The organism is Brevibacterium picturae, assembly GCF_900105045.1.
Taxonomy (GTDB): domain Bacteria; phylum Actinomycetota; class Actinomycetes; order Actinomycetales; family Brevibacteriaceae; genus Brevibacterium; species Brevibacterium picturae.
Window position 1 is genome coordinate 1029120 of the sequence record NZ_LT629739.1, and the last position, 55279, is coordinate 1084398.

Annotated in this window: 58 protein-coding genes, 3 tRNA genes and 2 pseudogenes (1 of these 63 running past the window's edge); 32 read left to right on the forward strand and 31 right to left on the reverse strand. The window is 62.7% G+C overall.

Annotation, left to right across the window (positions count from 1 at the left end; genetic code table 11):
* A protein-coding gene (locus BLT92_RS04855) for an IS3 family transposase (RefSeq protein WP_231939028.1) crosses the window boundary here: on the reverse strand, positions 1-177 show its 5' portion. 888 nt of this gene lie to the left of the window's left edge; only the first 177 of its 1065 coding nucleotides appear in the window; it begins with the start codon at positions 175-177; its stop codon lies off the left edge, out of view.
* Positions 126-302, reverse strand: a pseudogene (locus BLT92_RS20760) (transposase); the annotation flags it as partial. The gene BLT92_RS04855 and the pseudogene BLT92_RS20760, both read right to left, overlap by 52 nt.
* A 69-nt stretch (positions 303-371) precedes the next feature.
* Here BLT92_RS20760 and BLT92_RS20765 point away from each other — a divergent pair.
* Both BLT92_RS20765 and BLT92_RS04865 read left to right on the forward strand, forming a co-directional pair.
* Positions 372-524: pseudogene (locus tag BLT92_RS20765) on the forward strand (AAA family ATPase); the annotation flags it as partial.
* Between the two features lie 131 nt (positions 525-655).
* Entirely contained in the window at positions 656-1276 is a 621-nt protein-coding gene (locus tag BLT92_RS04865) for a recombinase family protein (RefSeq protein WP_092103668.1), read from the forward strand.
* A 10-nt stretch (positions 1277-1286) separates the two neighbouring features.
* Here the strand turns inward: BLT92_RS04865 and BLT92_RS04870 are convergent, their stop codons facing one another.
* Genes BLT92_RS04870 through BLT92_RS04880 form a run of 3 tightly spaced genes read right to left on the reverse strand, consistent with a single transcriptional unit; the run spans position 1287 to position 3600 of the window.
* The gene (locus BLT92_RS04870; protein ID WP_092103670.1) at positions 1287-1793 is read right to left on the reverse strand and encodes a GNAT family N-acetyltransferase; all 507 of its coding nucleotides are present in this window, start codon (positions 1791-1793) and stop codon (positions 1287-1289) included.
* Entirely contained in the window at positions 1790-2200 is a 411-nt protein-coding gene (locus BLT92_RS04875; RefSeq protein WP_092103672.1) for an arsenate-mycothiol transferase ArsC, read from the reverse strand. Before BLT92_RS04875 ends, BLT92_RS04870 begins: the two co-directional genes overlap by 4 nt.
* Complete coding sequence (locus BLT92_RS04880; protein ID WP_092103674.1) at positions 2197-3600, reverse strand: FAD-dependent oxidoreductase; 1404 nt, start codon at positions 3598-3600, stop codon at positions 2197-2199. The genes BLT92_RS04875 and BLT92_RS04880 overlap by 4 nt, the downstream gene beginning before the upstream one ends.
* A 207-nt stretch (positions 3601-3807) precedes the next feature.
* Here BLT92_RS04880 and BLT92_RS04885 point away from each other — a divergent pair, with 207 nt between their 5' ends.
* Together BLT92_RS04885 and BLT92_RS04890 are read left to right on the forward strand one after the other, a co-directional pair.
* Positions 3808-4155 carry an ArsR/SmtB family transcription factor gene (locus tag BLT92_RS04885; RefSeq protein ID WP_407922875.1) on the forward strand — a complete coding sequence of 116 codons (348 nt, stop codon included), beginning with the start codon at positions 3808-3810 and terminating at the stop codon, positions 4153-4155.
* The gene (locus BLT92_RS04890) at positions 4152-5327 is read left to right on the forward strand and encodes an MFS transporter (protein ID WP_231939029.1); all 1176 of its coding nucleotides are present in this window, start codon (positions 4152-4154) and stop codon (positions 5325-5327) included. The genes BLT92_RS04885 and BLT92_RS04890 overlap by 4 nt, the downstream gene beginning before the upstream one ends.
* Before the next feature lie 76 nt (positions 5328-5403).
* Here BLT92_RS04890 and BLT92_RS04895 read toward each other — a convergent pair whose 3' ends face one another.
* From BLT92_RS04895 to BLT92_RS21205, 7 genes are all read right to left on the reverse strand, one after another.
* Complete coding sequence (locus BLT92_RS04895; protein ID WP_092103677.1) at positions 5404-6462, reverse strand: ArsO family NAD(P)H-dependent flavin-containing monooxygenase; 1059 nt, start codon at positions 6460-6462, stop codon at positions 5404-5406.
* Entirely contained in the window at positions 6462-6872 is a 411-nt protein-coding gene (locus BLT92_RS04900; protein ID WP_092103679.1) for an arsenate reductase ArsC, read from the reverse strand. Before BLT92_RS04900 ends, BLT92_RS04895 begins: the two co-directional genes overlap by 1 nt.
* A 20-nt stretch (positions 6873-6892) precedes the next feature.
* Positions 6893-7894, reverse strand: a complete 1002-nt coding sequence (locus BLT92_RS04905; RefSeq protein ID WP_092103681.1) for a metalloregulator ArsR/SmtB family transcription factor — start codon at positions 7892-7894, stop codon at positions 6893-6895.
* On the reverse strand, positions 7891-8985 hold the full coding sequence (gene arsB, locus BLT92_RS04910) for an ACR3 family arsenite efflux transporter (RefSeq protein WP_092103683.1): 1095 nt from the start codon (positions 8983-8985) through the stop codon (positions 7891-7893). Before arsB ends, BLT92_RS04905 begins: the two co-directional genes overlap by 4 nt.
* A complete protein-coding gene (trxA, locus tag BLT92_RS04915; protein WP_092103685.1) occupies positions 8982-9305 on the reverse strand; it encodes a thioredoxin in 324 nt (107 codons plus the stop codon). The genes arsB and trxA overlap by 4 nt, the downstream gene beginning before the upstream one ends.
* Positions 9302-10270 carry a thioredoxin-disulfide reductase gene (gene trxB / locus BLT92_RS04920; RefSeq protein ID WP_092103687.1) on the reverse strand — a complete coding sequence of 323 codons (969 nt, stop codon included), beginning with the start codon at positions 10268-10270 and terminating at the stop codon, positions 9302-9304. The genes trxA and trxB overlap by 4 nt, the downstream gene beginning before the upstream one ends.
* Before the next feature lie 128 nt (positions 10271-10398).
* Complete coding sequence (locus BLT92_RS21205) at positions 10399-10692, reverse strand: DUF2180 family protein (RefSeq protein ID WP_092103689.1); 294 nt, start codon at positions 10690-10692, stop codon at positions 10399-10401.
* A 469-nt stretch (positions 10693-11161) separates the two neighbouring features.
* Between BLT92_RS21205 and BLT92_RS04930 the strand changes: the two genes are divergently transcribed.
* Complete coding sequence (locus BLT92_RS04930; RefSeq protein WP_092103691.1) at positions 11162-11797, forward strand: GTP pyrophosphokinase; 636 nt, start codon at positions 11162-11164, stop codon at positions 11795-11797.
* 25 nt (positions 11798-11822) lie between these two features.
* On the opposite strand, the gene BLT92_RS04935 is transcribed toward BLT92_RS04930, so the two are convergent.
* Entirely contained in the window at positions 11823-12386 is a 564-nt protein-coding gene (locus BLT92_RS04935) for a dihydrofolate reductase family protein (protein WP_092103693.1), read from the reverse strand.
* A gap of 194 nt (positions 12387-12580) precedes the next feature.
* Between BLT92_RS04935 and BLT92_RS04940 the strand changes: the two genes are divergently transcribed.
* The 3 genes from BLT92_RS04940 to BLT92_RS04950 all read left to right on the forward strand — a co-directional run bounded on the left by BLT92_RS04940 (position 12581) and on the right by BLT92_RS04950 (position 15243).
* A complete protein-coding gene (locus tag BLT92_RS04940; protein ID WP_092108801.1) occupies positions 12581-13339 on the forward strand; it encodes an SDR family NAD(P)-dependent oxidoreductase in 759 nt (252 codons plus the stop codon).
* 96 nt (positions 13340-13435) lie between these two features.
* Positions 13436-14455 carry a type IV toxin-antitoxin system AbiEi family antitoxin gene (locus BLT92_RS04945; RefSeq protein ID WP_157691327.1) on the forward strand — a complete coding sequence of 340 codons (1020 nt, stop codon included), beginning with the start codon at positions 13436-13438 and terminating at the stop codon, positions 14453-14455.
* A complete protein-coding gene (locus BLT92_RS04950; RefSeq protein ID WP_092103697.1) occupies positions 14455-15243 on the forward strand; it encodes a nucleotidyl transferase AbiEii/AbiGii toxin family protein in 789 nt (262 codons plus the stop codon). Before BLT92_RS04945 ends, BLT92_RS04950 begins: the two co-directional genes overlap by 1 nt.
* 30 nt (positions 15244-15273) lie before the next feature.
* Here the strand turns inward: BLT92_RS04950 and BLT92_RS04955 are convergent, their stop codons facing one another.
* The 3 genes from BLT92_RS04955 to BLT92_RS04965 are packed head-to-tail and all read right to left on the reverse strand — an operon-like array spanning position 15274 to position 16518.
* A complete protein-coding gene (locus BLT92_RS04955; protein WP_092103699.1) occupies positions 15274-15630 on the reverse strand; it encodes a VOC family protein in 357 nt (118 codons plus the stop codon).
* Positions 15630-15962 carry a DUF1499 domain-containing protein gene (locus BLT92_RS04960; protein WP_092103701.1) on the reverse strand — a complete coding sequence of 111 codons (333 nt, stop codon included), beginning with the start codon at positions 15960-15962 and terminating at the stop codon, positions 15630-15632. Before BLT92_RS04960 ends, BLT92_RS04955 begins: the two co-directional genes overlap by 1 nt.
* A 22-nt stretch (positions 15963-15984) precedes the next feature.
* Positions 15985-16518, reverse strand: coding sequence for an O-acetyl-ADP-ribose deacetylase (locus BLT92_RS04965; RefSeq protein ID WP_092103703.1), 534 nt, complete (start codon positions 16516-16518; stop codon positions 15985-15987).
* A 190-nt stretch (positions 16519-16708) separates the two neighbouring features.
* Between BLT92_RS04965 and BLT92_RS04970 the strand changes: the two genes are divergently transcribed.
* Complete coding sequence (locus tag BLT92_RS04970) at positions 16709-17587, forward strand: class II glutamine amidotransferase (protein WP_092103707.1); 879 nt, start codon at positions 16709-16711, stop codon at positions 17585-17587.
* Here the strand turns inward: BLT92_RS04970 and BLT92_RS04975 are convergent.
* The 6 genes from BLT92_RS04975 to BLT92_RS05000 all read right to left on the reverse strand — a co-directional run bounded on the left by BLT92_RS04975 (position 17584) and on the right by BLT92_RS05000 (position 22376).
* Positions 17584-18057, reverse strand: a complete 474-nt coding sequence (locus BLT92_RS04975) for a hypothetical protein (RefSeq protein ID WP_157691328.1) — start codon at positions 18055-18057, stop codon at positions 17584-17586. The two genes, BLT92_RS04970 and BLT92_RS04975, sit on opposite strands and share 4 nt — an antisense overlap.
* Positions 18058-18128: 71 nt before the next feature.
* Positions 18129-19484 (reverse strand): signal peptidase I, encoded by a 1356-nt coding sequence (locus BLT92_RS04980; protein WP_231939030.1) that lies wholly within the window; start codon positions 19482-19484, stop codon positions 18129-18131.
* The gene (locus BLT92_RS04985) at positions 19481-20206 is read right to left on the reverse strand and encodes a SipW-dependent-type signal peptide-containing protein (protein ID WP_157691329.1); all 726 of its coding nucleotides are present in this window, start codon (positions 20204-20206) and stop codon (positions 19481-19483) included. The genes BLT92_RS04980 and BLT92_RS04985 overlap by 4 nt, the downstream gene beginning before the upstream one ends.
* A 35-nt stretch (positions 20207-20241) precedes the next feature.
* Positions 20242-20847 carry a SipW-dependent-type signal peptide-containing protein gene (locus tag BLT92_RS04990; protein ID WP_092103715.1) on the reverse strand — a complete coding sequence of 202 codons (606 nt, stop codon included), beginning with the start codon at positions 20845-20847 and terminating at the stop codon, positions 20242-20244.
* 252 nt (positions 20848-21099) lie between these two features.
* On the reverse strand, positions 21100-21324 hold the full coding sequence (locus tag BLT92_RS04995; protein WP_092103717.1) for a sulfurtransferase TusA family protein: 225 nt from the start codon (positions 21322-21324) through the stop codon (positions 21100-21102).
* On the reverse strand, positions 21321-22376 hold the full coding sequence (locus BLT92_RS05000; protein ID WP_157691330.1) for a YeeE/YedE family protein: 1056 nt from the start codon (positions 22374-22376) through the stop codon (positions 21321-21323). The genes BLT92_RS04995 and BLT92_RS05000 overlap by 4 nt, the downstream gene beginning before the upstream one ends.
* A 281-nt stretch (positions 22377-22657) precedes the next feature.
* On the opposite strand from BLT92_RS05000, the gene BLT92_RS05005 reads away from it, so the two are divergent.
* The 11 genes from BLT92_RS05005 to BLT92_RS05055 all read left to right on the forward strand — a co-directional run bounded on the left by BLT92_RS05005 (position 22658) and on the right by BLT92_RS05055 (position 34486).
* Positions 22658-23842, forward strand: coding sequence for a 4-hydroxybenzoate 3-monooxygenase (locus tag BLT92_RS05005; RefSeq protein WP_092103719.1), 1185 nt, complete (start codon positions 22658-22660; stop codon positions 23840-23842).
* A 75-nt stretch (positions 23843-23917) separates the two neighbouring features.
* The gene (gene pcaH, locus BLT92_RS05010; protein ID WP_092103721.1) at positions 23918-24718 is read left to right on the forward strand and encodes a protocatechuate 3,4-dioxygenase subunit beta; all 801 of its coding nucleotides are present in this window, start codon (positions 23918-23920) and stop codon (positions 24716-24718) included.
* Positions 24711-25283, forward strand: a complete 573-nt coding sequence (gene pcaG / locus BLT92_RS05015; protein ID WP_092103724.1) for a protocatechuate 3,4-dioxygenase subunit alpha — start codon at positions 24711-24713, stop codon at positions 25281-25283. The genes pcaH and pcaG overlap by 8 nt, the downstream gene beginning before the upstream one ends.
* A gap of 80 nt (positions 25284-25363) precedes the next feature.
* Complete coding sequence (locus BLT92_RS05020) at positions 25364-26791, forward strand: lyase family protein (protein WP_092103726.1); 1428 nt, start codon at positions 25364-25366, stop codon at positions 26789-26791.
* A 6-nt stretch (positions 26792-26797) separates the two neighbouring features.
* Positions 26798-28108, forward strand: coding sequence for a bifunctional 3-oxoadipate enol-lactonase/4-carboxymuconolactone decarboxylase PcaDC (gene pcaDC / locus BLT92_RS21310; RefSeq protein ID WP_092103728.1), 1311 nt, complete (start codon positions 26798-26800; stop codon positions 28106-28108).
* Positions 28109-28266: 158 nt separating this feature from the next.
* Positions 28267-29469 carry an MFS transporter gene (locus BLT92_RS05030; protein ID WP_092103730.1) on the forward strand — a complete coding sequence of 401 codons (1203 nt, stop codon included), beginning with the start codon at positions 28267-28269 and terminating at the stop codon, positions 29467-29469.
* Between the two features lie 226 nt (positions 29470-29695).
* Complete coding sequence (locus tag BLT92_RS05035) at positions 29696-31138, forward strand: MFS transporter (RefSeq protein WP_092103732.1); 1443 nt, start codon at positions 29696-29698, stop codon at positions 31136-31138.
* Between the two features lie 106 nt (positions 31139-31244).
* On the forward strand, positions 31245-31715 hold the full coding sequence (locus tag BLT92_RS05040) for a heme-binding beta-barrel domain-containing protein (protein ID WP_092103734.1): 471 nt from the start codon (positions 31245-31247) through the stop codon (positions 31713-31715).
* 192 nt (positions 31716-31907) lie between these two features.
* A complete protein-coding gene (locus tag BLT92_RS05045; RefSeq protein ID WP_231939031.1) occupies positions 31908-32705 on the forward strand; it encodes a transporter substrate-binding domain-containing protein in 798 nt (265 codons plus the stop codon).
* 231 nt (positions 32706-32936) lie between these two features.
* Positions 32937-33731: an amino acid ABC transporter permease gene (locus BLT92_RS05050; RefSeq protein WP_092108804.1), complete on the forward strand. Its 795-nt coding sequence runs from the start codon at positions 32937-32939 to the stop codon at positions 33729-33731.
* Positions 33731-34486, forward strand: coding sequence for an amino acid ABC transporter ATP-binding protein (locus tag BLT92_RS05055; protein WP_092103739.1), 756 nt, complete (start codon positions 33731-33733; stop codon positions 34484-34486). Before BLT92_RS05050 ends, BLT92_RS05055 begins: the two co-directional genes overlap by 1 nt.
* Positions 34487-34637: 151 nt before the next feature.
* Here the strand turns inward: BLT92_RS05055 and BLT92_RS05060 are convergent, their stop codons facing one another.
* Entirely contained in the window at positions 34638-35624 is a 987-nt protein-coding gene (locus BLT92_RS05060) for a proline racemase family protein (protein WP_331712232.1), read from the reverse strand.
* A 104-nt stretch (positions 35625-35728) separates the two neighbouring features.
* On the reverse strand, positions 35729-38605 hold the full coding sequence (locus BLT92_RS05065) for an aminotransferase class I/II-fold pyridoxal phosphate-dependent enzyme (protein ID WP_092103741.1): 2877 nt from the start codon (positions 38603-38605) through the stop codon (positions 35729-35731).
* Between the two features lie 139 nt (positions 38606-38744).
* Here BLT92_RS05065 and BLT92_RS05070 point away from each other — a divergent pair, with 139 nt between their 5' ends.
* A complete protein-coding gene (locus BLT92_RS05070; protein WP_092103743.1) occupies positions 38745-40463 on the forward strand; it encodes a thiamine pyrophosphate-dependent enzyme in 1719 nt (572 codons plus the stop codon).
* A 60-nt stretch (positions 40464-40523) separates the two neighbouring features.
* Positions 40524-42155, forward strand: a complete 1632-nt coding sequence (locus BLT92_RS05075) for an amidohydrolase (protein WP_092103744.1) — start codon at positions 40524-40526, stop codon at positions 42153-42155.
* Between the two features lie 60 nt (positions 42156-42215).
* Here BLT92_RS05075 and BLT92_RS05080 read toward each other — a convergent pair whose 3' ends face one another.
* Positions 42216-43577 (reverse strand): aspartate aminotransferase family protein, encoded by a 1362-nt coding sequence (locus BLT92_RS05080; protein WP_092103746.1) that lies wholly within the window; start codon positions 43575-43577, stop codon positions 42216-42218.
* Between the two features lie 153 nt (positions 43578-43730).
* Here BLT92_RS05080 and BLT92_RS05085 point away from each other — a divergent pair, with 153 nt between their 5' ends.
* Positions 43731-44342: a YigZ family protein gene (locus tag BLT92_RS05085; protein WP_092103747.1), complete on the forward strand. Its 612-nt coding sequence runs from the start codon at positions 43731-43733 to the stop codon at positions 44340-44342.
* 15 nt (positions 44343-44357) lie between these two features.
* On the opposite strand, the gene ybaK is transcribed toward BLT92_RS05085, so the two are convergent.
* Both ybaK and BLT92_RS05095 read right to left on the reverse strand, forming a co-directional pair.
* Positions 44358-44858, reverse strand: a complete 501-nt coding sequence (gene ybaK / locus BLT92_RS05090; RefSeq protein ID WP_092103749.1) for a Cys-tRNA(Pro) deacylase — start codon at positions 44856-44858, stop codon at positions 44358-44360.
* A 247-nt stretch (positions 44859-45105) separates the two neighbouring features.
* Positions 45106-45453 (reverse strand): metallopeptidase family protein, encoded by a 348-nt coding sequence (locus BLT92_RS05095; protein ID WP_092103751.1) that lies wholly within the window; start codon positions 45451-45453, stop codon positions 45106-45108.
* Between the two features lie 203 nt (positions 45454-45656).
* Here BLT92_RS05095 and BLT92_RS05100 point away from each other — a divergent pair.
* The 3 genes from BLT92_RS05100 (at position 45657) to BLT92_RS05110 (ending at position 46000) form a co-directional block, all read left to right on the forward strand.
* Positions 45657-45729 (forward strand) — tRNA-Glu (locus tag BLT92_RS05100).
* A 55-nt stretch (positions 45730-45784) separates the two neighbouring features.
* Positions 45785-45858 (forward strand) — tRNA-Asp (locus BLT92_RS05105).
* Positions 45859-45927: 69 nt separating this feature from the next.
* A tRNA-Phe gene (locus tag BLT92_RS05110) sits at positions 45928-46000 on the forward strand.
* Positions 46001-46068: 68 nt separating this feature from the next.
* Here BLT92_RS05110 and BLT92_RS05115 read toward each other — a convergent pair.
* On the reverse strand, positions 46069-47217 hold the full coding sequence (locus BLT92_RS05115; protein WP_092103753.1) for a tyrosine-type recombinase/integrase: 1149 nt from the start codon (positions 47215-47217) through the stop codon (positions 46069-46071).
* Positions 47217-47591: a hypothetical protein gene (locus tag BLT92_RS20780; protein ID WP_231939032.1), complete on the reverse strand. Its 375-nt coding sequence runs from the start codon at positions 47589-47591 to the stop codon at positions 47217-47219. Before BLT92_RS20780 ends, BLT92_RS05115 begins: the two co-directional genes overlap by 1 nt.
* 502 nt (positions 47592-48093) lie before the next feature.
* Here BLT92_RS20780 and BLT92_RS05125 point away from each other — a divergent pair.
* From BLT92_RS05125 to BLT92_RS05150, 6 genes are all read left to right on the forward strand, one after another.
* Positions 48094-48306, forward strand: coding sequence for a helix-turn-helix transcriptional regulator (locus tag BLT92_RS05125; protein ID WP_092103757.1), 213 nt, complete (start codon positions 48094-48096; stop codon positions 48304-48306).
* Between the two features lie 433 nt (positions 48307-48739).
* A complete protein-coding gene (locus BLT92_RS05130; protein ID WP_092103759.1) occupies positions 48740-50104 on the forward strand; it encodes a hypothetical protein in 1365 nt (454 codons plus the stop codon).
* A complete protein-coding gene (locus BLT92_RS05135; protein ID WP_092103761.1) occupies positions 50101-50688 on the forward strand; it encodes a hypothetical protein in 588 nt (195 codons plus the stop codon). The genes BLT92_RS05130 and BLT92_RS05135 overlap by 4 nt, the downstream gene beginning before the upstream one ends.
* A gap of 717 nt (positions 50689-51405) precedes the next feature.
* Positions 51406-52800, forward strand: coding sequence for a hypothetical protein (locus BLT92_RS05140; protein ID WP_092103763.1), 1395 nt, complete (start codon positions 51406-51408; stop codon positions 52798-52800).
* Positions 52801-52834: 34 nt separating this feature from the next.
* Positions 52835-53416, forward strand: a complete 582-nt coding sequence (locus tag BLT92_RS05145; protein ID WP_092103765.1) for a recombinase family protein — start codon at positions 52835-52837, stop codon at positions 53414-53416.
* Positions 53413-53745 (forward strand): hypothetical protein, encoded by a 333-nt coding sequence (locus BLT92_RS05150; protein ID WP_092103767.1) that lies wholly within the window; start codon positions 53413-53415, stop codon positions 53743-53745. The genes BLT92_RS05145 and BLT92_RS05150 overlap by 4 nt, the downstream gene beginning before the upstream one ends.
* A gap of 277 nt (positions 53746-54022) precedes the next feature.
* Here BLT92_RS05150 and BLT92_RS05155 read toward each other — a convergent pair whose 3' ends face one another.
* Both BLT92_RS05155 and BLT92_RS05160 read right to left on the reverse strand, forming a co-directional pair.
* Entirely contained in the window at positions 54023-54316 is a 294-nt protein-coding gene (locus tag BLT92_RS05155) for a hypothetical protein (protein ID WP_197679663.1), read from the reverse strand.
* 108 nt (positions 54317-54424) lie between these two features.
* Positions 54425-54838 carry a hypothetical protein gene (locus BLT92_RS05160; protein WP_092103768.1) on the reverse strand — a complete coding sequence of 138 codons (414 nt, stop codon included), beginning with the start codon at positions 54836-54838 and terminating at the stop codon, positions 54425-54427.
* Positions 54839-55279 lie beyond the last annotated feature (441 nt).

A 55279-nucleotide genomic window follows, 5' to 3' on the forward strand; every position in this document is an offset into this window, starting at 1 on the left:
CGGGTAGAGCCTTTTGACGGCAGGTTCGCCTGTGACAGATAGGCGGCCGCGCGGCGTAGGACCTCGTTCTCCTGCTCCAGCAGACGATTGCGCCGACGCATCTCTCGTAGTTCGGCGGACTCGTCGCTGGTGTTGCCGGGTTTGTTGCCGGCATCGATTTCTGCTTGGCGGATCCATTTGTTGATGGTGCCTTCGTGGATCCCGAAGTCCTGGGCGATCTGTCCGATCGTCGTCTTGGAATCCCTGGTCTGGACGACGCGGATGACGTCGTCGCGGAATTCTTTCGGGTAGGGCTGTGGCATGGTGTCTATCCTTCCAGGCTTGCCTATGAACAAGCCAGATTAGATGTCACCTAACCCTGCATCAGTCCCGTCGCAGCTATCGAGCGCATCACTCGCGGCAACTTCCGCTTGCTCGAGCGACTGTTTCCACAGATCAAGCGAGTCATGAAAATCAACCAGCTCGAGACAATCACTGACGATGTCGTCGAAGCCGCTGCGAGCATCCTTGTCATCGGCAGCTAACGCCAATATGCGATGAACAATCACCGCCATTTACCGCTGAAGCTCACAGGGTTGAGTGACAATTTGTGATGAGCGGTGAAAGGTCCACCGACTTGTCACGTAAATGAACGTTTAAGTGATGGAGTGTGTAGATGCTGGTCGGGTACGTTCGAGTCTCGAAGGCTGACGGTTCACAGACAACCGATCTCCAGCGGGACGCGTTGTCTGCTGCTGGCATCGATGATGCGCAGTTATATGAGGACAGAGCTTCGGGCAAGAAGGACGACCGACCACAGCTGATCGCATGTCTCAAGGCTCTACGTTCAGGAGACACCCTGGTTGTGTGGAAGCTCGATCGGCTCGGCCGTGACCTCCGACATCTAGTCAACATCGTTCACGACCTCACTGACCGCGGCGTCGGGTTGAAAGTCCTCACCGGCCAAGGCGCGGCCATCGATACAACGACTGCATCAGGGAAGCTGGTGTTCGGGATCTTTGCTGCACTGGCTGAGTTTGAGCGCGAACTCATCTCCGAACGTACGAAAGCCGGTCTGGAATCTGCCAGAGCGCGGGGACGCAACGGTGGTCGTCCCTACAAAATGACTCCGGCTAAGGTGCGCCTGGCGATGGCTTCTATGGGGCAGCCAGGAACAAATGTGGGTGCCCTGTGTCAGGAGCTCGACATTAGTCGCCAAACCTTATATCGGCATGTCTCACCGACAGGCGAGCTGCGAGACGCTGGCCGTGACGTCATGTCGGCTATCAAACGATAGTCAATTGAGGTCAGGGCCGGCGTCTCTCGACGACAATGGTGTCACGCCAACGCCCGGCAAGTGGCCCGTAGGTCATCTGAGCAATACGTTCTCGCCGCCCGACAATTCGGAAGCCAGCACGCTCGTGGAGCCGAAGGCTGACAGCGTTCTCGGGAAAGATGGCGGACTGTATCGTCCAGATATCGAGGCGGTCAGCGACACTGATGAACTCAGACAGCAGTCGGCTGCCTACACCCTTGCCGGAAGCATCGGGGTCCACGTAGATCGAGTGTTCGACGACGCCTTTGTAGACGTTGCGAGACGATACCGGTCCAGCGCCAACCCACCCCAGGATCTGGCTATCAGCATCCACGGCGACCAGACACAGGTCCAGCCGCCTGGAGGCACAAAAGTCGTCCCAGGCGGCTGGCGGCGCTGATTCGAAGGTGGCATGCCCGGTCTCGATGCCGGTTACGTACACATCCTTAACCCCAGACCAATCGGGGCCGACCATCCTTCGAATGTGGATGTCACTCATGACACGAGGCGCGAATGAAGCTTCTCGACACGTCTCCTAATGTCGTCGCGGACGAGGCGCATGCGTTCGATGCCCTCGATTCCTCGCTCAGATGGTTCGTTGGTATCCCAGTTCTCCAACTCTGTACCCGAAGGCACTTCCACGGTTGCTTCACGTCCCAAGGTGATGACGATATCGGCCGCTTCGAGATCAGCCTCGTTGACAGGCTTTGGACTGCCGTGACTGATATCGATGCCCAGCTCGTCCAACGACTGCACCGAGAGTTGGTTGAGTGATATGCCGGGCTTCGTTCCGGCAGAGACCGCATCGATCGAGTCGCCGGCGAGGTCGCTCATGAGCCCCGCGGCCATTTGGGACTTTCCGCCGTTTTTCACACAGACGAAGAGAACACGTGGTGGAGTTGTCATCGTGTCTCCTGGTATGCGCTGCGTCCGTGTTCCAGTCCGGTGGGGATACCAATCGAGACCGGTTCTGCGGGCGCGCCGCAGCACGATTCTGCCTCGGCAGTATCGGCAACAGGTGCGTCACAGGAGGACCCGATGTCGGCTGAACATACGCCGGTTTCGGGCAGAACCAGTTCGACTCTGTCTGCGGCAGCCTGGTCGCCTGCCAGGGCTGCGACGATGGAGCGGATCTGCTCGTATCCGGTGAACATGAGGAATGTGGGCGCGCGACCGTATGACTTCATGCCCGCGATATAGAAGTCCTTTTCTGGATGTGCCAGGAGATTGGCACCGTGAGGTGGGACGGTTCCGCAGCTGTGATACTCGGGATCAATGAGTGGTCCCAGCTTCGTCGGTGCTTCAACAACCGGATCGAGTTCGAGGCGGATCTCGCGCAAGAAGTCGAGGTTCGGCCGGAATCCGGTGGTCGGGACGACTCGGTCGACGTCGAGGGAGACCGGCCCGTCGGGTGTGGTCCCTGAGACGGTGAGTCCGTCCGTGGTGTCGAGGTCGGTGATGGTCACTGACGTGTGGACGTCAATGCGTCCGGTTTCGACGAGGTGGCGCAGGCGGGTGCCCAGTGCCCCACGAGCCGGGAGCCCATCCTGGTCGCCGCCCCCATAGACGCTAGCGGGGTCGGCTCCGCGAATTGCCCAGCTGATGCGTGTGGTCGGTTCTGCTTCGTTGAGTTCCCCCAGAGCCAGCAGCGTATTTGCGGCCGAGTGCCCGGCACCGACGACGAGGACGTGGCGGCAGGCGAACTCGTCCCGGTCTCGCCCAAGGACATCGGGCAGTGGCGAGGTGACCAGCCCTGCTTCCCTTGCTGCGGTCTCACCGATGGCAGGAAGGCCCGCTTGGCCGAGCGGGTTCGGGGTTGACCAGGTGCCGGAAGCATCGATGACGGCACGTGCGTGATGATCTTCGATCACTCCGTCGGCGCTCTGGGTGCGGACGAGGAAGGCTGTGCCATCGCGGTCTGGAGTGCGTGTTCGGTCCATACCAACTCGGCTCACAGCGATGACGCGGGTCTGTGTGTGGATTGCATCGCGCAGCTGTGGAGTCGCGGCCAAAGGGGCCAGGTATTCGTTGACGAGTTCAGTTCCTGTCGGCAGATAGTCGCTGTCGGGTTCTTGCCAGTCAGTGGCTTCAAGGAGAGCACGAGCGGCGTAATCGATGTTGTACTTCCATGGGGAGAACAGACCGATATGGCCCCACTCGCTGACTGCTGCTGCCGGTGTAGCACCGGCTTCGAAGACCAGTGGTTTCATCCCCCGAGTGGACAAGTGTGCAGCAGCGGCCAAGCCTACTGGGCCAGCTCCGATGATGACGACCGGGAGCTCTGTGGCGGTTGAGTTCTCAGGCATGATGATTCTCCTTCTCGACAGTGGCAAGTTGATCGGTGAAAATCGGGCGAGTGACTACTTGTCCGTAGTGGCGATGCCCACGAAGAATCTTCGTGGACAACTGCCGGCGCGGCTTCAAGCTCTCACCCACAAACATCGATGTGTGTCGATATGTATTCAAGCACCACGTATCGACAAATGTCAATGTCTTGGCATAATGGAGACGTGATGATTGAACAGACCCTCCCGGCCGCAGAGCCGCTCTCGTGCTGCCCGTCGTTGACGATGAAACCTTTGGGCCAGGATGATGCGGTGGAATTTGCTCGGCTCCTCAAGGCTGTGGCGGATCCGACCCGATTGCGACTGGTGTCGCTGGTGGCGGCGAATGTGAGTAATGAGGCGTGCGTATGTGACCTCACCGAACCTGTCGGGTTGGGCCAGCCAACCGTGTCCCATCACTTGAAGATCCTTGTCGATGCCGGGGTACTCGACCGCGAGAAGCGCGGCGTTTGGTCGTACTATTCGATCAAGGCGAGTACTTTGGAAAAGCTGGCTGCTTTCCTCTCTCCCGCGTGACGAATCCGGTGACTGGGCGACCGCGAGGTGGTCTTGCCGCGCTGTCTGCCGCGCAGATCACCAGCTGGGGGTTACTGTACTATTCGCTTCCAGTCGCGGTAACGCCGATCTCCCAGGACACAGGGTGGAGCCCCACAGCGATCACTGCTGCTCTCTCTGCTGGTCTCATCGTCTCAGCTGTGGCAGGTGTTCGCGTCGGGCGCATCCTCGATGCCAACGGCCCGCGAACGGTCATGACAGTTGGTTCGGTCATCGGTGTCGTGGCGTTGTTGCTAGTGGCGTGGTCGCCGACTTTTCCCGTGTTTTTCACCGCGTGGATCATTGCCGGATTTGCACAGTCCGCGGTTCTCTACCCTCCAGCATTTGCTGTCATCACTCGATGGTATGGAGCCGATCGTGTCCGACCGTTGACGACGCTCACCCTGGTCGGAGGACTAGCATCGACGGTGTTCGCGCCCTTGGTGGTCGCCCTCATCGATGGTCTCGGTTGGCGCGGCAGCTACGTGGTGATGGCCGGTATCCTGGCTGTGATCACAGTGCCATTGCATGCGCTTTTCCTCAATGGGCGCTGGTCCGATGACGCTGTCTCCCAGTCGGCAGCGGTATCCAAGGCCGAGGTGAGGCAGGTGACTCGCACACCGAAATTCATCATCTTGCAAATCGCCATGGCAGTGGCCACGTTCACTTTGTTCGCGGTGACGATCAACATCATTCCGCTGTTTCTTCAACGCGGCATGGGCTATTCACTCGCCGCTGTGGCCCTCGGGCTCATCGGTGCCGGACAGGTCGTGGGCAGGATCGGATACCCCCAGTTCGCACGATCGACCTCGGCACGCACACGCACGGTCACCATCTTTGCTATTGGTGCAATGAGCCTGTTGACGCTGGCTCTCGTGCCTGGTCCGTCATGGCTGTTAATCGTGGTTGCGGTCCTTGCCGGTGCAGTGCGGGGCTGTCACACGCTGCTTCAGGCCACAGCAGTCTCGGACAGGTGGGGGACGAAGAACTTCGGGACGATCAACGCAGTCTTCACCGCACCGATGACGTTTGTCGGTGCCTTTGCCCCTGTGGCCGGACCCGCTTTAGCAGGTCTGCTGGGCGGATATCCTGCTATGGCAATTGTGATGGCAATACTGCTTATTGGTGCTGTCGGGCTGACAACTCGATCATGATGTCAGGTTCCAGGGTTCTCTCGTCCACGGTGTTGCCAGCCGAAGTAGTACTCGATCCGTATTGGTATCGCGGTAGCTACTGTGCTTGAGTGCTTCGCACGTATTCGTTCACGTCCGCGACTACAGACTTCGCTGTGCGGGCGGCACCGATGATGGTCGCGGAGGCAAACCCCGTCCAATCGCCATACCCCAACAGGTGCAGACCAGGAACATCGATGCTTCGAGTGCCCACGGTGACTGGATGCCCGTTCTCCCAGGTCAATTCGAGCCCATTGAGATGGTTGAGGTGTGGTTTGAAGCCGGTGCACCAGATGATGACATCACAGCTGTACTCACTACCGTCGGCCCACGAGACCCCAGCCGAGGTCAATCGCTCGAACATCGGCGAAGCGTTCAGGTCACCACGATCGCGTGCAGCCCGAACGGGCGGGACCATGACGATATCGCCGAGGCCCGACACACCATCGTGGTCGCGCCCGGCCCGCCGGGCCGCCTCGCGGGCGGTGGCGACATCGAAGAGGACTCGTCCATCGACGTCATCAGGCATGAACCGTGGTCGGCGCTGCGTCACCCACAGTGTCTGCGCCACGGTCGAGACTTCCGAGACGATCTGCGCGGCGGAGTTCCCACCGCCGACGATGACGACCCGTTGGTCGGTGAACTCCTCGGGCGAATCGTATTCCACGGTGTGCAGCTGTCGTCCCGTGAAATCCTCACAGCCTGGATAGGCCGGAACATAGGGGCGTTGCCATGTTCCGGTGGCGCTGATGACCGCAGTGGTCTCCAGGGTGCCGGTATCGGTATCGACGAACAGTTGTCCCCGGTCTTGGTAGACATTGCTGACGTGGACCGGTCGGTGAACTGGCAGATCGTAGCGGTGTTCGTATCGGGTCAGATAGTCCATCACATGGCCAGCGGTGGGAAACGACTCGCCCTTCTGCGCAGGCATCGGCCAGCCCGGCAACGGACTATACCCGGCCGGTGAAAACAGACGCAATGACTGCCACCCGTGCTGCCAGGCTCCTCCGGGGTGGGTGTGGTCGTCGAGGATGACGAACTCGAGACCCGTCCTGCGAAGAAAGTATCCAGCGGCGAGACCTGCCTGCCCACCGCCGATGACTACGACATCTGTCATCAGCCTTGACCGAGTAGGTCAGCCACCAGTGCCTCGATGCGGGTCTTGATGTCGTCGCGGATCGGGCGAACCGCTTCGATGCCCTGGCCTGCCGGGTCATCGAGTTCCCAGTCCTCGTAGCGCTTTCCCGGGAAGAAGGGGCAAGCGTCGCCACAGCCCATGGTGATAACGACGTCTGAGTCCTGCACGGCCTCGTTCGTCAGCACCTTCGGCTGCTCGGCGGTGATGTCGATGCCGTCTTCGCCCATCGCCTCGACTGCGATGGGGTTGATGTGTTCGGCCGGGACGGATCCTGCTGAGCGGACTTCGATGCGGTTGCCCGCATAATGGCGCAGGTAGCCGGCAGCCATCTGCGAACGGCCAGCATTGTGGACACACACGAACAAGACAGAGGGTTTGTGGTCAGCCATAGGGGTGGTCTCTCTTTCGATCAGTTGGTGAGGGAATCAAGTAGGGCCTGGACGCGGGTCGCAAGGTCATCGCGGATGAGTGCCACGCCCTCGGGGGAGGCCAATGCTGGGTCGGCGACTGACCAATCCTCGTAGCGGAGGCCGGGCACGATGGGGCAGACGTCGCCACAACCCATCGTGATCACGACATCAGCCGCACGGATTGCGTCATCGGTCAGTGGCTTCGGGAACAACTCCTCGACGCTCTCCCCGTCGATGTCGCTGATGAGTTCGGCAACATGCGAGTTGAGTCCTGCCGCCGGAGTCGAACCAGCGGATCGGGCGATTACGCGGCCTCCTGAGAGTTGGCGTGTCAGGGCCGCGGCGAGTTGGGATCGGCCGGCGTTGGCGACACAGATGAAGAGCACCTGCGGCGGCGCGCTGGCTCGGTCTCGGGTGATGTCAGCCAAGCGTTGCTTCGCGAAGCGCTCGGTCAAGGGGACGAGGTAGCGAGTGATTTTCGCTGATCGGGCCAGCGCCGTGTAAGAATCGCGCACGATGCCGGTGACAGTCTCTGGCGACACACCAGCTGATGTTGCCGATAGGTCGGTGGCCAAATGGTTGATGTGGGCGTCCACGTCGAAGGCACTGACAGCCACTGTCGCCTCAGGTGGCGGGTTTGGTGCGATGACGGCAGGGGCGAAACCTTCCAGCAGAGCGCTCACAGCGGCCTGGCGACCGGCAGCGATGGAATACCAGACCCAGGTCCCGCGGCGTTGAGACTCGAGCAACCCCACTGTCTTCAGTACTTTCAAGTGATGAGAGACGGTGGGCTGGGAAACGTCGGCAAGCTCAGCGAGATCGCAGACACATGACTCTCCACGTGGATCGGTACCGATTGCTGAGAGCATCCGCAACCGCAGAGGGTCAGCGAGTGCCTTGAGTGTGCCGGCAAGCGTCGTCGCGACGTCGAGAGCAATGGCGTGGGACGGGTCGGGGGCACACGTTTCATCGTCAGTGGGGATCATAGTGGTTTCAGTCATGACGATCTCGCCTCCACAGCGTAGGGGTCAGTGCGGAACCATGCCTTCGCGGCCCAGAGTGAGGCATAGACGAGGCCGACCAGAACCGGGACCTCGATGAGGGGGCCGACGACCCCAGCCAGGGCCTGTCCACTGGTGGCACCGAAGGTACCGATGGCGACGGCAATCGCGAGTTCGAAGTTGTTGCCCGCTGACGTAAACGCCAGTGTTGTGGATCGAGCGTAACCTAGACCGAGGCTCTTGCCGAGCAGGAGCCCGGCGAACCACATCAGCGAGAAGTAGACCAGCAACGGCAACGCGATTCGAACGACGTCCAAGGGTTGGCTGGTGATCTGCTCGCCCTGGAGCGCGAAGAGCAGCACGATCGTGAACAGCAGACCGTAGAGCGCCCACGGCCCCACTCGGGGAATGAACTTCTCCTCGTACCACTGACGGCCGCGACGTTTCTCGCCGATCCACCGGGAGGCGAATCCGGCGATCAGCGGAACGCCGAGGAAGACGAGCACGTTGAGAGCGATCTGACCCATTGACACTTCCAGGCCCTGTGTATCAAGTCCCAACCAAGTGGGCAGGACGGTGAGGTAGAACCAGCCGAGGACTGAGAACATGACGACCTGGAAGACTGAGTTGATCGCGACCAGCACAGCGGTTGCCTCTCGGTCACCGCAGGCGAGGTCGTTCCAGATCACGACCATGGCAATACAGCGGGCCAGGCCAACGATGATCAATCCTGTGCGGTATTCGGGGAGGTCGGGCAGGAACGTCCAGGCCAGGGCGAACATCACTGCGGGCCCGGCGAGCCAGTTGAGTACCAATGATGAGATCAGCAGTTTCTTATCGCCGGTGACGGCGGCGACCTTGTCATAACGGACTTTAGCGAGGACGGGGTACATCATGACCAGCAAGCCGAGGGCGATGGGTACTGAGATGCCGCCGACTTCCAAATGCGAAAGAAGCTCAGAGACCCCGGGGATCAGCCGACCAAGAAGGAGGCCTGCGATCATGGCCAGGCCGATCCAGGCCGGCAGCCACTTATCCAGTGTCGACAGGCGTGCAGGTGCCGTCTGTTGTGTGGTGGTGTCTCTCGTCATGCCAGGAGCTCCTCGATCTTGGTCGCGATGTCTGGGCGCGGGTGTGCACCGATGAGGACGTCGCGTCGTTGGCCGTCACGGTAAAAGCCGAGCGTAGGAATGGATGTCACTCCGGCTGCTGTGACCGCTTCGGGATTGGTATCGGCATCGATCTTGACGACCTTGACTCGTCCTTCGTATTCGTTGGAGAGCTGGTCGAGTATCGGTGCGATCTGTTTGCACGGTCCGCACCACGTCGCCCAGATGTCGACGACTACGGGGATGTCGGAATCGATGACCTCGGTGGTGAATGTGGCGTCTGTGACTGTCGTCGTACTCATGCTGGGACCTCCATCAATGTTTCGGTGTGGGATATGGCGGGTGTGGCAGAGAGGAAGTGTTGGGCATCTATGGCTGCTGAGCAGCCTGTGCCTGCAGCGGTGATCGCTTGCCGGTAGCGGCTATCGACGAGATCACCGGCGGCAAACACTCCGTCTTGGTTCGTGGCTGTCGACGGGTGGGTGACCTGGACGTATCCATCGGGGGTGAGGGCGATCTGGCCGGTCAGGAGCTCTGAGCGCGGATCATGGCCGATCGCTACAAATACCCCCGACACAGGCAGGGTCCGTTCGGCTCCGGAGACGGTATCGCGCAGTCGCAGCCCCTCGACTTGGGATTGACCGACGATCTCGGAGACTTCGCTGTTCCAGGCGACCTCGATTTTCTCGTTGGCCAGGACTCGGTCGGCCATGACCTTCGAGGCGCGAAACTCTTCGCGCCGATGCACGATTGTCACTTTGGAGGCGAAACGAGTCAGAAACAACGCCTCTTCCATGGCAGAGTCTCCGCCGCCGATGACGGCGATCTCTTGCTGTCGGAAGAAGAAGCCGTCGCAGGTTGCGCACCAGGACAGGCCGTGGCCGGTCAATCGATCCTCTTCGGGCAGGCCGAGCTTGCGGTAGGCCGATCCTGTGGCAAGGATGACCGCGCGGGCGTGGAATGTTTCACCCAGGCCGGTTTCGACGGTCTTGACTTCCCCAGTCAGATCGAGACGAACGGCGTCATCAAAGATGATGCGTGCACCGAACCGTTCGGCCTGAGCACGCATTGCCTCCATCAGTTCTGGGCCCTGGACTCCATCGATGAAGCCAGGGAAGTTCTCTACTTCGGTCGTGGTCATCAGTGATCCGCCAGCGGTGACTGAACCGGCGAGAACCACCGGTGACAAACCTGCCCTGGCTGCGTAAACAGCAGCGGTATAGCCGGCAGGGCCAGACCCGACAATCACTAACTCTTGAATCGACATGTATCTATATTGACGCATATCAATACAGAATGCAATTGTCCGTCCCGTCCGAGCTTCCGCATGCCGAACGCGAAGCCCACCAGAAGCGGACTCGCTCCGCGCTTTGGCACCTGACTCACCCTCAAGGCCTACCGAAGCAGTGCTGCCTCATGCGAAGGGACTGCTTCAGAGAATGCCGCGTGGCATGTTGAGCAACAGATTTCCCGACCGTTAGGCATTAGCCTCGAAGGCGCCCCGGTGCCATTTCGACGGGTACGCTCTTCTTCGCAGACCGTCGCATGCTCTAGGCATACGCCTGCTCCGCAATGGACGCACATGGCGACCGCCCGCACCGGCATGTGCTTTGCTGCCGCGTGTTCCCAGCAATTCATAGCCATCCTCCCTGAATTGAGAACTATCAATATAGAGCCTAAGGAATGCATCGATGAGCGTCAATGTAAAGCGTTGCGGCCTTTGAGTATTCGATTCAGTGCTGGCAGCTCGCGCACCGGCAGTATTGTCACTGTCACAGAGCGAGTCCCGCACGGTCTGAATCCGGCCGTATAAAAGGGAATGCAGTCGACATCTGAAAAATGTGCAATCACCTTCTGAAACCGACACCGGCTAACCATTCATCCCGCGCCACATCTTGTCACTTAATCCGTCAATTATTCTACGTCTCACAGACAGTGTCGAGAAGCAGTATTGTGACACGTCGTCGAGATGAATGCCGAGCTCGACGAAATTCCTTCAAACTCAGTCGACGTACACAACGCCGTGGCAGCAATTTTCGTGCAGCTGGCTTCTGATCAAAGTGTTGTATTGCGCACAGGGCTTCTGACATCCGAATGTCAAGAGTCGGGTGCACAAAGCCCGATTTCATGCGGCAGGCAGTGCAGTCGCCTACTGAAAATGACAGACGAGCTGCTGACCAAAACCTCGATTCTGCGTGAAGAATCCCTCCACATGCACAGCTACAACCCGATCGAACACATCGCCTCACGGGTGAAGTCGCCGCGGAGTCTGCTGGAAAAGGTCACTCGTCGGCAGCTTCCACTCGACATCGATGTGATCCGCACACAGATCACCGACATTGCGGGCATCCGCATCACCTGCAGCTTCATCGCCGACACTTATGATGTGCTCGACATGCTGACCTCTCAGGACGACGTCCGGGTGGTGGAGATCAAGGACTATATCGCGAACCCGAAACCCAATGGCTACAAGAGCCTGCACGCGATCCTCGAAGTGCCCGTGTTCCTCAGGGGCGGCTCGACCGCAGTGATCTGCGAAGTCCAGATCCGCACCATCGCGATGGATTTCTGGGCGAGTCTGGAACACAAGATCCACTACAAGTTCGACGGCGAAGTCCCCGATCGGCTCATCGAGGAGCTCACCCAGACCGCCGAGGTGGCCAACCAGCTTGATCGCAGAATGGAGCAGCTGCACGCCGAGGTCCACGACGGCGAGGAGCCCCACAGCACGGATGAGAACTTCGACGAGGAGGCCCTGCGCATCCTGTGGGACCTGAGCACTCGGCAGGAGTGAGGTCCCCCGACGCAGCGGAGGAGTTCTACCGACGCTTCGGACGGAACGTGCGAAACCAGGCGTCTTTGTTGGCCTCATCCTCTGCGATGAGCTCCCAATAGACGCGTCTGCCGCCGGGGACGTCGAAGATACGAGTGCCGTCGCCGAGGAAGATGGGCGCGACGAAGACCTGCATCTCGTCGATGAGATCGACTTCGAGCGCCTGCCGGGCGATGTCGGCGCTGATGATCTGGATATCACGATCACCGGCGATGGCCTGGGCTCGATCGACCGCCTCGGCGATGGAACAGTTCAGAGCAGTGATCGTCTTATCGTCGGCGAGCTCCTCGGGACGGTGGGTGAGGATGAACTCGGTGCCTTCCCAAGCTCCGCCATAGGCTTCGGATGTCAGTTCGTCGCGTTCGGCGGCCTGTGCCTTCGCGGCGTCGTAGCCGCGGCGGCCGGAGATGATGACAGCGACTTGTGAGGCAAGATCTTCCACCGTGCCTTCGGACAGCGCCCCGAGTCCGGGCATCCAGGACATGTCGTGATTCGGGCCGGTGATGAACCCGTCGAGTGAACTCGTGAAACCCCACGTAACTCTTCCCATCGCTCCTCCTTGAATATGAGTAATTGCAATTCACAATCACTTTTCTGTTATTCAAGCATTGGGTGCGTCTGTCGGCAAGGGGGCGAGGTAGACAAGGTGACCAAATAGACGGAATTTCCGCGCCCGAGACTGCGCTGTACCTGGTGAAGGCCCCAATGCCTGGGACCGTCGGACAATGGAAGAAGGTCATCGCAATGACAGATTTCACAGGCAAGGTCGCACTCGTCACCGGCGGAGGCTCCGGCCTCGGCGAAGCCATCAGCAAGGAACTCGCCGCCAAGAGCGCGAAGGTTGTCGTCACTGACATCGATCTCGACGCCGCCCAGCGCGTTGCCGCGGAGATCACGGACGACGGCGGCACCGCCTCGGCGATCAAGCAGGACACGGCCGTGAAGGAGGACTCGGAGAAGGTCGTCAAGTTCGCCGTCGACACCTACGGCGGGCTCAACTATGCCGTCAACAACGCAGGCATCGGCGGAGCACCGGCCCCTGCTGGAGAGACCGACTTGGACAACTGGGACAAGGTCATCGACATCAACCTCAACGGCGTGCTCTACGGCATGCGCCACCAGATCCCGGCAATGCTCAAGACCGGTGCCAAGGACAGCGCGATCGTCAACATGGCCTCGATCCACGGATCGGTCGCCGCGATCAACAACGGCGCCTACACCGCCGCCAAGCACGGAGTCGTGGGCATCACGAAGAATGCCGCGGCCGAATACGGCGCCCAGGGGCTGCGCATCAACTCCGTCGGGCCCGGCTACATCACGACCCCGCTACTGGAGAACAGCATGGATGCCGAGACCCTCGAAGGTCTCAAGGCCAAGCACCCGCTCGGCCGCTTGGGCACTGCTGAGGAGGTCGCCAAGGTCGTGAACTTCCTGCTCTCGGACGATGCTTCATTCGTCACCGGTGCCTACTACCTCATCGATGGTGGCTACACGGCTGTCTGAGTCACAGGCTCCAGGTCGATGCTGAGCCAGTTGCAATAGGGTCTGCTCCGGCGGCGAGGTGTTCAATTGTTACCAATGTTCAAGTATTCTGAACATATGAGTAAATCTGAACACTCGGCTTACCGCACCCCCGAGTTCGTCGAGCGAGCAATCAGCCACCTCGGCGAACTCGGTGCACACGCCGAATGGAAAAGCCGCTCAGAGGAGTACGGGCATGCCGTCTCCGGCACTCTCCTGATCGGTGCCGACGGCAAGCGACACGAGTTCCAGGCATTGGCCAGCGCGACTGTCACAAAGGCCGATGTGGCGATGCTTCCTCACGACCGGAAGACTGTCCTCATCACGGAGCAGGTCGTCCCCACCCGCGCACGGCAACTCGAAGACCACGGCTGGGGCGGATACGTGGACGCAGCCGGAAATGCTTCACTGCGTGCAGACGGACTGATCATCGAGATCACTGGCAAGCGCAGTCCCGATAAGGCTCCTGTCGTCACTGCAGCCCCGTTCACCCGTGCGGGCATACCAGTGACGTACTCCCTCCTGACTGCCAATGACCACTTCGGCGTCACCCCCTCCCAGCGTGCTCTGGCGGCGAGTTCCGGAGCTTCCTTGGGCACTGTCAATCGCGTCGTCCGCGCGCTGCGAGAGCGCACTCCCCCAATGCTGCAGGGGAAACACAACCAGCTCCTGAGAGCATCAGCATTGGAACGCGAATGGATCTCCGCCTACACTGCCATGCAGCCCAGCATCTGGCCGGAGGAACGCTTCACCAGTACCGTCTGGAGGACTCCTTCGGAGCTGCTTGAAGCGCCCCTCCCCCCGAACGCACTGCTGGGTTCCGAAGCAGCGGCCGCCCGCCTCGGCGCACCCATCCGACCTGCCTCTGTGCTGATCCACTTCGACGGCGACGCCCGTGCCCGCCGGGAACTCATCCAGCAAGGACGTCTCCGCCGGGCCGACGACGGCATGATTCGCCTTCGACCGGCCTGTTGGAAGGTTCCCCCAGTCCCGCCCTTCAACCAAAAGGCACCCCGGCTCCTCGTACGAGCCGACCTGCTCCTCGAGGACGACCCTCGCATCGACGAAATCCGTTCCGAATACTTCGAGGACATGTGATGCTCGATCTCACCGGCCACACCGACATCCCCGTCCCCGAAGAAGTTCTTGCCGAACTGGCAAATGCGTGCGGGAAGTCAGGCACAGAAATGTTCGTCATCGGTGCCGCAGCGAGAGATCTCGTCATACACGCGCGAAAGCAAACGCTGCCGGTGCGCGCCACTCACGACGTCGATATCGCCGTAGCCGTTCGTACCGATGCTCAGTTCCAGGAGCTGTCCCAGCTGATCACTCGCAAACGATCGGCGCCACATAAATTCAAGGTCCTCGGCATCGAAGTCGACATCATTCCGTTCGGCGGGAACGAGTCTGACAGGACCGTGCGCTTCAATGACGGCAGTCGCCTCAACGTCACGGGCATCCGAGAAGCGCACTCAACCTCCGTTCTCGTGCGTCTACCGAAAGGCACCGAAGTCCACGTTGCATCCCCCGCTGCTCTGACCGCCCTCAAGATTCTCGCTTGGAGTGAACGGCACGATGACAATCCCAAAGACGGACTGGATCTCGCCGTCATCCTCAGCTCACTGTCCGAAAGCCCCTTCGACGATGAAGTCTGGAATGACGAAGACGCCCTCGAAGCCACTGATGCCGATATCATTTCGGGGGCCAGCTACCACTACGCTCGCATCGCCGCAAAGCCTTTCACGCCGCGCGATGGCAAGCTCGTACTCGATATCGTCCTCGACCAAGCGCAACGCTCGACGCTGATCCGACATATGCGGACTCCGTTTGCCGAGGATTTACTCGATGCGTACTCACGGGGGTTCGCAGCGGGTCTCGAGCGCTGACGGCGGATACACCACGGCAGCGTTGCTTCCTCATTCCCGGTGCGCGGTGATGTTGATGACGTTGCCGTCGGGGTCGCGGACGAAGAAGCGGGTCACGCCCCACTCCTCGGTGGTCAGCGGATGGACGATGTCGAAGCCGCGATCAACCGCCTCAGCGTAGGCGGCATCGATGTCATCGACCTTGAGCGAGAGCACGGGAATGAGCGGGGCGGTCGCGTCCTCGGTGACGAGCTGGACATGAGCTCCGGTCTCCGCCGAGGTGAAGCGAGCCACCCAGCCCAGGTTGAACTCCTCATTTCCAAGACCGAGGAAGTCCTCGTAGAAGCCTCGGGCCGCGTCGATGTCTGACACCGGAATGTCGGGGATGACGTCGTGGACCTTGACCATCAACGGACCTCCGTCCTGCGCGGAGATTCGAGTCCGGCTCTGATCCGTTGCACATTTCCCCTGTTCACTCCCCAGTCGAAGACCTGGAAGGGAAAGGCACAGGCGCTGCGGATGCGCACGACGGTGCCGTCCGACGCCTGATCGATGTGGACGATGACCTTCTCACCCCATTTTCTCCACGTCGCCCTGAACGAGGCACTGAGCACACCGGGCTGCGTGGTTGCAATCGACCCGGCGGCACCCTGCAGGTGCCTCAGCACCTCGAATGCCCTCTGCCCGACATCGGCCGCAGCGATGGGGACGATCATCGTCTCTTCGTAGCTTGCACCCATGCGTCCAGGATAACCGCAGCCATCACCATTGATCGTGGTCGAAGACCTGGCAGAACACGCTCGTCATCGAGTCGCTGAAGAGGACGAAATTGACCTCGCGAATCGACTCCCAGCGTCCATGTTCCCGGCCGTCGACGATGACGGAATGGGCCGCCTCGGCGACGTCCCTGGCCGACCATCCGTAGACTCCCCCGCCGATAGCTGGGAAGGCCACCGAGGCGGCACCGAGTTCAACGGCTAAGTTGAGGCTCGATTCGAAGCATGATTCAAGCACCTCAGGATCGGCCTCGCCCAGATGACGGTTCGGGCCGACGGTGTGGATGACCCACCTGGCTTCGAGCCCGCCGGCGTCTGTTGCGACGGCTTGGCCTGCGGGAAGTCCACGCGGGTGGCTGGTGCGGCGGACCTCGCGGCAGGCCTCGAGCAGTTCGGGTCCGGCTGCCTTGTGGATAGCTCCGTCGACGCCACCTCCGCCCAGCAGGCCTGAGTTCGCGGCATTGACGATCGCGTCCACGGATGCCTCGGTGATGTCTCCCTCAAGTACCGTTATCTTCATGGTTCGAGTCTAGTGAGCCGGGGAGGACTGCGACAGGGGCCGAGGGACTGGCCCAACCTTCGTATCTGAGTGCACCAATGCTTCTTATTAACACTTAACGGTCTAAGTGTTAATAAGAACGGACGTAGGCTGGCATGACACAGCCGCCTCGGCGGGGCAGACGGTATTCTGCGGAAGGAAACGACGAACCATGTGCAGACTTCTCGGTTACATCTCCCCCACTCCGGTGAGCGCGGCCGACCTCATCGGCACCGACGACTGCCGGCAGTGGCAGAATCTCGGTCGGCTGCACGACGACGGCTGGGGCACCGCGTGGATCCGGCCAGAAGCAGATTCTGCTGAATCGGCGCGCCCACAGGGGACCACCTCGGGCACATTCGACATGGGGCCCGAAGTCCAAGACACTGTGTCTCGGGGAGGTCGCCTCGAGAGGTATCGCACCCCGTACGAGGGTGCCGACGACAGCCATCTCACGGAAGTCCTCACCAGCCGCCCGACGGTCTCACGGATCACTCACCTGCGCATGGCCACGAACGGGGCTGTCGGCCTCACTGAGAATTCGCACCCGTTCCTCGCCGACAACATCGCTCTGGCGCACAACGGGTCCATCCATCCAATCGAACGCCTCCGCGAATACGCCACGGCCGCAGAGGTGGAACGCATCGGCGGAACCACGGACACCGCGATCATCTTCGCTCTTATCCTGCGACGCGTGGCCGAGGGCGAGAGCCTGTTCGACGCCACCATCGCGACGGTTCGGATGCTGCGGGCCGATTTCGACCATCCGGGGATCAACCTGCTCGTCCTCAGCGCCGACGAGATGATCGTCGTCCACGCCACCGCGGGAACACCGATTCCCTATCAGAACTTCGATACTTCGGGCACCGACGGCGAACTGCCGCCCGATCACAAGGACCACTACTACCGGATGAGCTGGCAGCGCTTCGATGACGGGGCGATGATCGTGTCGTCCTCGGGCCTCGAACACCAGGGTTGGAGCCTCATCGAGCAGAACACGGCATTGCGGCTGACCGTGGCGGATGGGGCGGAGACTGTGGTGGGGCTTTAAGTCAGGTTGCGGCAGTTTCCGCCGATTGCACCGATCAGCCCAGCGTTGCTCGCGACGGAGGCGGGCTCCGATTGCCATCCGCTTTCGTGCTCGACCAGGAATGCGATTTCCAGTTCGCTTCCGAGACCAATAAGGCCGCCGAGGAGGTGGGTGGGCACTTCTGTTGTATAAGTGCCGTTGCCGGTAGAGATGGTGTTCGACTGAAGATTGAACCCGGTCAGTGGGGCTAGTACGGAGCCAAGACCACTGGTGGATGCTTCAACGGCGATGTCATCGAGTTGATAGCCCGTCGGCAGCTGCCAGTAGATTTCAACCTCGGCCCCAACACCGAGGAAGCCTGGATCGAATTCGCAGGGTTCAGTCAAGGTTGGCCCTGGGATCGTCGGGGCCGCGAACTCTGCCCACGCCTCCTCCGAGTCGGTCCACCCGGCCATCGTGGAACGCACGCCCGAGAGGCCGAGTACCAGCATGACGAGGGCGAGCCCTGCAATGAGTGCGCGGAACCGCCGACTTCGAAGCGGCCAATGCCTGCGCGACTGAGTCATGACTTCCTCCGGCTTCGGGTTCGTGCGACGACGACGGACCCTGCTGCGATAAGTGCGCAGGCGATCAGCAGGATCCATAGCCATCCTTCGATTCCGGTTCGTGGGAGGTCGTCGGGAACGTCGGGGGCATCAGGACCGGTATCGCTCGGATCATCAGGATCGCCGGGATCACCGGGGCCGAGTGAGACCTCTTCTCCCTGGCCGATCGCGGTCAGTCGCACGCTGCTTCGCTGGCCGGCGACGGCCTCGGCGTCGGCGTTCCGGGCCAGGGTGACTGTCACTTGTACACGGCGCTTCTCGTCACTGGGCATGTCGAGCAGGTAGCGGTCATTGTCAGGAGCTGCGCCGAGCTCGTTGAGGGGGGTGTGGTGAAGCAGCTCGGTTGCACCACCAGAGCACTGGCTCATGGGCACGATCTCTGCACACGAATAGACGTTGACGAGCAGTTCCTCGGCAATCGTCTCTGTCGGCTGCCCGGAACCAATCTCCAACTCCACGGTTCCCGGTTCTGGTGCATCTGCCCAGACGTCAACGGTCCAGTTCACAGAGGCTCCGGGGCTCAGATTGAGCATCTTCGATTCGTCACCGACGGCGCGCATCCGCAGGTACTGACCGCGCGCCTCGGCGGCGGTGTTGGTTGTGGTGGTGTCGGTGGCGGCGAACGGACCATTGCTCGTTGCCAATAAGAATGCTGCGACGGGGAGGGCGAGCGCGTGCTTCGGTGAGCGGGTGACGGCTGATTGGGATTCTTGGCGCAGTGCGGCCGCGGCCTTGGCGCGCGTACCCTCGCCCGCCTCGGCGATCTCATCACCATCCTCGTCCTCTTCGCGCCTGGGCCAGAAGGCCCAGACGACGAGCAGAGAGGCAGCGATCGTGATGCCGCCGAGCACCAAGGGATCGCGGAAGGACTGGATGGCCGGGGCGACACCGGGTATCGAGAACATGACTCTTCGCACGGTCTCTGCCGTGTAGGGCTCGGGGTCTTTCGCTTCGTTGGCGTCGCCCTTCATCTCGAAGGTGACCTGGCCGGACTCTGCGCCAAGGATCGATGTCACCCGGTGCGTTACGGGCAGAACCTTCTCACCGCGATCGGCGGTGATGACGTCTCCGACTTCCATCTTTTCGGCGGGGATCTCGTGGACGAAGGCGATTGAACCGGCAGTGATCGTCGGGCTCATCGACCCGGTGCGAAACATCATGATCGACACGTTGAAGACAAAGCTGAGGATGACGAGGAGAATGCACACAACCCCCAGGGCGGCGAGGATGTTGAGCAGTGCTCCGCCGAGCCACGAGGCCGGGGTCCTCTTGCCTGACGTGGGCGATCTGTGCGATCGCTTCTGTGCCATCATGATGCCCCGGTATCGCTGGGGGTCTCGACGGATTCGGCGCCGAAAGTCCAGGTGTTCTCCGCCGAAGTGCCCTGGGCGTCGTTCGGAGTGTCTGTCGGGAGGGTGACTTCGAAGCAGTAAGCCCTCACGTCGGCCGAGGCTGCGTGGAGATCCTGGGGGCCGTCACCGTCGCCACCGGTGAGCAGCGGCTCATGGGATCCGGTGCTGCCGAAGATGAAGGGCAAGGAGCCTTCGAACGCCGAGGCGGTGCATCCATCGCTGAATGATCCCTCCTGACCGGGAGCAATCGATTCGGTCACCGCGCGGTATTCGAGAGACCCTGCGATGCCGGTCGAGTTCCCCGCCCCTGCGCTCGAGACAATCAGCTCACCGTTCATGGTGGTGTCCGGGGTGGTCCGTACGAACACCGGCGCGTAGACCTTCGACCCCGGGTACATCCCGGCAGCGTCGAAATTCATCTCCGAGGTGTTGTTCCAGGAGCCGTCGACGGCCAGTTCGATGTTGAACGTGCCTGCTTCAAATGACCCCGAGGCTTCTTCGGTGTCGGTCCACGCCGCCAGGGTGGCCGCCGAACCGATGCCGAATACCAGGCCTCCTGCGAGGACGGCCTTGATCCGGCGATTGCGCAGGCGGCGTTGCCGTTGCTCGCGTGCCAGGTTCTGCCGTCGACCGTCTGAGCGGACCTCGGGAGAGACCCGCTCAGACGGATTGGGGGCGCGCAATGGACCCAGTGAAAAGCGCACGGAGGCGGGTGTGACTATTCAGCCGAGGTAGCGGTGAACTGCCACTGCGCGTTCGTGCTCTGGCCCTGCGTCAGCGAGTCGTCGGCCGTGACCTTGAAGCACAGCGTGACGGGTGCACCCTCGGTTGCATCGGCACCTGCTGTGAGGTCGAAGCCCTGAGCACCGGCGGTGGAACCGAGCGCCGTGCCGGCGGGAACGATCGAGGTGCCCGTCGCGCCTGCACTGCAGGCAGCAGCGTTGTCGACTGTCACGATTCCGTAGGTCAGCGCCGCCGGGTTGTCGCCACCTCCCGTAGCGTTTTCGAGCACGACGCTTGCATCGTAGGAGGTTTCGCCGTCGAGACGGAGGACGAAGGGCGCGGCCACGGTGTCACCGGGAGAGAGGTTGTCACCGCCGTCGAGGTCGAAGCTCAACGGTGCGGCACCGTCGGAGCTCTCGTGATCGGTGAAGTCGGTTCCGTCGGTGCTTCCCTGCACATTGAATGAACCGGCGCCGAAGGTTCCTTCGGCCCATTCGTTGTCCGTCCAGGCGGCCAGCGTCACGGCTGCTCCGACACCGAGGACGATGCCACCGGCGAGGATGGCTTTGAACTTGCGCGAGCGCGTCGAGGACTGCGTCATTGAGACTCCTTGTAAAAGCACGTATGTGCACAAAACACCATCAATGGTGACTTGATCATTATCATACAATTACTTTTACACTAACGTCATTTATCACGCCTGTGCTTTTCGGCACATGAAAGACTCTTCAACCACTTTCCGGTGAATTTCGAGCACATCACACTACAAAGACATCGGCAGCCCTGCGGATTCGCAGGACTGCCGATGCGGACGGGATGCTCGGGGTGCCGAGGGGAGGTGGTCTACAGCGGGTCAGGGCTTCTGTACTGTGATCGTCCAGCTGGCGTCACCGGTGCGGTCGAAGTGGGTCACGGGGTAGCCGTTCTCCGCCGCCCACTGCGGAATAGCCTCGGTGGCCTGGGTGCAGTCGAAGTTGATGACAAGCTCATCGCCGTTCGTCAGCTCGCCGATCGCATCCTTGGCCTCGACCAGGGGGAACGGGCAGACAAGCCCATTTGTCTCCAGTACTTGTTTCATACACTCCTGCTTTCTGCGGGCTGCGCGGCCACTGTCCGCGCTCCCGACTTGATAGTGAATTTCGCGGCGACTCCTGCGCCGACGATCATGAAGAAGGTCGCGACCCAGCCTTGGTACTCGAACTGTGCGGTCGAGACCATGGCGTTACCGACGGTGCAGCCGCCGGCGATCGCTGCGCCGACGCCCATGCCGACTCCGCCGACGATCGACTTGACCACGGTGCCCTGGTCGGGAACCCGAATCCGGAATTCGCCCGAGGCCTTCGCCGCGATGAACGATCCCACGATAATGCCGATGACGAGCATGACGCCCCAATCAACGAGCGACGCATCGCCGGTTGCCAGGTAGCCCGTCAGGTTCGCCGAGGGGGTGGTGATCCCCAGGCCCGAGTTGCGTCCGGTCGCTGCCGACAGAGGCCAGGCGATCGTCGCGATGATGCCGATGACCGCGGCCGTGGCGAACGGGTTCCAGCGCTTCTCCGTGAGGATGTGTGCCAGGCCCTTCTTCAGCGGCGGCAGGGTCGCCAGTGGAGTCGTGTTCTTTCGGTTGTGATGGACCGTGACCCAAACGGCGATCGCCGACAGGATCGCGACGAAGACCCACGGACTCAGCCCCGTCGAGGCCTGGAGCGTGCCGCTCTCGACCGTGATCGAGCGCAGCCCCTCGGTGAACGAGGCACCAGGACCGAGCTTCATAACCGCAGACGTCAGCGCGTAGAAGATCAGCGCGAACCAGCTGCCGACCAGCCCTTCGCCGGCGCGGTAATAGGTGCCGGTGGCGCATCCGCCTGCGAGCACGATGGCGAAGCCGAAGATGAGGCCGCCGATGATCGTGGCCAGCCAGGGGAACGGCGAAGACTCCAACGTGATGACACCGAGCGCATTGAGCAGGAACAACCCGATCGAATGCACAGCGATGAGGAGGATGAGCGCCGAGAACCACCGCGTGTTCCCGGTCAGAGTGAGATCGCGGAAGGCTCCTGTGACGCAGAATCGTCCTCGCTGGAGGACGAATCCGAGTGCCAAACCGACGATCAATCCGGTGATGATCATTCATGTGCTTTCTGCTGGTGGGCGACTGATTGCCGCAATGATTCGAGTATGTGTTGAGCTATATGTCGCCGAGGTGGGGCAACAGAAACGCTCAATCTGTCCTTATCGGACGCAACAGGCTCCATTTTGCTCAACAATCTCGCCGTTCGTCAACATTGCTGCCATATTCATTGCCGAACCCGAAGCTCACACGATCCGATTTCTCATTCATTGATAAGTCCCTCGCCTCGTGTCAGTGACTGGGCGCACACTGAGAGGACGAATACGGCAAGGAGGCCCAGGTGCCAGAATTCCATACCGACGTCGCGATCGTCGGAGCAGGTCCAGCCGGGCTGCTGCTCGCCCACACACTGCACAATGCGGGGATCGATTCCGTCGTCATCGACAATCGCAGCCGCGACGACATTGCACACACTCACCGTGCCGGCATCCTCGAAGCCGGGTCCGTGCGCATGCTCGAGGCCGAAGGCATCGAATCCCGGGTGCACACCGACGGGCACCGGCATGACGGTATCGACATCCGCGTCGACGGCGTCAGCCACTCCTTCGACTTCCCCAGCCTCATCGGCGAATCCGTCTGGCTCTACCCGCAGAACGAGATCTTCGTCGACCTCTCTGCAGCCCGTGAACGCACCGGACGCCCGACGTTCTACTCGGTCACCGACACCGCGATCGGCGATATCGAAACCGAGCGGCCTTGGGTCACAGCGGCGACCGAGGACGGTGACGAGCTGAGAATCAAAGCCCGCTATGTCATCGGCTCCGATGGGTCCCGTGGCCCCTGCCGGGCGATGATCCCGGCCGCGACGAAGCAGCGCTTCTTCCACGAGTACCCCTTCGCTTGGTTCGGCATCCTCTGCGAGGCCCCGCCCAGCCACGAGGTCCTCATCTACTCCCGCTCCGAGCGCGGCTTCGCGCTGATCTCCCAGCGCAGCGAGTCCGTGCAGCGCATGTACCTCCAGGCCTCCCCCGACACCGAGGCGGCCGAGTGGTCCGATGACCGCATCTGGGCAGAGCTGCAGGCCCGAGTCGACGGGCCCGACGGCTTCGAGCTCAAGACGGGTCCGATCATCGACAAGAACATCCTGCCCTTCCGCTCAGCCGTGACCGAGCCGATGCAGCACGGCTCCCTGTTCCTCGCCGGCGACAGCGCCCACACCGTCCCACCGACAGGGGCGAAGGGCCTCAACCTCGCGTTCGCCGACGTGTCCGTGCTCGCTCCGGCGCTGATCTCGGCGCTGAAGGATTCCGACGCCGAGGCGCTGACCGGGTATTCGCAGACCGCGACGAAACGTGTGTGGAAGGCGCAGAACTTCTCCTACCAGATGACCCGGATGCTCCACTCCGACCCGAGCCAGGATGCGTTCGAAACGAAGCGCAGCCTCGGCGAGCTCAATTCGATCCTCGAATCCGAGCACGGCCGGCGCTACCTCGCCGAGTGCTACACCGGTTGGCCGAAGGGCTGAGCCGCCTGATGGCGATTTTTCACGGATTTCACACAACTCATTTGTTCACGAGCACACTTCGAGAAAGGTTCGACCATGGGTGCACAGAAACTCTCCGGCCCAGATGATGCGGCCGAGTCACAGCAGACCCTGTCTGCCGAGATCGAGACGATCGAGACCGAACACAAGAACGCAGTCTCTGCGGGGGCACCGGCCGAGACGCAGCCCCGTCTGGACTACCGGCCGTATCGGTCATCGATTCTGCGGCATCCCACGAAGAACCCCCGGCACACGGACCCGGAGACCATCGAGCTCTTCTCCCCCGCCTTCGGCCACCGTGACTTGGCGAACCTCGAGTCGGATCTGACCATCCAGGCCGGCGGGGAACCGATCGGCGAACGTATCAAGGTCACCGGCCGCGTCCTCGACGGCAACGGCCGCCCCGTGCGCAACCAACTCGTCGAAATCTGGCAGGCCAACTCCGCCGGACGCTACATCCACAAACGCGATCAGCACCCGGCCCCGATCGACCCGAATTTCACCGGTGTCGGGCGCACCCTGACCGGCGACGACGGCTCCTACTCGTTCACGACGATCAAGCCCGGTCCCTACCCGTGGAAGAACCACCACAATGCGTGGCGGCCCGCCCACATCCACTTCTCGCTCTTCGGGACCGAATTCACTCAGCGCATGATCACCCAGATGTACTTCCCCAGCGATCCGCTGTTCGCTCTCGACCCGATCTATCAGTCGATCACGGACCAGAAAGCTCGCGACCGTCTCGTCGCCACCTACGACCACGACATCACCGAGCACGAATTCCTCATGGGCTACAACTGGGACATCGTGCTCACCGGAGCCAACCGCACCTGGATGGAAGAAGAGGACGATGACTGACGACAAGCTCACCGCGACACCCGGCCAGACCGTCGGCCCGTTCTACGGCTACGCCATGCCGTGGCCCGGCGACAACGAACTCGTTCCCCCTGCCAAGGCCGGTGCCGTGCAGCTGCACGGCAACGTCTATGACGGAGCCGGCACACCCGTCCCCGATGCCATCCTCGAGATCTGGCAACCGGACGAGAACGGTGCCGTCTCCCGAAATTCGGGCTCGCTGCGCCGCGACGGCTTCACGTTCACCGGCTTCGGCCGCAACGAGGTCGACCCTCAGGGACGATTCGTCTTCTCGACTCTCAATCCCGGCCCCACCGAGGCGGGCAAGGCACCGTTCATCAGCGTCGTCGTCTTCGCTCGTGGACTGTTGAACAGGCTCTTCACCAGGATCTATCTCCCCGAGGACGCCGCCGCGCTGGCTGCCGATCCGCTGCTGTCCTCTCTTGAGCCGGCCGAGCGAGATCGTCTTATTGCCACTCGTGAGGCTGACGGATCACTGCGTTTCGACATACGGTTGCAGGGTGAGGAAGAAACACCGTTCCTGCGGTTCCCCAGCCACGAAGACTGAGGACGTTCCTCGGTCACGCAGACTGAGGAGAGCCGCACAGAATACTCAACCGTGTTTGCCGCGATAAGAGAGGACACACAATGACTGACACCGTTGCCCATACGCGTCTCCTCTTCGCCCCGGGCGATCTGCGAGGTGCCGAGGCCATCGACGATGTCGCCCTTGTGTCCGCACTCGGCGACGTGGAATCGGCCTGGATCAACGCTCAGGCACATGCCGGGCTGATCTCCGCCGACTCCCGCGCCGAGGCGGTGGCCGGGATCGAAGCCACCACCCGATCGCTGCTGGCCGACTCCGCAGAACTGGAAACGCTCGCCGCAGACGCCGAATCCGGCGGCAACCCGGTCATCCCCTTCCTCGCAGCCGTCCGATCACGCCTCAGCCACGACGCTTCACGCGCCCTGCACAAGGGTCTGACCAGCCAGGACGTCATGGATTCAGCGCTCGGGCTGCTCATGGCGCGAGTCGCTCGCCAAACGCATGCGCGCCTCGACGTCATCTGCGAGCTGCTCGTCGGACTCTCCGACGCCCACGCCGACACCGTGTGCCTGGCCCGCACGTTGACCCAACCGGCACTGCCGACGACCTTCGGGCTCAAGGCTGCTGCCTGGGCCGCGGAGGTCCAGGAAGTCCAGAGCCTCACCCCACGCATCGACTACGTGCAGATCGGCGGCGCCGCCGGGACTCGGGCCGCGATCCGCGAGTTCGCCGGACCTCAGACCGACGCTCTGCTCCGGCAGTTCCATGTGCAGCTGCGCGGTCCCGACGCCGCGCTCACCAGCGTCCCCGTGCCCTGGCACACCGACCGTGTCCGAGTTCTCAACTGGGCCTCCCACCTCACCCAATGCGTGACCGTTGGGGCTTCCATCGCGCGTGACGTGCTCATCGGCACCCGCCCCGAGGTCGGCGAACTGAGTCTGGCGGCGACCGGCGGGTCCTCCGCGATGCCGCAGAAGGTCAACCCCACCTCGGCGGTCCTCCTCCACCGCAACGGCATGCGCGCTCCCGGCCTCATGGCAACACTGACCTCGACCGCCGCCGAGGCGATCGAAGAACGCTCCGACGGCGCCTGGCACGCCGAATGGCCGGCCCTGTCCGAGCTCATGGGCCTGGCCGTGTCCTCGCTGATCATGCTCCAGACGATGGGCGAGGGCCTGAGCGTCAACCCCGAAGCGATGCGAACCAACGTCGAGACTGCCAGCCCCGGGATCTTTGCCGAGCGGCTCACCATCGCCTTCGGAGACCGCCTGGCGAAGGCCGAGATCCAGGAAATCATCGCCGGCGGCGGTGATCCTGTGGCCGCACTCAAAGCGGCACTGGAGAAGCACCCTGCCACCCAGGACGAGACGAGCAACGAGGGCAACCCAGCTGAGGTCGACCTCGACGGCTTCTTCTCCCCGGAGAACTACCTCGGTGATGCCGAGGACATCCGCCAGACCATCGTTGACACCATCAACGGACCCGAGCCCGTGTCCCCGGGCCTCCTCCCCTTCGCCTCGAGAAAGTGACCTGACGTGGAACTCACCGCAACCGTCCTCACCGCACCGACCACCCCTGCCGCCGCGAATCCGCGCATCCTCGTCGTCCTGCCCTCTTTGGGCACCTCGGTGGGCGCGCTGTGGCAGTCCGCCGCCACGCACCTGGGCGGTGTGGACCCGGAGACGACGGTCATCGGCATCGACCTGCCCGGCCACGGTCGTTCTGCTCCGGTCGACGTCCCCGCGGGGACGCCTGCAGTTCCCAAGTTGACGATGGACGACCTCGCCGAGGCGGTGCTGGCCACCATCGACCGTGTGCTTCCCGACGTTGCCGGCTCCACCGACACAGGCGACCTCCGGATCAGTCTGGCCGGTGACTCGATCGGTGGCGCGATCGCCCTGCAGCTGGCGCTCGACCACGGTGACCGCTTCGACCGCGCCGCCGTGTTCTGCACCGGCGCGAAGATCGGTGAGGCCAGCGGCTGGGAGGAACGCGCTGAGGTCGTCGCGACCTCGGGCACGCCCACACAGGTCATCGGCTCGGCCCAGCGCTGGTTCGGTGAGGGCTTCATGACTCGCGAACCAGAGGCCTCGTCCGCACTGCTGCATTCCCTGCAGGACGCCGACCGGTTCTCCTACGCAGCACTGTGTCACGCGCTGGCCTCCTTCGACGTCCGCTCGCGCCTGTCGGAGATCGCCATCCCCATCCTCGCCGTTGCCGGCTCCGAAGATCGGCCGACCCCGCCGACCAAGCTCGCGGAGATCGCCAACGGCATCACGGGTGCCCTCCTCGAAGTCATCGAAGGTGCCGCCCACCTCGTTCCTGCCGAGGCACCGGCAGTCACTGCGGGCCTGCTGAACGACTTCATGACCGGAAACGCTGCGGGCGGAAACAGCACGGGCGCGCAGAACTCGGAGGCCGCCTCGGCGGATCTGCCCACCGCTTCAGGCCCACGCGAGGCCAGCCGCGACGAGGTCCGCGAGGCGGGAATGACCGTGCGTCGGCAGGTTCTCTCCGACGCCCACGTCGACCGGGCGAATGCGAAGGTCGATGACTTCACGGCCGACTTCCAGGACCTCATCACCCGCTACGCCTGGGGCGAGATCTGGACCCGCCCGGGACTTGAGAAGCGCATGCGCTCGGCGATCACGCTGACCGCGATGATCGCCGGCGGCCATGAGGCCGAGCTCGCTATGCACGTCAAGGCCGCCGTGCGCAACGGCCTGAGCCGCGATGAGATCAAGGAAGTCCTGCTCCAGTCCGCCATCTATTGCTCGGTGCCCAGTGCCAACACCGCGTTCTCCGTGGCCTCGCAGGCGTTGGCCGAGATTGACGATGAGGGCTGAGACGCCGGCGCTGTTCGAATCGTCACATTGCGTCTGTGGGGCTGTCGGTGGCCGACGATGGGCAATAGGCTTGTTCGGTTGCGGCGCATAGCCCGGTCGCGTCTGCGACCTCGGGCGCCGCGGCTGTTCGATCCACCCACTTCGTCCGAAGGGACTCCATGAGCGACGCTCCGGTGCCACGCCGAGTCTACAAATTCGCCGTCTTCGCCCTGGCGATCGGCGCATTCGCGATCGGCGTGACCGAGTTCGCCACCATGGGTCTGCTGCCCCACATCGCCCGCGAGCTCGACATCACCGTGCCCCAGGCGGGCCACGCCGTGTCCTTCTACGCGATCGGCGTCGTCGTGGGAGCACCGCTGATCACCACCATCGCCGCGCACATGGATCGCAAGAGCCTGCTGCTGGGCCTGATGGGACTCTTCGCCCTCGGCAACGTCGCCTCGATGTTCGCTCCCGACGCCACCCTGTTCAACATCGCCCGCTTCGCCAGCGGACTCCCCCACGGTGCCTTTCTGGGCATCGGCGCGATCGTCGCCTCCTCGCTCGTGCCCCCGAACCGCCGCGGGCGAGCCATGGCACGCGTCATGCTGGGCCTGACGATCGCGAACATCGTCGGCGTCCCCATCGCCACGGCGCTGGGCAACATGTTCGGCTGGCGCAGTGCCTACGCGCTGGTCGCCGCACTCGGCATCCTCTGCGTCATCATGGTCGCCGTCGCTGTGCCCCGCGTGAAGCTCGGCGGCGTTCCCTCGGCTCGCGGTGAGATGAAGGCACTGGCCAGGCCGCAGATCATTCTCACACTGCTCGCGGGCTCCGTGGGCTTCGGCGGCATGTTCGCCGTCTACACCTACATCACCCCGACCATGACCGAGGTCGCCGGTGTCCCCGAAGTCGCGATCCCCTGGGTGCTGGCCGTCTACGGCCTCGGAATGACCGCCGGCTCGCTCATCGCCGGTCCACTCGTCGACAAATCCATCGAACGCTCGGGCATCGGCGGCATGATCCTCTCCGCCATCGTGCTCTCCGCCTTCGGCGCCTTCACCCACATCGCTGCCGTCGCCATCATCGCGCTCTTCCTCATCGGCATCGCCGGCTCGATGATCACCACCGCCCTGCAGATGCGTCTGCTGCGTGACTCCCACGACGCCCCGAGCCTGTCGGCGGCCATGAACCACGCCGCGTTCAACCTCGCCAACGCCCTCGGCGCCTGGCTCGGCGGCATCGTCATCACCGCAGGTCTGGGCTTCCGTGCCCCGGCCTGGGTGGGCGTCGGCCTGTGCCTGGCCGGCCTCATCGTCCTCATCATCGCAATCGCCTTCCGCCGAGGCAGCACCGCGAACCGCTCGACCGTTGAGGTCTGAGGACGGCGGGGCTTGGCATCTGAGTCGTGCCGCGACTTGGGGACTGAGTCGTGCAGATCACTCGGACGTACAAGTAATCTCAACTTCTGATACCTTCGGGTCGCACTGCGTGAGACAGGAGTAGTGTCGTACGGTCGTCGTTCACCCTGTGTCCGGCGACTTTCATCTGACACGAGCACCATCCGCCCGTGCCTTCGTATCTCATCAACAGCGGAGCACAAAGAAAATGTCCACCGATACACAGCCGGGCTCCCCGAACTCGCAGCCCGGATCCGAAACCGACGCCGATGTCATCGCGGCGACTCGGAAGAACAACACCCGGGGCAAGGTTCTCACCGCCTCGATGGTCGGCACCACGATCGAATTCTTCGACTTCTATGCCTATGCGACAGCCTCCTCGCTGGTGTTCCCGGCCCTCTTCTTCCCCCACCAGACCTCGACGACTCAGCTGCTGAGCTCCTTCGCGATCTTCGGCGTCGCCTTCGTCGCCCGCCCCCTCGGCTCGATCATCTTCGGCCACTTCGGTGACCGCATCGGCCGGAAGAAGACGCTCATCGCATCGCTGCTCATCATGGGCATCGGCACCTTCCTCATCGGCCTCCTCCCGACTGCGACCACACCGGGCTGGATCGTCCTGGCCCCGCTGTTCCTCGTCCTCCTGCGCTTCTGCCAGGGTGTGGGCCTCGGCGGCGAATGGTCGGGGGCGGCGCTGCTGGCCACCGAGAACGCGCCGAAGGGCAAACGCGCCATCTGGGGGACCTTCCCGCAGCTGGGCGCACCGGTCGGCTTCATCATCGCCAATCTGCTCTTCGTCGGACTCAATGCCTGGACCTCCCCCGAGGCGTTCCTCGCCTGGGGCTGGCGCGTGCCCTTCCTGCTCTCGGCGCTGCTGGTGGCCGTCGGCCTCTACGTTCGCATGTCGCTCATGGAGACTCCTGCGTTCCAGCTGGTCGCCCAGAAGCAGCAGATCTCGAAGGCCCCGATCGGCCGCGTGTTCAGGTCGAGCTGGAAGCCGCTGATCCTCGGCACCTTCATCATGTTCGCGACCTACGTGATCTTCTACTTCATGACCGCGTTCACCCTCACCTACGGCACGTCCCCGGCCACCACTGGGCAGGCGCAGGCCGCCGCCGAGGCTGCCGGCACGACCTTCGATCCCACCGGGTTTGTCGCGGGGCTCGGCTACTCGAAGAACGAGTTCCTCACCTATCTCATCATCGGCGTCGTGTTCTTCGGCATCTTCACCGTGGTCTCCGGACCTCTCGCGGAGAAGCTGGGCCGCAGGAAGATGCTCATGGGAGTGACGATCCTCATCGCCGCCTACGGCATCGTCGTCAATACCCTGTTCAACGCCGGAACAGTAGGCGTCATCATCGCCCTGATCATCGGATTCATCCTCATGGGGCTGACGTTCGGTCCGATGGCCGCGTACCTGCCCGAGCTGTTCCCCGCCAATGTCCGCTACACCGGATCGGCGGTGTCGTACAACATGTCCAGCGTCATCGGCGCGGGTCCGGCACCGTTCGCCATGGTGGCTCTGTGGCAGGCCGAGGGCGGAACGATCTTCTACTGCGGTCTCTACATCATCGGCGCGGCGATCCTCACGTTCATCGCACTGTTCCTGGCCAAGGACACCTCACAGCTTGATCTCGAGGATCAGCTGAGCTGAGGCAGCGGACGTCTCGATCCTCGGGCCCCTGGCTCCCCAGCCACGGCGTGCCCTAGGATCGAGACGAGAACAATCGGCCCAGACAATCGGCCCGGAGAGGACGACCGTGGCGCTTCCGCCGCAGCTGCAGCCCTTGATCGGCACCTGGCGGGGCCCCGGATCGGGCCACTACCCCACGATCGACCCCTTCAGCTACACCGAAGAACTGGTCTTCAGCGAGGTCGCCAAACCCTTCCTGGTCTATCAGCAGCGAACCTGGTCGCCCGAGGGCCAGCCCATGCACATGGAGACGGGATTCCTGCGCAGCCCCACTCCTTCGACCGTGGAGTTCGTTCTGGCCCAACCGACCGGGCACGCCGAACTGGCCGAAGGCACCCTGACTTCAACTGAGGACGAGCTGCTCCTCGAGCTGGCGTCGCCGCAGGTCCTCGTGGCCACCTCGGCGAAATCAGTCCAGGCAACCGCTCGAACCTACCGACTGACGAAGAATCAGATGTCGGTCGACTTCTCCATGGCCGCCGTCGGTGAGGCTATGACTCACCACCTCCATTCGGACCTGCACAGAGCAGATACCTGAAGACGGCGCCGGCCCCGGCTGCCACCGGAACGGGACTTCAACACTACGATTTGGCAACGACCGCCTCGGCGGGGCCGAGTTGGTCATAAGTGTGATCCAGGGCACGGTACGCTTCTTTCCAGACGTCGTTCAGACTTTGGTCTGAAGCGACACCTGTTTTGTGACATTGATGTCACCGACACTTCTGGAGGAATGATGAAACGACGCCTGACCCTGGCCACAGTGGCCGCCGGCGCCATGCTCGCCCTGTCCGCATGCGGTGGAGGCGGCGAAGAAGCCGCGGCCACAGCCGAAGGCGGAGTCCCCGTCGTCGAAGAAGGCAAGCTGACGACCTGCACCCACCTGTCCTACCAGCCGTTCCAGTTCGAGAAGGACGACGAGGTCGTCGGTTTCGACGTCGACGTCGTCGACGCTGTGGCGAAGAAGCTCGGCGTCGAGCAGAAGATCGTCAACACCCCCTTCGAAACCATCACCACCGGCGCCGCCTTCAATCAGGGCCAGTGCGATGTCGCAGCGGCTGCCATGACGATCACGCCTGAGCGACAGGAAGCCATCGACTTCTCCGAACCCTACTTCGCAGCGAACCAGGCGATCCTGACCAAGGACGACAAGACCGCGAAGGATGCCGACGCTCTCAAGGGCTTCAAGGTCGCGGCTCAGGCCGGAACGACGGGCCTCGCCTATGCGACGGAGAACTTCAAGGATGCCGAGGTCATCACCTACGAAGATCTGCCCCTGTCCCTCCAAGCGCTGAAGAACGGCCAGGCCGACGCGGTCATCAATGACAACGGCGTCCTCTACGACTATGCCGCAACCAACGACGGCTTCGCGGTCGGCTTCGACATCGACACCGGAGAGCACTACGGCATCGGTTTCAAAAAGGGCAACACCGAGATGAAGAAGGCCGTCGACGAGACCATCAAGGAAATCAAGGACAACGGCGAGTACGACAAGATCTACGAAAAGTGGTTCGGCGACGCCCCCAAGTGATCGCTGACGAGAAGGCGGTCCGCCCCGGCACCTTCGCCGAGGCTGACCGCCTTCTCGCATGAGCATTCGGAGGAACAAACACCTCCGAGACCGAATCGAAACGATCAGCACACGCGGATCGAGACCCAGCAGATCCGCAGACACAGTTGAAGGACGTCACCCATGTCTCCCACACCTGCGACCGAGGACCGGGGCCCGACCGGCTCCGCAGCCTCCTTCCCCAAGAAGAAGATGAGCAGGCGCCAGAAAGCAAAACTCTCGCGCGGAATCCAATACGGCATCCTCATCGTCATCGCCGTCGTCATCGCATTCGTCGCAGACTGGCCCACCCTCGTCGACACCTTCGGCCGCCTCGATGTCGCCATCGGAATGTTTCCCGATGTCATCACCAAGGCGCTGAAGAACACCATCGTCTTCACCTTCCTCGGGTTCGTCCTGGGCCTGGCCATGGCGATCATCCTCGCACTCATGCGCCTGTCCTCGATCGGCGTCTACCGGTGGCTGTCGTTCACCTATATCGAGTTCTTCCGCGGCCTGCCCGCCCTCGTTGTCTTCCTCGTCATGGGCTTCGGCCTCCCGGTCGCCTTCCCCGGTTTCGCACTGCCGCAGCTGATCACCATCATGATCGCCCTCGCCCTCGTCGGATCCGCCTATATGGCCGAGACCATCCGCGCGGGAATCCAAGCAGTACCGAAGGGCCAGGTCGAAGCTGCGCGATCGCTGGGCATGTCGTCGACTCGTGCGATGATCACGATCGTCCTGCCGCAGGCGATGCGCATCATCCTGCCTCCCCTGACCAATGAGCTCATCCTGCTCACCAAGGACTCCTCGCTGGCCTATATCCTCGGTTCCTCGGTCGACGGACGCGAGCTGGCCGCGCTGGCCCGAGCGGAGATCGTCAACACGGCCAACCTCACCCCGTTCATCGTCATCGCGGTCTGCTATCTCGTCATCACGATCCCGCTGTCGTATCTGTCCCGGGTGCTCGAACGCAAATACGGCTCCAGCGAGCCAGGAGGAAAGTAATGACTGCAACCAGGATCATCTCGATCAAGAACCTCAAGAAGAGCTTCGGCTCGAATCAGGTCCTGACCGACATCAACCTCGAGGTCGACAAGGGCGAGGTCGTCTGCGTCGTCGGGCCCTCCGGATCCGGCAAATCGACGATGCTGCGCTGCATCAACACGCTTGAGACCCCGACCGGCGGATCGATCGTCGTCGACGGAATGGACATGACGGACCTCGACCTCGATATCGATGCCGCCCGCACTCGCATCGGCATGGTCTTCCAATCGTTCAACCTCTTCGGCCACCTCACCGTTCGGGAGAATCTCACTGTTGCCCAGCTCAAGGTGCTGGGGCGCTCGAAGGCCGAGGCCGACAAGGTCGCCGAGGCGAACCTGGCGAAGGTGGGTCTGTCCGAGAAGATCGAGGCCAAGCCCGCGTCACTGTCCGGCGGCCAGCAGCAGCGGGTAGCAATTGCAAGAGCCCTGAGCATGGACCCCGACGTCATGCTCTTCGACGAGCCTACCTCGGCCCTCGACCCCGAGACCGTCGGAGATGTCCTCCAAGTCATGCGCAAACTCGCCGAGGCGGGCATGACGATGGTCGTCGTCACCCACGAAATGGAGTTCGCCCGGCAGGTCGCCGACCGCGTGCTCTTCATGGACGGCGGATTCGTCGTCGAATCCGGACCTGCCAAGGAGGTCATCGGCAATCCGCAGGAGCCGCGCACGAAGGACTTCCTCGCCCGCGTGCTCAACCCTGGGCAGCTGGGATAGCGCAGGCCGTTGGGACGGCGTCCGGGCCGGGTCGCCTGCCACCTGCCGGTTGTCATTAAGCGGACCGGTTGTCATCGAGCGGACCAGTTATAGTCGGTACTCTCGGCGACAACTGGTCCGCTCGATGCGGGAGGCTGTCGGAGTCGCCGGCTCAGAGCACGAATCCGTGAGGGAACGGGTCCGTGGGGTCGAGCGTGTACTGAGCCGTGCCTGTCAGCCAGGAGCGGCCAGTGATGGTGGGGATGACGGCCGTGTGGCCACCCACGTCGGTCTCTTCGACCAGGCGGCCGGTGAACGAGGTGCCGATGAAGGACTCGTTGACGAAATCTGCATTCAGCCCCAACTCACCGCGGGCGTGATGGACGGCCATGAGAGCGCTCGTCCCGGTTCCGCCGGGCGAGCGATCCAGCCAGCCAGGAGCGTTGATGAGCACGTGGCGGGCGTCGGCTGCGGATGTCGCCGTGCTCTCGGCAGCCGTCGTAGCCTCGGCAGCCGTCGCACCCTCGGCAGCTGTCGGTGCCAGGAACACCACATGCTCGCAACCTCGATACCCGGTGACGGGGTGGACCGGCTCCATCTGCTCGTTCACCGCTGCCATGATGTCCCGGCCCGCGGCGATGAAGTCCTCGGAGCGGTCGCGATCGAACGGAATGCCCGTGCTCGAGGTGCCCGCAACGCCGGCGGTGCCGACTTCCGCCGCGTTCACGAAGGCGTAGAAGTTGCCGCCGAAGCCGATATCGCATGACAGCTCACCGCGACCCGGCACCTCGACGATCTGATCAAGGGCGTGGGCATAGGAGGGCACATTGACGATGGTCACCGATTCCGCCTGACCATTCTGCACGGCCACCTCGGCGGTGATGAGGCCGATCGGGGTGTCGAGACGCACCCTTGTCACCTGCGAAGTCACGGCCACCATTCCGGTCTCCACGAGCACGGTGGCCACGGCGATGGTGCCGGCCCCGCACATCGGGAGCACACCGGTGACTTCGATGAACAGGACACCCCAGTCCGCGTCATCACGCGTCGGCGGTTGCAGGATCGCACCGGAGAGCCACCCGTTGCCGCGGGGTTCGCACATGAGGAAGGTGCGCAGGTCATCGGAGTTGGCGATGAACCAGTCCCGGCGCTCGTCCATCGTGGCCCGGGGAAGGCACCGACTCCCCCGGTGACGATCCGCACCGGCAGACCCTCGGCGTGGTCTTCGACGGTCTGGATGAGACGGTTCGTGCGCATCGGTCCTCAGCCCTTCGAGTCCTGCTTCTTCTTGGCCTCGAGCGCATCTTTCGACAGGACGACGCGGTAGCCCAGGCGGGGGTCGTAGCCGTGGATCTCCCTGGTGTCGAGAGCGGACATGAAGTCGAGCACCTCGGCGGTGATGACCTGGCCGGGCACCAGCACCGGGAATCCCGGTGGGTACGGGGTGACGAAACCGGCGGAGACCGGCACCTCACCGGACTCGACCCGGCGGCGCAGCTCGTGCGGCAGCACATGCTCGATGTTCCAGCGACGCAGCCCCGCATAGTAGGCCGTGCGCAGGTCACCGTCGGGCAGCTGCTTCGACGGATCCTCGGCGGGAACCTCGGCCGCGTATTCGGGTGCGAAGGCGGAGAAGTCGGGCAGCGGCGGCATCACGGCGGCCGGTTCGGTCAGGGCGTCCTGGGGCTGGACCTCGTGCGGATCGTTGAACTTGCCTGCCAGCTTGACGAGGACCTCGATGAGGTAGGCGATGGACGAGCGGGAGGTGCCGATGTTCGTCATGAACAGCACCGTGTTGCGACTCGTCTTGTTGACCTGGATGCCGTAGCGGTCCATGAGGTGTTCGTGCTTGAACGTGTCCCCATCGACTCCGGTGCCGCTGATCTCGATGGTGATGCGGCTGGGATCGACGACGAATTCGTCCTTCGCCCACGCATTCCAGAAGGTCGCGAGGCCATCGCGCAGCGGCATCGTCCGCTCGGTCTCCCGATATTCCTCGGGGATGAGGTCGGCGGCGGTGAGCACGCGGAAGGTCTTCTTCAGCAGCGGGTGGCGTGAGACCGCCGAGGCCAGACTCATCGCCAGGTCGAGCTGCTTCTGGACGAGCGCGAACCCTTCCATCTCGACCTGCCGGCGCCCCAGGTCCAAGGAGGCGAGGATCTGGTAGTTCGGCGAGGTGGAGGTGTGGGTCATGTAAGCCTCGTGGAAGGATTCCTCGGCGCCGTGGGCGAACTCCTGATCGTAGACGTGGATCATCGATCCCTGTCGCAGCGAGGTCAGCGTCTTGTGCGTCGACTGGGTCGCATACACGCGCAGGCGCGCATCCCGCGGCGGCAGCAGCGACTCGTTCAGCCACACCTCGTCGGGGGCCGGCTCCCCGGTCTCGGCATCGAAGAGCCGCTTCTGCTGGTCCCGGTACGCCGCGGCGTGGGCGTCGCTGGCCAGACGGTCCTCCAGGTGCTCGGCGGCGACCATGGCGGTGCGCTTGCGGGTGACCGGGTGGAAGCGGGCAAAGGCGAACCACGCCTCGTCCCACAGGAACACGAGATCGGACTTGATCGCCAAGCACTCGGCCATGACCCTCTCCGGGTCGTAGACGATTCCGTCGAAGGTGCAGTTGGTCAGGGTGATCATCCGCACCTCGTCGAGGCGACCGGCGGCCCGGTAGTCCAGCAGCAGCTGCTTGATCCGATTCAGCGGCACGGCACCGTAGAAGGCGACGTCGTTGAGCGGGTAGGCCTCGAGGTATGCGGTCCGAGCTCCCGTGAGCATCAGCGCATGGTGGTGGGACTTGTGGCAGTTGCGATCGACCATGACGACCTCATCGGGTGCCACAACAGCCTGGTGGACGATCTTGTTCGCCGTCGACGTTCCGTTCGTGACGAAGTAGGTCCGTTTGGCGCCGAACGCCCGCGCTGCCAGGGACTGGGCCTTCTTGATGGTGCCCACGGGAGCCAGCAATGAGTCGAGCTCACCCGAGGTGGCGCTGGTCTCTGCCAGTAGCAGATTGAGTCCGTAGAAGTCGACGAAGTCACTGATCCACTTCGATCCCACGACCGAGCCGCCGCGCGATATGGGCAGGGCGTGGAAGACGCCGGCGGGGCGGCGTGCATGCTCTCGGATCGCGGTGAAGAACGGAGTGTCGTAGAGGTGCTGCACACGGCGCAGCAATGACAGGTGCAGCTCGAACTGGTCCTCCCGGCGGAAGACACGGCGGAACCGATGAGTCAGGGCCCCCGCCAAGCTCTCGATGTGGGCACCGGCCATGAGGTAGAGGTCGAGCTCGGGCCGCAGGCCGGCGATGGTGTCTGCCAGACGCAGCACTCTGCGCACCGAGTTGAGCGGACTCATCGGCATCGTCGGGGATTCGGTCGTGCCCTCGTGGGCGAACTCGACGGCCTTGCGCAGATCACGGCTGAGCACCTGCCGGGTCCGGTCGGTGAAGCCGGGGCGAATGACGCAGGCGAGCAGGTTCGGATTCGTCAGTGCAGCGACGACAGCGTCGTCGGCTGTTGGGACGATGACGTAGTCGTAGATGAACTGGTCAGAGGCATTGCGCAGTTTGAGCAGATCCGTGTGCAGCTCATCACGACCGCCCTCGGTGGTCTCGTCGACGATGAGAACTTCGAAGCGGGGGCGCGGATCCTGTCGGTCCTTGTGTTCGGCGCGCTCCTCCTCGGTGAGGTCGTCCTCGGAGACGTCGGGGACAGTGGTCCCGCGCAGCCGGTTGACGGCCCGTGTGATCATGTCGTGGGCCCGATCGAACTCCCCGTTGGAGAGCAGCTCGGCGATGTCCTCGACGTAGCGCTGCCCGAAGCCGCCCCAGTACAGTTCGATCGTCTTCAGCGAGCGCAGCGAACGCCAGACCTCACCGTCGGCGGCGATCATCGAGAAGTCCCCGCCGCTGATGGCCAGACGCTTGATCGCGAACTTCAGGTACTCCCAGGCATCCGAGCGCAGACGCCAGGTGCTCGCAGGCATTCCCGGGTCACGTTCGAGCTGGGACGCCTTGGGCCGAGACCGGAATCCGCTCTCCGATTCTCCGGAGTCCAACCGTTTTCGGGATGTCCCTCCGGCGGCTGACGGTCCAGGCATGAATGCTGCCTGTGCCGAATATTCGTCGGAGTCGGTGCCGGTCATACTTGAGCCTCCTGGCGATGAAGTATCTCGTTGTCGAGCGATCCCTGCGGAATCCGTTGTGCCAAGATCATACGGCGTTGCACGACCGAATGTTCAACAGCCCACCCACATGAGACAAAAGAATGATAAGCATGAAGCCATGGACAACTCCTCGCCACTCTCCGCCGGCCATCTCCTCGTCAACGAGCTCGAAGCCCACGGCGTCCAGCGTTCCTACCTGGTCCCCGGCGAGTCCTACCTCGACGTGCTCGACGGCCTCCACGATTCGACCATCACCCCCATCGTCTGCCGCCAAGAGGGCGGAGCCGGCTACATGGCAGTGGCCGAGGGCCGCATGACAGGTGTCCCAGGGATCGCCATGGTCACCCGCGGCCCCGGAGCCTCGAACGTCATGGTCTCCATTCACACCGCCTACCAGGATGCGACGCCGCTGGTCGTCTTCGTCGGCCTCATCCCCATCGCTCAGCGTGGCCGTGAGTCCTTCCAGGAATTCGATGTGAACGGCTGGTTCTCGACCACCACGAAGAAGGTGCTGACCCTCGATGACCCGGACAAGGCCGCCGAGGTGGTCACCGACGCCATGCACACGGCCGTGACCGGCCGGCCCGGTCCCGTCGTCGTGGGTCTGCCCGAGGAGATCCTCGCGAAGGCCAGCAGCGGCACAGCCCTGCCCCCGCGCACGCATGGTTCGGCTGCCCCGTATGCCGGTGACGTCACCGAGCTGCGGGCCCGCATCCTGCAGGCCGACCGGCCCGTCCTCATCATCGGCGGGGAGGACTGGTCACCGGCGACCTCGCGGCGCATCGCCCAATGGTCACGCGACCGAGGCCTCGGCGTCATCGGCACCTTCCGCGCCTACGACGGCGTCGACCACGACTCCCCCAACTTCCTCGGTATCCTCGGCTTCGGTGCATCCGAGGTCGCGAAGAAGACCTTCGACGAGGCTGACCTGCACATCTTCCTCGGCTGTGTCCGCACCGATGTGGCCACCAACGGCTTCACGATCGGCACCGACGTGAAGACCGTCGTCATCGGCCCCGACGCCGATGCCCACGGGCACTTCGGCAGCCTCGACCAGCACATTGTGACTCCGGTCAACCGATTCGCCCAGGCCCTATTCACCGAAGACGGCGCCAGAGCCTACTCGGTGTCCTCCGACGGTTCGATCGATGAGCCTGCCGCCGGTGATGAGCACCTGACCGGCAACGACGAGCCGGTGCCGCTGCCCGAGTGGATCCGCGATGCCCGCGCCGAACTCGATGAGTGGAGGGTCCCGATCACCGGTGGGCCCACCTCGGCGGGGGACGCCTCCTTCGTCGACATGGACGAGGCGTTCGTCCATGTGAGGGAGCTGCTGCCGGACAATGCGATCATCACCTACGGTGCCGGGAACTTCTCCGGCTGGGCCACCAGGTTCCTGCCCACGCATGGGTTTCCCTCGGCGCTGGGGCCACGGAACGGGTCGATGGGATTCGGCCTCCCCGCTGCTGTCGCCGCCGGACTCGTCCATCCCGAACGCGCGGTATTCTGCATCGCCGGGGACGGGGATTTCCTGATGAACGGCCAGGAGCTGGCAACCGCCGCACAGTACGGGGTGAACCTCACCGTCGTCGTCAACGACAACTCGGTCTACGGGACGATCCTCGGCCATCAGGACCGTGAATATCCCGGCCGCGCCACGGGCACGGCCCTGCGCAGCCCCGACTTCGCAGCCTTGGCCACGGCCTTCGGCGGACTGGGGCTGACAGTCGAACGCACCGAGGACTTCCGGGAGGCCTTTGAGAAGGCCCTGGCCCATGAAGGACCGGCCCTCGTCCGCTGCCTCACCGACCCCGCGATCCGCGGAGCACGAGTGTGAGTGCGACGGTGCGCTCGCTCCCACTGATTCTTCCGCCCCAGCGAACCAAAAGGTGACTCTATGAATATCGACGCGATCTTCACCGATCTCGACGCCCACACGCTTGATCCTGCACGTCCGCGGGCGCAGAAGATCGGCGTCTTCGCCGGACGCATCATCGGCTTCGACGAAGAACTCGACGGCGTCACTGCGGATCGGGTCGAATCGTTGGGCGGGGCCACGGTGCTGCCCGGCTTCAACGACGTCCACTGCCACACCGCATGGTTCGGGCTCACCCTGGCCTCGATCGACGTCACCGCCCTGCCGGGGGGTCTGCCCGATGTCTACGCCGCGCTCGAGAAGGCGGCCGCGACAACGCCGTCGGGCGAGTGGATCAACGCCACCGGCTACGCCCACCGCGACTACGACGGGCAGTACCCCGAGCTCTCCCGCCTCGATGAGATCACCGGCGACCGCCCGCTGTTCATGCGCCAGACCTCCGGGCATGCGGCGATCGTCAACACCGCGGCGATGAAGCGGGCCCGCATCCTCGAACCTGGGTTCAGCGATCCTGTCGGCGGCAAGGTCGTCACCGATGCAGCTGGCCGACCCACGGGCCTGCTCGAGGAGACCGCGCAGGGGCTCGTCCAGGACCTCATCCGCCCCTACTCGCTGGACACGATCGTCGAAGCCATCGACCTCGCGACCGCATACTATGCGAAGGAGGGCATCACCTCCTTCGGCGACTGCGGCATCGCGTACGGGTGGATCGGCCATTCCCCCATCGAGATCACCGCCTATCTGCGCGCCCGCGAAGAGGGCAAGCTGCGTGCCCGCGCCCAGCTCCTGCCCCAGGCCGACGGTCTTCACGAGATCGCGGCGAACTCCGCCGACGGCTTCGGGATCGGCCTCGATGCAGGAGTGCGGACCGGCCTCGGCGATGAATTCATATCGTTGGGCCCGGTGAAGTTCTTCATGGACGGCGCGCTCAGCGGGGAGACCGCGGCGCTGCGGAAGAACTACGAAGGCAAGGATCATCCCGGCTATCTGCAGGACGACGCCGAGGTGCTGCGCAAGCAGATTCTCGACACCTACGCCTCCGGGTGGTCCGTCGCGGTTCATGCCATCGGCGATGCGGCCGTGGATGCGGCCCTGGCCAACATCGTCGATGCCCAAACCAGGCACGGGCGCCGGGCAGTGCCCAACCGGATCGAGCACGCGGCCCTCGTCCACGACGAGCACCTGACCACGCTGGCCGACAACGGCATCGTCGTCACCCCGCAGGCGGCATTCGCCGAAGGGATCGGCGACGGAATGAACGCATCACTGGGCCCCGAACGCCGGTCGCTGATCTACCGTGCGAAGTCCTTCGTCGACGCCGGTGTCCTGCTCGCTGGCAGCTCGGATCGCCCCTGCGCCGACGGCAATGTGCTGCGCGGCATCGAGGCCTACGTGACCCGCAAGACCCGCGACGGCGACATCATGGGGTCGGCCGTTGAATGCTTGACCCCCGACGAGGCGATCGCCGCCTACACCTCGGTCGCGGCCGAGGCCTCCGGGCAGGGTGCTGACAAGGGAACCCTGTCACGCGGCAAGCTCGCGGACTTCGTGGCCCTCGATGCCCACCCCGCCGAGGTGGCCCCAAACCAGATCGCACAGATCGGAGTCCGTGCCACCGTCCTCGGCGGCAGGTTCACCCACGACGCCCGCTAAACCTCCCTGACGTCACTAATTGCGCCCGGCGCCGGGCGCAATTAGTGACGTCGGGTATTTTCAGCGGGAGAAGTCGAGGTCGGTGAGGACCTTCTCGAAGACGCCCAGGCCGGTTTCCAGGTCCTCTTCGCTGATGTTGATCGGTGGGACTACATGGAGGCGGTGGTAGTTGTTGAAGGGCACCACTCCGTGTTCCTTCAGCGCGGACACCACCGAGGCGACCTCGGGTGAGCCTCCGCCGTATGGGGCCAACGGTTCGCGCATTTCTTTGTCCCAGACGAGTTCGATCGCCCAGAACGCGCCAACTCCGCGGACCTCGCCGACGTGCTTCGAGTTCTCCGCGATCTGGCGAAGCCTGGGCCCGATGATCTCGGTACCGATGCGCTCGGCGTGTTCGATCATGCCTTCGGAATCCATCGCCTTCAGCGTGGCCACGGCCGCGGCACAGGCCAGTGGGTGGCCGGAGTAGGTGAGCCCACCAGGGTAGGCCTTCTGCGCGAATGAGCCGTAGATCGCATCGTCCATGATCACTCCGCCCAGGGGCACGTAGCCGGAGTTCACGCCCTTGGCGAAGGTGATGATGTCGGGCACCACGTCGAAGTGTTCGAAGGCGAACCATCTGCCGCTGCGACCGAACCCGGCCATCACCTCGTCGGCGATGTAGATGATGTCGTGCTTGTCGCACAGTGCCCGCACGCCCTGCATGTAGTCGCTGCCGGGGAGCATGATGCCGGCGGTGCCGGGGATGGTCTCGAGGATGAGCGCGGCTATCGTCGACGGGCCTTCGAGTTCGATGGTGCGCTCGAGGTGGCGCAGCGCCCGCTCGGTCTCCTCCGCCTCGGTGGTGGCAGAGAATTCCGACCGGTAGAGAAAGGGCCCGAAGAAGTGGACGACTCCGGAGTCACCGCGGTCGTTGGACCAGCGGCGCGGGTCGCCGGTGACGTTGACGGCCGTCTCGGTGCCGCCGTGATACGAACGGTAACGGGAGAGGACCTTGTGCTTGCCGGTGTGCAGCCTGGCCATGCGGATCGCGTGCTCGTTGGCGTCGGCTCCGCCGTTGGTGAAGAACACGTGGTCAAGGCCTGCAGGGGTGCGGTCTGTGATGAGTCGGGCGGCCTCCGAGCGGGCGGCGTTGACGTGGGCGGGGCTGATCGTACACAGCAGGTCGGCCTGGTCCTTGATGGCTTGGACGACCTTCGGGTGCTGGTGCCCGATGTTGGTGTTGACCAACTGGGAGGAGAAGTCGAGGAAGGATTGCCCTTCCCCGTCGACGATGTGCGAACCCTGTGCCCGGGAGACGGTCATCGGATCGATGAGTTCCTGGGCCGACCACGAGTGGAAGACGTGCGCCCGATCGAGTTCGTAGGCCTTGGCCGATTCTTCCTTGATCGCTGAGATTTCAGCGTCGCTGAGCTGCTGCACAACACATCACCCTTTCACCATTGTTCAGGCAATCGCCACGCGACTTCCACGTCGCGTCACCGCGCGCGTTGCGCGCTTGTCCGCTCATCGTAGATCAGATTCCGACAATTGCCGAGACCGTTCGCGGCCGTGGCATTGGGTAGAGTGATCGGCATGCCTTACCGCACCATCGCCGCCCCCACCGAAGCCGAGATCGAGATCAAGAAGTCACGCTTCATTGGTTTCGTCGCACCGGTCGCCGACGAGGCAGAGGCCAGGGAAGTCATCGCCGAGCGCAGGAACGCTCATCCGAAGGCGCGCCATCACTGCACGGCGTTCGTCCTCGATCCCGATTCGCGCACACAGCGGTTCAGCGATGACGGTGAACCGGCGGGCACGGCCGGGGCACCGATCCTCGACGTCGTGACCGGTCATGGGCTGACCTTCGTCGTCGCGGTCGTGACCAGGTATTTCGGGGGAACTCTGCTGGGTGCGGGAGGACTCGTCCGCGCTTACGGCCAGGCCACCTCGGCGGCGTTGGACACGGGTCGCGTCGTGACGAAGCATGAGTTGGTGCCCGTGCGCGCCGACGTCGACTACTCCCAGGCCAATGCGCTTCAGCGGGCCGCCGGGAACCGCGGATGGACGACGCGAGCTCAGTACGGCGCGCAGGTGGAGGTCGATATGATGACCCCCGTCGCCGAGGTGGACGCTGCCCTGGCGATGTACGCAGACATCACCGCCGGACAGGCAGAACCGTCCGTCGGTGATGTCGAATGGGTGTGATCAGTGCCGGACGCTTCAGTCCAGCGTTGCGATCTTCCCGACCTGAGCATTGGTCAACATGACGAGATCTTCGGGTCGGATCTCGATTTCGAGACCGCGCCGACCTGCAGAGACGAAGACCGAGGAGTGCTCGAGCGCAGTGCGGTCGATGACGACCGGAACAGCATGGCGCTGGCCGAACGGGGAAACCCCACCGACCGGGTAGCCGGTGCGACGCTCGGTCTCGGCCACGCCCGCCAACTGAGCCTTCTTCGCTCCGCGTGCGGAGGACAGGCCCTTGAGGTCAAGCTGCCCGGATACGGGAACCAGAGCGGTGACGGGTGCGCCGTCGACCTGGATCATGAGGGTCTTGAACACCTGGTCGGAGCCGACGCCGAGCTTATCGGCGGCCTCTGACCCGTAACGGCGGGTCCTCGGATCGTGATCGAAGCTGTGCAGGGTGTAATCGATGCCTGCCAGGTTGAGTACGCGGACGGCCGGGGTAGCCGCGCTTGTCGGTTTGGATGCCACTGTCATATGGGGGTCGTGCCTCCTGCCCGTAAATCGGCGGGGACACGCGGAACATTTCTGTCCGGGGGCTGTTGACCCCTGTGTTCCCGCGTCGATACGGACGGAATGTTGTATCGAGTGCTGATGGGTACCCGCCCACAATAAGCGAAGTCGCGGCTCAAGCGCCAATCAATGACACACACTGAAGTGACAGATACCACCTACGACCTGGGGTGACGCCGGTGCTCACGGTCGACTGCGGAGGTTGTAGAGCTCAGCCCCAGCCGATCTCGTGGAGACGCTCGTCATCGATTCCGTAGAAGTGCGCGATCTCGTGAACGATCGTGATGACGATCTCGCTTCGCAGGTGGTCACGATCGTCGGCGAAGGCAATGAGGTTGTCACGGTAGAGGAAGATGTTGTCCGGCAGCTCGAGCCCGGAGTTGCCGCGCTCCCCCACAGGCGTCCCGTCGTAGAGTCCCAGCAGATGCGTGTTCCCATCCTCGGGCCGGTCTTCGACGAAGAGAGCAACATTGTCGAGCTCGTCGGTCACGCCCGCCGGAAGCTGGTCGAGTGCCTCATCGAGGATGACTTCGAACTCTTCTGCACTGAGGTCTTCCATGCCGCCAGCCTAACGGGGTGACCTTCGGGCGCGCTGAGGGCGTTGGCGGTGTCGGCACGGGGCGGCTGACTGAGGGGCTCGGCGGAGCGGGAGACAGCCGCAGAATCGGTGTGACCGAGGACACTCGATATCGTTTTGCATTCTCCGAAACGGTTGGGATAAGCTTAACGTCGTTGCCCCGGGGGAATCCGAGGACAACCTGGGCCCCCATCGTCTAGAGGCCTAGGACACCGCCCTTTCACGGCGGCGACACGGGTTCGAATCCCGTTGGGGGTACGGTGTAGGATTGGAAAGTCCGACACCACAACGGATAGAATAGTTACACCAGTTAGGCCCTGTAGCGCAGTTGGTTAGCGCGCCGCCCTGTCACGGCGGAGGTCGCCGGTTCGAGTCCGGTCAGGGTCGCGGAGCACAAAGGCTCTTCTTCGGAAGGGCCTTTGTTTCTCTCAGCGTACTTCGGTATGTTGCCGGCCTGGCTCTGTAGCTCAGTTGGTAGAGCGTTCGACTGAAAATCGAAAGGTCACCGGATCGACGCCGGTCGGAGCCACGAAACCCCCGGGAAACCGGGGGTTTTCTTTTTCTAACAGTCAGTCACCCCGCATAAACCCCGCACTTTCAGATCAGCCCTTTAAGTTGATCCTGCATCACTGCACCAGCCCGGGTGCTGCCCTTGAGTGTATTCATGTAGACATCCTGGGTCATCGACGGGTTCGCATGGCCGAGGAAGGCCGCGATCTCGGTCGCCGACATCCCGGCACGGTCAAGCATCGTCGCCGCCGTCTTGCGGAACGAGTGGGTTGAAAGTTTCGGGTACCCCAGTGAGTCGCGAACGTCCCGAAGCTCACGCTGTGTGTTCGAGGGGTCCCGCAATGTGAGCACCGCGGTCGGGAAAAGCAACGTTGTGTCCGCCTTCAACCGCTCGTACCGGCGGCGCAGAAGGTCCATCGTTGGTCCAGGCAACGGAGTGACGCGCCAAGCCGCATCAGTCTTTGGCACCGTCTGCCGGACGATTCCCCGCCCTTTCACACGAACGTTGGTCGCCACCACCTCTGCCGTGCCGGCGCTGAAGTCAATTGACGAAGCCTTCAAAGCGCAAGCCTCCCCTACCCTCCACCCCGACGCGACCATGAAATCCAACAACTCGACGGTGTCCTGCTCAACGAGGGTGGGAGCCTGCCGAAGCTTTCCCATAAGGTCCGGAAGGTCGTCTGGAGAAACAGCGGCAGCTCCCTTCTTGCCCTTTGGCTGGGCAATCCGCTCTACATCACGCACCGGGTTACGAGAAATGGCTCCGTTGCTCACCGCCAGCGACATCATTCCACTCAGCGTGGACCTGCAATTCTTCGTCGCCCCATGACCAGACTCTTTGTGCACTGTGTTGAGGAACTTCTGCAACCGGTCCGGCTTTGCCTCGGCAATGGTGAGGTCGCCAATCCTGGGAATGATATGCGCAGTGACGGCGTAGCCGTAGGTCTCAAGGGTGCCTTCGGAGCGTTCCAGGCCACGCTTATGCTCGAGGAACATCTGGCCAAGAATCCGTAGTGGCGTCGTCGGCCTCAGTTCGCCACCACGGCCAGCTTCGATGGTGAGAAGCGACTGCTTCAAGAAGGACTCTGCTTTGGGTTTGGTGGTGCCGTACTTCTCGACCTGTCTGGCCTTGCCATCGGCAAACCTGTAGCGGGTTCGTGCCCGCCATTTGCCTGGCCGCAGCTCAGTCACGTTGATCGTGCCATAGGTTCCAATGCTCTGACGAGGACGCCCCATCAGCGATCCTCTTCCAGGGCAGCACGGATCTCCTCGACGAGCACACGCGTGACCCGTCCTCGGGCCTGTGGCGTGCTATCTGGGCCGACGCGGCGGGCCGACTCGCCTTCGAGTGTTCGACCCCAGAGCTCTTCGGCCATTTGCTTGAGGTCGTCCGGATCCATCTCCAGCTTCTTGGCCGCGCGCTGTTCGGCTTGACTCGGAGGCAGGACGTCCTCCGCGTCCCAATCAGGCTCTGGCGGCATCTGGTACTCATCGACCAACTGAGCGTGAGCACTTGCGATCTCCGCGGCTGACAGCGGAGCTCCCCCTCGACGACGAACAGCCTCTTCGACCTCGTCATCGACGACGAATTCTCGTTGACGGTCTTTCAAACGCTTGCTCCCAACCTCGTCGCCCGAAGCTGGCCCAAATGGACCATCGATTACGGGGGCAGTGTCGGCCGCAGTCAACTCCACCTTTGAGCCAGTGAGGGCCCGTGCGACGAAAGACCTCTTCACCGGGTGCTCAGAACGGCCCACACACGGGCGGTCAAACTCCTCGGCGTCTCCGAGCAAGTCATCAAGCGTGAGTGACCTATCGCTGAGCTCCCCGAGCACAAGGGCGAGGGTCAACATGGTCGGCAGCGTCGGCGAGGCCTTCCCTCCCTCGATGGCCTGGACGCTAGAGAGACTCCAAGTGGCTCCATGTTCTCGTCCGCGACGGGCGACTGCCTCCAACGTGAGGGCGTGGTCCCGTCGATAGGTACGAACAAATTCTCCGATGGCGCTTGCGTAGGTCTTTGCTTCCATATGCCACAGACTACCAGCAACTCGTAACCTGTGCTAACGTTGATCACAAGCTACAGAAACCTGGTATTAATGTGAGGTGAGGAAGATGAACGAAGATCACGCAGCAGACAACGCTCTGCTCGACGCTAAGTCCCTGTCGGCCCAGACGGGCATGTCTGTCTCGACGATCTACAGAAAGCGCTCGAACGGAGAGTCACTGCCCCGGGCGGTCAAGTTCGGGAGTGCGGTGCGTTGGAGGCAGTCAGATGTCGATGCCTGGGTCGAGGCACACCTTGAGCCCGCCGAGGGGGTGGCGTAATGAAGCCTGGGACCTCGACAGCCAACCGTTGCTCCATTCGTGGCAGCGGGCACCCGGGGCCGCGCGATAACAGCGCATCGCCCCTGGCTGTACCACGTGTACCACGTCCGTGGAACACCACGTGGTACAACGTTTCCGCTGGTCAGCGCAGGCGTGTACCGCCGTTCCGCGTGTACCACGTGATTTCTGGTTCATTGTGGCTTAAGCACTCGAATACTTTGGCTGCACCCTTGCACCCTGAAACAGGAATGTGTTCTTCATTTCCCTCTTCTTTTGAGCGTCTTTGCAGGTCACACTGCATTTACCTGACGCGTGCAGACATCTGGAACTCGGCTTCAAGTTGGGTGCAAACGGACCTGCACCCCGCACCCCAGGGTGCAGACTTTGGCCACGCACGAACCTCGAACCTGCACCCTCTGACTGGAGGTGCCTGATGCGCAAGATGAAGCCGAAGGAAACGGCCCGCATCATCATGGTGGTCATCCCCACTGCCCGGTTGTCCGGTACTGCCGCAACTCAGCAATCGACTCTCATCGCGAACCTGACCGAGCGTGCACAGGTAAAGGCATGGGCTCTCGCCCTGCATGATCAGGACGATCCTGCCGCTGGCGGTTCGGGCGCATCCGGATCTCACTGGCAGATCGTTCTGCAGACCGCCAAGGATCTCCCTGCATCACGGTTCGAGTCATGGTTCTCCCGCTGTGAACCCGTCCGAAAGCTCGAAGGGGGTCACGACGGCTTCCTGGACGGTGTCCTGTACCTCACCCATGAGAATCACCCGGAAAAGGCCCAGTACCCCAGGTCGGCGATTGTCGCTTCACCCGGGTTGGACTGGGAAGCGGGGCTTCGGTCTCGTGAGCTCAAGGCGGAGGCTCGCAGCGGCGGCAAGGGACGCAATAAGGCCATCGCAGGTGTTCTCGACGGTCAGCTGTCTGCCATGGACGCGCGCCGTCGTGGCGTGAGCAATGATCGTGCCGTCCGGATCGCTCGGCACCAGTACCTTGCCGGTCTTGGTTCTGAGGAACTTCCTCCTGTCCGAGTCAACTTCTATCTCGAGTTGCCCTCGACTCAGCACCCCAGCGGTCTGCGCCTGGCGGAGGCACTGGCGCGAACGCTCTCGGCCGATCGCCGGATGTTCCGGTTGGTCGGTTCCAACGTCGATGACTACGACGGCGAGGACGTTCTGCTGATGTCGAGCAGTTTGGAGAGCTGGGGTGAGTCACTCTACGGAATGAGGATGTGGCACAAGTCGGGTCGCCTTGGCGGAGTGCGAGAAATGCTCGCTGTGCTCGGTGCCACCCCTGCGCCACACACACTGCCGACCAAGTACGGGCCCACGCAGTTGATCCACCGGCACACGGTGATCATCGGCACCGAGCCGTTTGCTGAGTTCCGCGGTGAGCTGGAGAAAGCGTATGAGAAGGTCATCGCTTCTGATGCACGTGAGCAGTCCTTCCTGTCGCTACCCGTGGTCGTGCCGGTCGAAGCGAACGAGTTCTCGATTCAGGCGTCGACTCGATTCGCCCTTGGCCGCGGAGAATTGGATCAGTTCGTCGAGGTCGAGCGCGTCCGTCTCGGGATCGCCGAGGCGCTCGAGCGCGCCCGCCTCGTGGAGCCGGAAAAGCGCTCGCATGTCGTTCGTGAAATCGAGCAGCGACAGACCGAGCCCATCCATGCGGTCGGCACCAGGGTCGCCAGCGGAATGGTCGACAACCAGGTGCTCAGCGCCGACGAGGTGCTTACCGAGTTTGCTGACCTGGGCCAGCCCGTCGTGGCGATCGAAAGAAATGCATCATGACTAACTTCAACGACAAGAGAGCCTCAGAGGATTCTGACGCCCGCGACGACTCTTTCAGTGCACTGGCCGAGCGCGAGGTAGCGGATTGGCCGCGTCTCACCGCTGAGCAGGGCACTGTACTCGCGAACTTCCTTAGTCTGACCTCTAAGTCGGCCGAGGTGGAGGACCCGGTGAATCCCCACAATAAGCATGAAAACACGACGCATGGTCCAGACGAGCGCATCGGCCACCTCCGTGCATGGGCACGTGGCGATCTCGCACTGGAGGCCTCCGTCGAGCTGCTCATCGGTGCCCTCAACGGCAGCCTGCTGGACGGCCCCTGGATCAGTCGGGATGAACAGGGCCACTGGTACTTCTACACGAAGCACACTGTGGCTGAGAGTGGACACCTGAGCGGCGGGGAGAGACGTGTGCTGGCCATCGCCACGAGCCTCGCTGACATTGATCTACCAGTCGACCTTAGCAACGCCATTACGGGCCTCGACTCTGTCGAGCTGCGACTTGTGCTGCAAGCACTTGATCACGCCGGTGGCGGCACGGGGGCTCTCGGCCGACTCGAACGGAACCCCAATGAGCCGCGATAGGGACACCCGTGAGACCTCGAACAGGCCACAAGAACAAGATGAGCTGGCGGGTCCGGCTGATGTCCGAAGATCGTCTCTCGAGGGTACTTTGAGAGGCCCGAGTGAGACCTCGATTCGTCCACTGGAACTGAGGGGCAATTCCCGCGTCCTGCAGACGTCCCTTTTGAGCACGCAGGAAGGCCATGATGAGCCCTCGTTCAGTCCACGGCCAGTTCAAGGGGTCAGGGTCATGCCCTGGTTGCCGCTGATTGGTCGTTCCAGGCTCCAGTCGGAACGGTCGAAGGCATCACGGGTGCCGCCAACAGTGCTCGCTTCCTTCGACAGTTGGCACGTGTTGCGTTCCACACAGGCGCATCGTTCAACTGCGACTGGAGTTCGGCAAATGACTTGGTCGCGCACGTCGCCGTGCCGCAATCGCCGTCCCAGTGGGGCGGCGATGAAGGCACCGTGCTGCTCGGTTCTTCGCTGTTTGCCCGCGCAGCGGCTCCCGGAGGGCCCCGGACAACTGGAGCGCAGCGGAAGTTGTCTTACGGGGTTAATACATTTTCTTGTCCGGCCACTCCGAGGCCCACTTCGTCTCACATCAACGAAGAAATGGGCAGGAGTGGCCGGACAAGAGAATGTGTCGGCTCGAGATGTGCGGGGCTGCGAAGCAGGAGGGGTCCCCGCCCATCGTGAGTCGGTTTTCACCAAAGCACACGATTGAGGAGTGAAGTGATGGACACGGTCATCGGACGCACGGGCTTCCACGCTCAGCACACGAAGAATGTTGGTGAGCGAGGCGCGATCGTGCACGAGATGATGCGCGAGCTCGACGAGGACTCAATCGCGTATTGGGCGACGAGGAATCCGAACATCGTCATCGCTGACGAGGTACTCAACGAGGCCATGGTCAACGACGGAGCCGGAGGCTTCAGGGCCTGTGCCGACCGTCAGGAAGTCCTGGACTACGGAGCGGACCGGGTCCGTCGGGTGAAGCGGAAGTTCCGTGATGACAAGCTCGACCCGAAGACGGGCAAGATGAAGGGCGGGACCGTGACGACGTCACTTCTGGTCTCGCATTTGCCGAAGTCGATGTGCATCGAGATCCCGGGCTACTATCCCGTTCTGGACAAGAAGACTGGCGAACCAGTGGTGGATGCCGACGGCGATCCGATGATGCGTAGCCGTTGGGTCGCGCGTGATCGAGATGATGCTCGACACTATTTCCAGGAAGTCGTCCAGTACCTGACGGACGAAGCGATTCCTGGCGGTACCGAGGCCGTCCTCGGTTACGACATTCAGCACAGCGAGTCCACCCCGCACGTGCAGATCCTCGCAGATACGTTTGCCGAGGATCCGAAGGATGAGGACGCCCTCCGGGTGGAGTCGTCCCGGGCATGGTTCTCGCACCGTGACGTTAAGGACGACAAGGGGAAGCAGAAGAGCGGTCCGACGAAGTTGCGCGAGTACCACGCCGGCCTCAAGCAGCACCTCCTCGATCTCGGCTACGACATCTCTGCTGACTTCGACGAAGCGCGTCATCTCGTCGGCATGGGCAAGGACGAGTACGGACAGACGATGGATGCGAAGCGCCATGTCGACACTCTCAAGGACCGGGCTGTCGAAGACCACGAGAAGCTCAACGAATGGGATACATCACTTCTGGACCTCAGGGACCAGTTGGCGGACCGTGCCGAGCATCTCGACGAGCGCCAACGCAACCTCGAAGCCCGCGAATCGGAGCTTCCGACTCTGCGCCGGCATGTCGAAGAGATGGGCCGCGAGGACGGGGTCAAGGCAGCCGCAGCTGCGAACGACAAGATCGTTAAGCAGAGGATCGCAGCAACTCTCGCACCGGCCTGGTCTGCGGTGGACCGCCAGCGAAAAGAACTCGAGGGCCTCCTCGCACAGGCGGCCCAGGACCGAGAGAATTACCTTATTGCCGCCACGCAGCTCGAGCAGTACAACCGAACCCTTCAGCCACTCGTCGAGAAGTGGGAGCGGGCCAACCCGCACACAGAGAGGGGTGCCAAGGCGCAACGGAGCGCGACGCTGATCCGGCAGATTGAACAGCGAGCAGCTGAACTTCGAGAGAACACCCCCACCGATGATGTCGAGTTCGGTGACTGACCACTTGATTCATTTCTACGAAAGGAACTCAGAGATGATCTATGGCTATACGCGCACTTCCACGAAGGACAAGCAGGACGACGATCTCCAGCGTCGGGCGTTGAACGATGTCGGCGTCGACGGGAACCACATCTACTCTGATCAGATCTCGGGCTCCAAGACCACGAGTTCCCGGTCCGGCTGGTCATCACTTGATGATCGGCTCGAGGATGGTGACGAGCTCATCGTCTGGAGGATCGATCGGATTGGCAGGTCGATGATCGACGTGATTACAACCGTCACCGCTCTGACTGAGCGCGGCATCGCGGTACGCTCTCTCACCGATGGCATCAACCCCTCGACCCGAGAAGGTCGGCTGATGCTCAACCTTATGGCGACGTTCGCCGAATACGAGCGAGAGCTCATCCAAGAACGCGTCCAGGCCGGGGTCAACGTTGCACGCGCCCGCGGGGTGCAGTTCGGACGGCCGCCAGCCGACCCGGTGGCAGTCGCCCGGAAGCTGCGCATCATCAATCGCCTAGTCGACGAAGAAGGTCTCTCCGTCGCCGAGGCCGCACAGACTCAGAGGTGGTCGAAGGCCACGTACTACCGCTACAAAGGAAAGGTACTCAAATGAACACCAACGACACCGAACAGATGCACGCCCAGATCGATCGCTTCGACCGGATCCAGGAGAGTGTCGACGCCAGCGCCTTCGCAGATGCGGTCATCGGCGAGTTCACGGAACTTGGCAACTCCCAGACGTTTGAAGCAACTCTCGCAGAAGACCCACTCATTAGGGCCGTCGCAGACGTCACGCCTAATGGTGACATTGCCTCGGTCGACGTCTTCGTGTCGCGAGACGGCCATCGGATTTCGAAGATGGAGGTCACGACGGGAAGCGGTCTCTGGCAGGCGATGGACGTCTGGCTCAGGGATCTCCGGGAGACCTGGATTGAGGAATGAACGTCTCGACAAGTCCCTTTTGAGACCCGGACTTATGAGACTGGGTTTTTAAGACGTAGGTGCCCACGCTCCAAGAGGTGGCGTGGGCGTCTCGTTTAGGTGGTGTCTACGAGGCACCACACTCGGTCCCCAGCGGCCATCTATCGTCGACGAACCGATCTTCCATATTGAGGCCTCGGCAGCGTGCTTGGCGTCAAGACCCTGACACACGGTAGTATTGATTCATCACGACCGGTTCCGCCTACTTCGGTAGGCCCAGGGCTGGTCCTCATCTTTCTCAGGTGGTGTTTAGTCCATTCCCCACTTGTAGCGCCTCTACTGTGGTCAATAACCCTTGGTTCCGCGCCTGGATCGAGGCATCCAGAAGACGCCAGTTCTCGATACTTCCGCGGCATTCAAGTAGTGCATCGGCTACCGGCTGAGATTCAAGCCCATCATAGAAGGTAGTCCGAACCTCACCCTTCACCTGCGACAGTTCGATGAAATCGGGCAGCTTTGGCCGGGCACGTCGAGGTACCGCAACTTTGATCTGCCGAGGGTTCACATCGGCGAGTCCAAACAGTGCCAACACTGACTCACCGTAGAGGTAAGCGCCCTCGCCTGCACGCAGCAGCGCCTCGCCGGACCATCGTCGTCATTGCCGCCGCCGAAATCAGTCCTAGTGGATCGGCCAGTTCAATCAGACGTACTCGCGGAGTAGAGCGGCGACCCGGGCGTTGATTTCGTCAGCACGAGCAAGGATTTGGGCTTCTTCATCAGGGGTGATCTTGGGTGGAGCCTCTGGTGGTCGAGGCAGTGGTTCTTCCATAGATTTTGGCGGTGCCTCGTAGAGCAGCTCGAGTTGCCTGATGAGTGTCGAGAGCGACGATGGGTGCATTGATGAGTAGGGATCGACCCATCCCCAGCGGTCGATGGCAGGCAAGAGGTTGGCGAAGTTCGGCCAGTCCTTCCAGGCTGAGTTCGGTGCCGCACTCTGATGTCGAGTGCAGTTCGTGCGCTGGTCGTGTTGGTGGATGAGTTGGCGGATGCCACCACGACCCCAGTCGCTGTTGGCCCCGAGGACATCGAGCCAAGCCCATACTGCGCAGCTCACGCATTCGACCTGTTCCGCGGAGCCCTCGAGGTCAGGCAGACGCTGTTCAAAGTGATGAGGTGTCAGTGATCGTATTGTGGTTCGGGTGAGCCCAAGACCGCCTTGGGTCTCAGGCGCAATGAGTACCGCAGCACAGAGAAGCCTGCGGGTCTTCAGCCGAGTCGACCACGGGATGCTCCTCCCCCACGAAAGATGAGCGCCAGCTCGTAACAGCTGATGTAGCGCACTCGGGTCCTCGCGCAGAGCCGTCGGCCATGCCGGGGCTCGCACCTTGACCGCAGGCGGCCGGAGCGCGGCGAGGACGGATCGTGACGGGTGTGCTTGTCGCATGAACCGTGCGAGCGTCATCTCATCACGAAAAGCCGCCGAGGTTCCGGTGACCGTGCACCAATCGATCCAGAGTGAAGGCAGTGCAACCGCGGTTTTCATCTCACTACAGTG

Coding starts and splice junctions, on each gene's coding strand:
- BLT92_RS04865 (WP_092103668.1), top strand. CDS start 656: ATGCTGGTCGGGTACGTTCGAGTCTCGAAGGCTGACGGTTCACAGACA.
- BLT92_RS04870 (WP_092103670.1), bottom strand. CDS start 1,793: ATGAGTGACATCCACATTCGAAGGATGGTCGGCCCCGATTGGTCTGGG.
- BLT92_RS04875 (WP_092103672.1), bottom strand. CDS start 2,200: ATGACAACTCCACCACGTGTTCTCTTCGTCTGTGTGAAAAACGGCGGA.
- BLT92_RS04880 (WP_092103674.1), bottom strand. CDS start 3,600: ATGCCTGAGAACTCAACCGCCACAGAGCTCCCGGTCGTCATCATCGGA.
- BLT92_RS04885 (WP_407922875.1), top strand. CDS start 3,808: ATGATTGAACAGACCCTCCCGGCCGCAGAGCCGCTCTCGTGCTGCCCG.
- BLT92_RS04895 (WP_092103677.1), bottom strand. CDS start 6,462: ATGACAGATGTCGTAGTCATCGGCGGTGGGCAGGCAGGTCTCGCCGCT.
- BLT92_RS04900 (WP_092103679.1), bottom strand. CDS start 6,872: ATGGCTGACCACAAACCCTCTGTCTTGTTCGTGTGTGTCCACAATGCT.
- BLT92_RS04905 (WP_092103681.1), bottom strand. CDS start 7,894: ATGACTGAAACCACTATGATCCCCACTGACGATGAAACGTGTGCCCCC.
- arsB (WP_092103683.1), bottom strand. CDS start 8,985: ATGACGAGAGACACCACCACACAACAGACGGCACCTGCACGCCTGTCG.
- trxA (WP_092103685.1), bottom strand. CDS start 9,305: ATGAGTACGACGACAGTCACAGACGCCACATTCACCACCGAGGTCATC.
- trxB (WP_092103687.1), bottom strand. CDS start 10,270: ATGTCGATTCAAGAGTTAGTGATTGTCGGGTCTGGCCCTGCCGGCTAT.
- BLT92_RS21205 (WP_092103689.1), bottom strand. CDS start 10,692: ATGCATTCCTTAGGCTCTATATTGATAGTTCTCAATTCAGGGAGGATG.
- BLT92_RS04930 (WP_092103691.1), top strand. CDS start 11,162: ATGACAGACGAGCTGCTGACCAAAACCTCGATTCTGCGTGAAGAATCC.
- BLT92_RS04935 (WP_092103693.1), bottom strand. CDS start 12,386: ATGGGAAGAGTTACGTGGGGTTTCACGAGTTCACTCGACGGGTTCATC.
- BLT92_RS04940 (WP_092108801.1), top strand. CDS start 12,581: ATGACAGATTTCACAGGCAAGGTCGCACTCGTCACCGGCGGAGGCTCC.
- BLT92_RS04945 (WP_157691327.1), top strand. CDS start 13,436: ATGAGTAAATCTGAACACTCGGCTTACCGCACCCCCGAGTTCGTCGAG.
- BLT92_RS04950 (WP_092103697.1), top strand. CDS start 14,455: ATGCTCGATCTCACCGGCCACACCGACATCCCCGTCCCCGAAGAAGTT.
- BLT92_RS04955 (WP_092103699.1), bottom strand. CDS start 15,630: ATGGTCAAGGTCCACGACGTCATCCCCGACATTCCGGTGTCAGACATC.
- BLT92_RS04960 (WP_092103701.1), bottom strand. CDS start 15,962: ATGGGTGCAAGCTACGAAGAGACGATGATCGTCCCCATCGCTGCGGCC.
- BLT92_RS04965 (WP_092103703.1), bottom strand. CDS start 16,518: ATGAAGATAACGGTACTTGAGGGAGACATCACCGAGGCATCCGTGGAC.
- BLT92_RS04970 (WP_092103707.1), top strand. CDS start 16,709: ATGTGCAGACTTCTCGGTTACATCTCCCCCACTCCGGTGAGCGCGGCC.
- BLT92_RS04975 (WP_157691328.1), bottom strand. CDS start 18,057: ATGCTGGTACTCGGCCTCTCGGGCGTGCGTTCCACGATGGCCGGGTGG.
- BLT92_RS04980 (WP_231939030.1), bottom strand. CDS start 19,484: ATGATGGCACAGAAGCGATCGCACAGATCGCCCACGTCAGGCAAGAGG.
- BLT92_RS04990 (WP_092103715.1), bottom strand. CDS start 20,847: ATGACGCAGTCCTCGACGCGCTCGCGCAAGTTCAAAGCCATCCTCGCC.
- BLT92_RS04995 (WP_092103717.1), bottom strand. CDS start 21,324: ATGAAACAAGTACTGGAGACAAATGGGCTTGTCTGCCCGTTCCCCCTG.
- BLT92_RS05000 (WP_157691330.1), bottom strand. CDS start 22,376: ATGATCATCACCGGATTGATCGTCGGTTTGGCACTCGGATTCGTCCTC.
- pcaH (WP_092103721.1), top strand. CDS start 23,918: ATGGGTGCACAGAAACTCTCCGGCCCAGATGATGCGGCCGAGTCACAG.
- pcaG (WP_092103724.1), top strand. CDS start 24,711: ATGACTGACGACAAGCTCACCGCGACACCCGGCCAGACCGTCGGCCCG.
- BLT92_RS05020 (WP_092103726.1), top strand. CDS start 25,364: ATGACTGACACCGTTGCCCATACGCGTCTCCTCTTCGCCCCGGGCGAT.
- BLT92_RS05030 (WP_092103730.1), top strand. CDS start 28,267: ATGAGCGACGCTCCGGTGCCACGCCGAGTCTACAAATTCGCCGTCTTC.
- BLT92_RS05035 (WP_092103732.1), top strand. CDS start 29,696: ATGTCCACCGATACACAGCCGGGCTCCCCGAACTCGCAGCCCGGATCC.
- BLT92_RS05045 (WP_231939031.1), top strand. CDS start 31,908: ATGATGAAACGACGCCTGACCCTGGCCACAGTGGCCGCCGGCGCCATG.
- BLT92_RS05050 (WP_092108804.1), top strand. CDS start 32,937: ATGAGCAGGCGCCAGAAAGCAAAACTCTCGCGCGGAATCCAATACGGC.
- BLT92_RS05055 (WP_092103739.1), top strand. CDS start 33,731: ATGACTGCAACCAGGATCATCTCGATCAAGAACCTCAAGAAGAGCTTC.
- BLT92_RS05060 (WP_331712232.1), bottom strand. CDS start 35,624: ATGGACGAGCGCCGGGACTGGTTCATCGCCAACTCCGATGACCTGCGC.
- BLT92_RS05065 (WP_092103741.1), bottom strand. CDS start 38,605: ATGACCGGCACCGACTCCGACGAATATTCGGCACAGGCAGCATTCATG.
- BLT92_RS05070 (WP_092103743.1), top strand. CDS start 38,745: ATGGACAACTCCTCGCCACTCTCCGCCGGCCATCTCCTCGTCAACGAG.
- BLT92_RS05075 (WP_092103744.1), top strand. CDS start 40,524: ATGAATATCGACGCGATCTTCACCGATCTCGACGCCCACACGCTTGAT.
- BLT92_RS05085 (WP_092103747.1), top strand. CDS start 43,731: ATGCCTTACCGCACCATCGCCGCCCCCACCGAAGCCGAGATCGAGATC.
- ybaK (WP_092103749.1), bottom strand. CDS start 44,858: ATGACAGTGGCATCCAAACCGACAAGCGCGGCTACCCCGGCCGTCCGC.
- BLT92_RS05095 (WP_092103751.1), bottom strand. CDS start 45,453: ATGGAAGACCTCAGTGCAGAAGAGTTCGAAGTCATCCTCGATGAGGCA.
- BLT92_RS05115 (WP_092103753.1), bottom strand. CDS start 47,217: ATGGGGCGTCCTCGTCAGAGCATTGGAACCTATGGCACGATCAACGTG.
- BLT92_RS05125 (WP_092103757.1), top strand. CDS start 48,094: ATGAACGAAGATCACGCAGCAGACAACGCTCTGCTCGACGCTAAGTCC.
- BLT92_RS05130 (WP_092103759.1), top strand. CDS start 48,740: ATGCGCAAGATGAAGCCGAAGGAAACGGCCCGCATCATCATGGTGGTC.
- BLT92_RS05135 (WP_092103761.1), top strand. CDS start 50,101: ATGACTAACTTCAACGACAAGAGAGCCTCAGAGGATTCTGACGCCCGC.
- BLT92_RS05140 (WP_092103763.1), top strand. CDS start 51,406: ATGGACACGGTCATCGGACGCACGGGCTTCCACGCTCAGCACACGAAG.
- BLT92_RS05145 (WP_092103765.1), top strand. CDS start 52,835: ATGATCTATGGCTATACGCGCACTTCCACGAAGGACAAGCAGGACGAC.
- BLT92_RS05150 (WP_092103767.1), top strand. CDS start 53,413: ATGAACACCAACGACACCGAACAGATGCACGCCCAGATCGATCGCTTC.